At 46.9% G+C, this 57,671-nt stretch carries 41 protein-coding genes and 6 pseudogenes (2 of these 47 running past the window's edge); 24 read left to right on the forward strand and 23 right to left on the reverse strand.

The genetic code is table 11. From position 1 onward, the window contains the following. Nucleotides 1-861 carry the 5' portion of a LysR substrate-binding domain-containing protein gene (locus AC07P6_RS12185; RefSeq protein WP_110274211.1) on the reverse strand. It extends 33 nt beyond the left edge of the window, so only the first 861 of its 894 coding nucleotides appear in the window; its start codon is at nucleotides 859-861; its stop codon lies off the left edge, out of view. Nucleotides 862-1,234: 373 nt separating this feature from the next. Between AC07P6_RS12185 and pckA the strand changes: the two genes are divergently transcribed. Continuing rightward, entirely contained in the window at nucleotides 1,235-2,812 is a 1,578-nt protein-coding gene (gene pckA / locus AC07P6_RS12190; protein WP_478316983.1) for a phosphoenolpyruvate carboxykinase (ATP), read from the forward strand. Between the two features lie 154 nt (nucleotides 2,813-2,966). Here pckA and AC07P6_RS12195 read toward each other — a convergent pair. Next, nucleotides 2,967-3,059 (reverse strand): annotated as a pseudogene (locus tag AC07P6_RS12195) (LysR substrate-binding domain-containing protein); the annotation flags it as partial. A gap of 188 nt (nucleotides 3,060-3,247) precedes the next feature. Here AC07P6_RS12195 and AC07P6_RS12200 point away from each other — a divergent pair. Next, nucleotides 3,248-4,822: a diguanylate cyclase gene (locus AC07P6_RS12200; RefSeq protein ID WP_478316445.1), complete on the forward strand. Its 1,575-nt coding sequence runs from the start codon at nucleotides 3,248-3,250 to the stop codon at nucleotides 4,820-4,822. 88 nt (nucleotides 4,823-4,910) lie between these two features. On the opposite strand, the gene AC07P6_RS12205 is transcribed toward AC07P6_RS12200, so the two are convergent. The 3 genes from AC07P6_RS12205 to AC07P6_RS12215 form a co-directional block, all read right to left on the reverse strand. Then, the gene (locus AC07P6_RS12205; RefSeq protein WP_478316447.1) at nucleotides 4,911-5,438 is read right to left on the reverse strand and encodes a lipocalin family protein; all 528 of its coding nucleotides are present in this window, start codon (nucleotides 5,436-5,438) and stop codon (nucleotides 4,911-4,913) included. Nucleotides 5,439-5,669: 231 nt separating this feature from the next. After that, nucleotides 5,670-6,104 carry a PTS mannitol transporter subunit IIA gene (locus AC07P6_RS12210; protein ID WP_112213362.1) on the reverse strand — a complete coding sequence of 145 codons (435 nt, stop codon included), beginning with the start codon at nucleotides 6,102-6,104 and terminating at the stop codon, nucleotides 5,670-5,672. Further along, entirely contained in the window at nucleotides 6,101-7,540 is a 1,440-nt protein-coding gene (locus AC07P6_RS12215; protein ID WP_478316449.1) for a sugar porter family MFS transporter, read from the reverse strand. The genes AC07P6_RS12210 and AC07P6_RS12215 overlap by 4 nt, the downstream gene beginning before the upstream one ends. Before the next feature lie 1,257 nt (nucleotides 7,541-8,797). Here AC07P6_RS12215 and AC07P6_RS12220 point away from each other — a divergent pair. The 5 genes and pseudogenes from AC07P6_RS12220 to AC07P6_RS12240 form a co-directional block, all read left to right on the forward strand. After that, on the forward strand, nucleotides 8,798-10,093 hold the full coding sequence (locus tag AC07P6_RS12220) for a hypothetical protein (RefSeq protein WP_478316450.1): 1,296 nt from the start codon (nucleotides 8,798-8,800) through the stop codon (nucleotides 10,091-10,093). A 398-nt stretch (nucleotides 10,094-10,491) separates the two neighbouring features. Further along, entirely contained in the window at nucleotides 10,492-11,679 is a 1,188-nt protein-coding gene (gene avs1a / locus AC07P6_RS12225) for an AVAST type 1 anti-phage system MBL fold metallo-hydrolase Avs1a (RefSeq protein WP_478316452.1), read from the forward strand. After that, nucleotides 11,673-17,435, forward strand: coding sequence for an AVAST type 1 anti-phage system protease Avs1b (gene avs1b / locus AC07P6_RS12230; protein WP_478316453.1), 5,763 nt, complete (start codon nucleotides 11,673-11,675; stop codon nucleotides 17,433-17,435). Before avs1a ends, avs1b begins: the two co-directional genes overlap by 7 nt. 91 nt (nucleotides 17,436-17,526) lie before the next feature. Further along, nucleotides 17,527-17,718, forward strand: a complete 192-nt coding sequence (locus AC07P6_RS12235) for an AVAST type 1 anti-phage system protein Avs1c (RefSeq protein WP_478316984.1) — start codon at nucleotides 17,527-17,529, stop codon at nucleotides 17,716-17,718. 365 nt (nucleotides 17,719-18,083) lie between these two features. After that, nucleotides 18,084-18,206 (forward strand): annotated as a pseudogene (locus AC07P6_RS12240) (integrase core domain-containing protein); the annotation flags it as partial. 359 nt (nucleotides 18,207-18,565) lie between these two features. Here AC07P6_RS12240 and AC07P6_RS12245 read toward each other — a convergent pair. Then, nucleotides 18,566-19,731 (reverse strand): IS3-like element ISKpn37 family transposase gene (locus AC07P6_RS12245; RefSeq protein ID WP_139153319.1). Its coding sequence is split into 2 segments (ribosomal slippage): nucleotides 18,566-19,467 and nucleotides 19,467-19,731, totalling 1,167 coding nucleotides; the frame shifts between segments, so codons are not numbered across the junction. 268 nt (nucleotides 19,732-19,999) lie between these two features. Here AC07P6_RS12245 and AC07P6_RS12250 point away from each other — a divergent pair. The 4 genes and pseudogenes from AC07P6_RS12250 to AC07P6_RS12265 all read left to right on the forward strand — a co-directional run. After that, nucleotides 20,000-22,414: an ABC-three component system protein gene (locus AC07P6_RS12250; RefSeq protein WP_478316455.1), complete on the forward strand. Its 2,415-nt coding sequence runs from the start codon at nucleotides 20,000-20,002 to the stop codon at nucleotides 22,412-22,414. After that, on the forward strand, nucleotides 22,404-22,973 hold the full coding sequence (locus tag AC07P6_RS12255) for an ABC-three component system middle component 1 (RefSeq protein ID WP_323115846.1): 570 nt from the start codon (nucleotides 22,404-22,406) through the stop codon (nucleotides 22,971-22,973). The genes AC07P6_RS12250 and AC07P6_RS12255 overlap by 11 nt, the downstream gene beginning before the upstream one ends. Then, entirely contained in the window at nucleotides 22,966-25,722 is a 2,757-nt protein-coding gene (locus AC07P6_RS12260) for an AAA family ATPase (RefSeq protein ID WP_478316457.1), read from the forward strand. The genes AC07P6_RS12255 and AC07P6_RS12260 overlap by 8 nt, the downstream gene beginning before the upstream one ends. Before the next feature lie 86 nt (nucleotides 25,723-25,808). Next, nucleotides 25,809-25,940, forward strand: a pseudogene (locus tag AC07P6_RS12265) (transposase); the annotation flags it as partial. Nucleotides 25,941-26,447: 507 nt separating this feature from the next. Here AC07P6_RS12265 and AC07P6_RS12270 read toward each other — a convergent pair. From AC07P6_RS12270 to AC07P6_RS12305, 8 genes and pseudogenes are all read right to left on the reverse strand, one after another. Then, a pseudogene (locus AC07P6_RS12270) lies at nucleotides 26,448-27,107 on the reverse strand (VirB4 family type IV secretion/conjugal transfer ATPase); the annotation flags it as partial. Beyond that, nucleotides 27,100-27,537 (reverse strand): annotated as a pseudogene (locus AC07P6_RS12275) (lytic transglycosylase domain-containing protein); the annotation flags it as partial. The pseudogenes AC07P6_RS12270 and AC07P6_RS12275, both read right to left, overlap by 8 nt. A 74-nt stretch (nucleotides 27,538-27,611) precedes the next feature. Next, nucleotides 27,612-27,842 (reverse strand): hypothetical protein, encoded by a 231-nt coding sequence (locus AC07P6_RS12280; RefSeq protein ID WP_050881868.1) that lies wholly within the window; start codon nucleotides 27,840-27,842, stop codon nucleotides 27,612-27,614. Between the two features lie 391 nt (nucleotides 27,843-28,233). After that, the gene (locus tag AC07P6_RS12285) at nucleotides 28,234-28,443 is read right to left on the reverse strand and encodes a TraR/DksA family transcriptional regulator (RefSeq protein WP_050881867.1); all 210 of its coding nucleotides are present in this window, start codon (nucleotides 28,441-28,443) and stop codon (nucleotides 28,234-28,236) included. After that, nucleotides 28,433-29,017 (reverse strand): DUF2857 domain-containing protein, encoded by a 585-nt coding sequence (locus AC07P6_RS12290; RefSeq protein ID WP_074007929.1) that lies wholly within the window; start codon nucleotides 29,015-29,017, stop codon nucleotides 28,433-28,435. Before AC07P6_RS12290 ends, AC07P6_RS12285 begins: the two co-directional genes overlap by 11 nt. 16 nt (nucleotides 29,018-29,033) lie before the next feature. Continuing rightward, nucleotides 29,034-29,228, reverse strand: a complete 195-nt coding sequence (locus AC07P6_RS12295; RefSeq protein ID WP_050881865.1) for an AlpA family transcriptional regulator — start codon at nucleotides 29,226-29,228, stop codon at nucleotides 29,034-29,036. A 142-nt stretch (nucleotides 29,229-29,370) separates the two neighbouring features. Continuing rightward, nucleotides 29,371-29,847, reverse strand: a complete 477-nt coding sequence (locus AC07P6_RS12300; protein WP_478316459.1) for a hypothetical protein — start codon at nucleotides 29,845-29,847, stop codon at nucleotides 29,371-29,373. A 599-nt stretch (nucleotides 29,848-30,446) separates the two neighbouring features. Then, complete coding sequence (locus AC07P6_RS12305; protein WP_050881864.1) at nucleotides 30,447-31,160, reverse strand: 4'-phosphopantetheinyl transferase family protein; 714 nt, start codon at nucleotides 31,158-31,160, stop codon at nucleotides 30,447-30,449. A 289-nt stretch (nucleotides 31,161-31,449) separates the two neighbouring features. Here AC07P6_RS12305 and AC07P6_RS12310 point away from each other — a divergent pair, with 289 nt between their 5' ends. Then, entirely contained in the window at nucleotides 31,450-32,682 is a 1,233-nt protein-coding gene (locus AC07P6_RS12310) for a multidrug effflux MFS transporter (RefSeq protein WP_050881863.1), read from the forward strand. A 1-nt stretch (nucleotide 32,683) separates the two neighbouring features. Continuing rightward, complete coding sequence (locus tag AC07P6_RS12315) at nucleotides 32,684-34,948, forward strand: ATP-binding cassette domain-containing protein (protein ID WP_478316461.1); 2,265 nt, start codon at nucleotides 32,684-32,686, stop codon at nucleotides 34,946-34,948. Between the two features lie 88 nt (nucleotides 34,949-35,036). On the opposite strand, the gene AC07P6_RS12320 is transcribed toward AC07P6_RS12315, so the two are convergent. The 5 genes from AC07P6_RS12320 to AC07P6_RS12340 are packed head-to-tail and all read right to left on the reverse strand — an operon-like array spanning nucleotide 35,037 to nucleotide 40,613. Further along, entirely contained in the window at nucleotides 35,037-36,551 is a 1,515-nt protein-coding gene (locus AC07P6_RS12320) for a 4-hydroxyphenylacetate 3-hydroxylase family protein (protein WP_050881861.1), read from the reverse strand. Between the two features lie 39 nt (nucleotides 36,552-36,590). Beyond that, nucleotides 36,591-38,546, reverse strand: a complete 1,956-nt coding sequence (locus AC07P6_RS12325) for an anthranilate synthase family protein (protein ID WP_232519416.1) — start codon at nucleotides 38,544-38,546, stop codon at nucleotides 36,591-36,593. A gap of 23 nt (nucleotides 38,547-38,569) precedes the next feature. Beyond that, on the reverse strand, nucleotides 38,570-39,202 hold the full coding sequence (locus tag AC07P6_RS12330) for an isochorismatase family protein (protein WP_050881859.1): 633 nt from the start codon (nucleotides 39,200-39,202) through the stop codon (nucleotides 38,570-38,572). 18 nt (nucleotides 39,203-39,220) lie between these two features. Further along, nucleotides 39,221-40,006 carry a 2,3-dihydro-2,3-dihydroxybenzoate dehydrogenase gene (locus AC07P6_RS12335; protein ID WP_050881858.1) on the reverse strand — a complete coding sequence of 262 codons (786 nt, stop codon included), beginning with the start codon at nucleotides 40,004-40,006 and terminating at the stop codon, nucleotides 39,221-39,223. After that, complete coding sequence (locus AC07P6_RS12340) at nucleotides 39,996-40,613, reverse strand: 3-deoxy-7-phosphoheptulonate synthase (RefSeq protein WP_478316463.1); 618 nt, start codon at nucleotides 40,611-40,613, stop codon at nucleotides 39,996-39,998. Before AC07P6_RS12340 ends, AC07P6_RS12335 begins: the two co-directional genes overlap by 11 nt. A gap of 44 nt (nucleotides 40,614-40,657) precedes the next feature. On the opposite strand from AC07P6_RS12340, the gene AC07P6_RS12345 reads away from it, so the two are divergent. From AC07P6_RS12345 to AC07P6_RS12385, 9 genes and pseudogenes are all read left to right on the forward strand, one after another. Continuing rightward, entirely contained in the window at nucleotides 40,658-41,947 is a 1,290-nt protein-coding gene (locus tag AC07P6_RS12345) for an AMP-binding protein (protein WP_478316465.1), read from the forward strand. 2 nt (nucleotides 41,948-41,949) lie between these two features. Beyond that, on the forward strand, nucleotides 41,950-42,180 hold the full coding sequence (locus AC07P6_RS12350) for an acyl carrier protein (protein WP_050881856.1): 231 nt from the start codon (nucleotides 41,950-41,952) through the stop codon (nucleotides 42,178-42,180). A gap of 65 nt (nucleotides 42,181-42,245) precedes the next feature. Beyond that, the gene (locus AC07P6_RS12355; protein ID WP_478316467.1) at nucleotides 42,246-46,616 is read left to right on the forward strand and encodes a non-ribosomal peptide synthetase family protein; all 4,371 of its coding nucleotides are present in this window, start codon (nucleotides 42,246-42,248) and stop codon (nucleotides 46,614-46,616) included. A gap of 42 nt (nucleotides 46,617-46,658) precedes the next feature. Continuing rightward, nucleotides 46,659-47,051, forward strand: coding sequence for a nuclear transport factor 2 family protein (locus AC07P6_RS12360; protein WP_050881854.1), 393 nt, complete (start codon nucleotides 46,659-46,661; stop codon nucleotides 47,049-47,051). Between the two features lie 114 nt (nucleotides 47,052-47,165). Further along, the gene (locus AC07P6_RS12365; RefSeq protein WP_050881853.1) at nucleotides 47,166-47,663 is read left to right on the forward strand and encodes a MarR family winged helix-turn-helix transcriptional regulator; all 498 of its coding nucleotides are present in this window, start codon (nucleotides 47,166-47,168) and stop codon (nucleotides 47,661-47,663) included. A 279-nt stretch (nucleotides 47,664-47,942) separates the two neighbouring features. Continuing rightward, nucleotides 47,943-48,044 (forward strand): annotated as a pseudogene (locus tag AC07P6_RS12370) (MurR/RpiR family transcriptional regulator); the annotation flags it as partial. A 351-nt stretch (nucleotides 48,045-48,395) separates the two neighbouring features. After that, entirely contained in the window at nucleotides 48,396-49,004 is a 609-nt protein-coding gene (locus tag AC07P6_RS12375; protein WP_232519417.1) for a TetR/AcrR family transcriptional regulator, read from the forward strand. 208 nt (nucleotides 49,005-49,212) lie between these two features. Next, nucleotides 49,213-49,434 (forward strand): immunoglobulin domain-containing family protein, encoded by a 222-nt coding sequence (locus AC07P6_RS12380; protein WP_100016882.1) that lies wholly within the window; start codon nucleotides 49,213-49,215, stop codon nucleotides 49,432-49,434. A 163-nt stretch (nucleotides 49,435-49,597) separates the two neighbouring features. Then, nucleotides 49,598-51,094: an MFS transporter gene (locus AC07P6_RS12385; protein ID WP_100016883.1), complete on the forward strand. Its 1,497-nt coding sequence runs from the start codon at nucleotides 49,598-49,600 to the stop codon at nucleotides 51,092-51,094. Nucleotides 51,095-51,604: 510 nt separating this feature from the next. On the opposite strand, the gene AC07P6_RS12390 is transcribed toward AC07P6_RS12385, so the two are convergent. The 3 genes from AC07P6_RS12390 to pth all read right to left on the reverse strand — a co-directional run bounded on the left by AC07P6_RS12390 (nucleotide 51,605) and on the right by pth (nucleotide 54,791). Then, the gene (locus AC07P6_RS12390; protein WP_050881850.1) at nucleotides 51,605-52,780 is read right to left on the reverse strand and encodes a tyrosine-type recombinase/integrase; all 1,176 of its coding nucleotides are present in this window, start codon (nucleotides 52,778-52,780) and stop codon (nucleotides 51,605-51,607) included. Nucleotides 52,781-52,994: 214 nt separating this feature from the next. Beyond that, nucleotides 52,995-54,089 carry a redox-regulated ATPase YchF gene (gene ychF / locus AC07P6_RS12395; RefSeq protein WP_110274204.1) on the reverse strand — a complete coding sequence of 365 codons (1,095 nt, stop codon included), beginning with the start codon at nucleotides 54,087-54,089 and terminating at the stop codon, nucleotides 52,995-52,997. Between the two features lie 117 nt (nucleotides 54,090-54,206). Continuing rightward, complete coding sequence (gene pth, locus AC07P6_RS12400) at nucleotides 54,207-54,791, reverse strand: aminoacyl-tRNA hydrolase (protein ID WP_478316469.1); 585 nt, start codon at nucleotides 54,789-54,791, stop codon at nucleotides 54,207-54,209. A 272-nt stretch (nucleotides 54,792-55,063) separates the two neighbouring features. Here pth and ychH point away from each other — a divergent pair, with 272 nt between their 5' ends. Further along, nucleotides 55,064-55,339, forward strand: coding sequence for a stress-induced protein YchH (gene ychH / locus AC07P6_RS12405; protein WP_478316470.1), 276 nt, complete (start codon nucleotides 55,064-55,066; stop codon nucleotides 55,337-55,339). A 204-nt stretch (nucleotides 55,340-55,543) separates the two neighbouring features. Next, entirely contained in the window at nucleotides 55,544-56,590 is a 1,047-nt protein-coding gene (locus tag AC07P6_RS12410) for a MerR family transcriptional regulator (protein ID WP_478316471.1), read from the forward strand. On the opposite strand, the gene dauA is transcribed toward AC07P6_RS12410, so the two are convergent. After that, nucleotides 56,591-57,671: the 3' portion of a C4-dicarboxylic acid transporter DauA gene (dauA, locus tag AC07P6_RS12415; RefSeq protein ID WP_478316473.1), read on the reverse strand. 599 nt of this gene lie beyond the right edge of the window; only the last 1,081 of its 1,680 coding nucleotides appear in the window; its start codon lies off the right edge, out of view — the gene reads right to left on this strand; its stop codon occupies nucleotides 56,591-56,593.

Consider the following 57,671-nt stretch of genomic DNA (forward strand, 5'->3'; position numbering starts at 1 on the left):
CTGCCAGAAACGCTCGGCGGATTGATTGAGCCGCGCACCGGAGCGGTAGATATAAGCGCCGATCGGCAACGACAGGCTCTCATCCATTATCGCCAGCCGGCCTTCCTCAAGCTCGCGCTTGATAGAGTACTGCGGCAGCCAGCCCACGCCGTCGCCGTTGAGGATCATGCGTTTGAGCAGTTCGCTCATCGATGAAACAAAGGTCAGCGAAAAGGTAATCTCCGGTTTGCGGTCGATAACCTGATTCACCTGGCGACCCATATAGCTATCGTTGGCGTATTTCATCAGCGGCAGCACGCCGCGATGTAAATTAAAAAGCGGTCTACCGTGTTTATCGCAAGGTGAGACGAGATGCAGCGCCGAGTCGAAAATTTTGTGATTGATAAACGGATAGTTCATCAGCTCTTCATTATAAAACGACAGAATAAAATCGCTTTTTCCCTCTTTAAGATTGAATACCGCGTCGTTGACGTTAATCGATTCAACATGGAAAGTCTTATTCTTGCGGTCGGTATAACCGGCAATAATTTCGGGGAGTAATAAAACGGAAAGCGAAGGCGCGGCGTCAATTCTTATTTTCTGGGTGGTGTTATTCAGCCCTTTTATTCGACTGATTTGAAAATCCATATCGTCGAGCATATTTCGCGCGTAGCCGATGAAAATTTTTCCACGGTTGGTCAACTGTAGCGGGTTTGCCGCGCGGTCAAAGATGCTGAAACCCAGCGAGGCCTCGAGTGCCTGGATGCGGCGGCTAAAGGAAGACTGTGAAATATTTCTACTTTTGGCCGCGAGCGTAAAGCTTCTGGACTCTTCCAGAGCAATCACATCGTAAAGCCATTTTACTTCAAGATTCGCCAGCACAGACCCGATCCTCAACACTGCATTTATAGCTATGCAATTTTAGCATAACGCATAGAAACTATGCAATTAACACAATCAGTCACAGGTGTTAACATTTTCTGGAGTTCAGCTTATTACTTAGCGGTAAAAGCGGCATTTTCAAAAGTACAGGCGACACCCTACACGAGCACGATTTTAAATCGTAGCTCCGGTCTGCTCATCCTGTTTATTTATTTTCTGCCAGGATTTATCTGCTAAAAATAATCCGCCAGATTAAACAGGCTGAAATAACCGATGCATCTTATCCAGCCAATAGTTTGTCAGGAGTTCCATGTCACGTATTGAATCAGTAAAAGACGCTCTTCTTGAGCTTGGTATTTAGGAAAGCAGCGAGCTGTTTTACAACCCCGATTACGATCTGCTGATTGCGCATGAAACCAGCGCGGAATTAACCGGCGCGGCGCGTGGCGTCATGACCGAGTCCGGCGCGGTTGCCGTGGATACCGGCATTTTTACCGGACGCTCCCCGCGCGACAAATATATTGTCAGAGATTCCCTAACGCGCGATACCGTCTGGTGGGCCGACTCCGGTCTCGGTCGTAACGATAATAAACCGTTAACAACGGAAATCTGGGCTGACCTGAAGGCGCTGGTGGCCGGACAGCTTAGCGGCAAAAAACTGTATGTCGTTGATGCCTGGTGCGGTGCCAGTCCGGCGACACGCCTGGGTGTACGCTTTGTCACCGAGGTGGCGTGGCAGGCGCATTTCGTCAAAAACATGTTTATTGCTCCCAGCGCCGAAGAGCTGGCTGAATTTACGCCGGACTTCGTGGTGCTCAACGGTGCGGGATGCACCAACGAAAAATGGCAGGAACAAGGGCTTAACTCTGAGAACTTTGTCGCCTTTAATCTTAGCGAGAACATTCAGCTGATCGGCGGTACCTGGTACGGCGGCGAGATGAAGAAAGGACTCTTCTCGGTAATGAACTATCTGCTGCCTCAGCAGGGGATTGCCTCAATGCACTGCTCGGCTAACCGCGGGGAAGCGGGCGACGTCGCGCTGTTCTTCGGCCTTTCTGGTACCGGTAAAACGACGCTTTCCACTGACCCGTTGCGCCAGCTCATCGGCGATGATGAGCACGGCTGGGATGACGACGGCGTATTCAACTTTGAAGGCGGCTGTTACGCCAAGACTATCAATCTTGACCCGCAGGCTGAGCCGGAAATTTATCGTGCGATTCGCCGCAATGCATTACTGGAAAACGTGGTGGTCAGAGCTGACGGCAGCGTCGATTACGCCGATGGCAGTAAGACTGAAAACACCCGGGTCTCGTATCCTTTAGCGCATATCGAAAATATCGTTAAGCCGGTATCCCGTGCGGGCCATCCGTCGAAGGTGATTTTCCTTGCCGCCGATGCTTTTGGCGTACTGCCGCCGGTTTCTCGTTTAACGACCGAACAGATGCAATATCACTTCCTGTCCGGCTTTACCTCGAAGCTGGCCGGTACCGAGCGCGGCATTACTCAGCCCACGCCAACCTTCTCAGCCTGCTACGGCGCGGCGTTCCTGCTGCTGCACCCGACGCAGTACGCCAGCGTTCTGGCGGCAAAAATGGCGGAATCGGGGGCCGAAGCCTGGCTGGTGAATACTGGCTGGAACGGGGAGGGCAAACGCCTGTCGCTGCGCGATACGCGTAATATCATCAACGCCATTTTAAACGGCACCATCGGTGAGCTGCGTGAAGAGGCGGTTCCGATCTTTGGTTTGTCGATTCCTGAAAGCGTTCCTGGCGTAGAGAGCGCACTGCTCGACCCGCGCAGCGGCTGGTCATCTGCGGATAAGTGGCAGGAGAAAGCGGAAAGCCTGGCGCAGCTGTTTATGGATAACTTTAAACAGTATAGCGATACCGAGGCGGGAGCCCGTTTAGCCTTAGCCGGTCCAACGTTGGATAAATCAGCGGTTACGGCTTAATCCTGATAGCTAAAAGCTGATTAGACATTGTGTTCGTATTTCTGCCGGGTGGCGGCTAGTGCTTTACCGGCCTACGAAAACCAAATCCGTCACCTGGCAATTCCCAGAGTGGCTTTTTGACAGCAATGTGAACCCGGGCACCCGCTCGGGTTTTTTATTGTGCCGTTTTGGTCAGCAAAAAATCGATCAGGGTTTTCACCCGCTTCGTTTTTCCCGCGCTTTTCGGATAGTAAAGACAAACCGGCGGATCGAATATGGTCGCCGCCGCAATCGTTGGGGTCGCGATTTACCGGTTGGCGTGCTTATGGCAGGGAAATATCTGACCACGTCCGTTCAGTGCATCTGTTAAAAAAGATTATGTCGTGTTGATAGTTGTGCGCAAAATTGAGCAGACTCGCTACACTAGCCTCACGCATTTGCTGCCCTATTTTATTCATGAACAAAAAACGTTACCGGTTACGAACCCTTATGCTATTTCTGTCAGTTGGCGGGATAGTGTTGACCTCTGTGCTTCTGCTGAGTGCATTGACGGTGTTTCAGAAAGGAAATATTGAGAATAGCCTGTTGCAAGGCAATATTGCCTACGCACGCAAGCTTGCTGATACCACCGATCGCTATCTGGGCGTTGCACAGCAAGAACTGGCATACAGCGCCCGCCTGATCATCGGGCTTCACGATCGTAAGCAGTTGAGAGAAGAGGCTGACAGGCTGCGGATGCAGTCCGGTTTTTTCAATTCAGTGGTGATAGTGACGGCTGATGCGGTGATTGCTGCAACCTCCCCGGAGAGCCTCAATTTGGTTGGGTTGACGCTGCATTCTGAAGCCAGCAAGCATGCCATTCGCAGCCAAAAAGCTTATATATCACCGCCATTCACCTCCGCGACGGGTAACTATGTTGTCTTTATTTCGCAACCATTATTCTCACCCGAAGGCCACTACATTGGCTTTATCGGCGGTACTATCTATCTAAAAAAACACAGCATGCTGAGTGAAATTCTGGGTCAGCATTTTTATGCAAACCAAGCGGATGTCAGTATCGTCACGGCTGAAGGGCGGATTCTTTTTAGCGACGATCCTGTGCTGATTGGTACCGACGTGAGTACTGATTCGGCCATCAAAGCCAGGCTGGCGCACGCGGGCAGCGGTCACTTTGTGGATAAACAAAAAAGTGGTGCCAACCTTATCGGCTACGCAAGCCTGCAGCAGGCTGACTGGAAGATTTTCATTTCAGGCACTTCTGAAAACGTCTCTCGTATTTTGATGAAGACCATCATTAATGCTTTCTGGTTCACTCTGGGCATTCTTATTCTGACTATCGCTATAGTGATATTTTTTGCCGGGCGTATCTCTATGCCTCTGGAAAAACTGGCCAAATTTACCCGCACTGAAGATAGCGATAAAGCGCTTAAGCAACTGGCTCAGCTCAATCCTGGCTATCAGGAGGCGGAGCGTCTGAGGGAAGCCGTCAGCCATCATCTGGAAACGATGTCGCGACAGGTTAATTTACTAAGCGATGAGGCAATGACGGATCCGCTAACGGGTCTTTATAACCGTAAAGGGTTCAGCTCTTTGGTTGAAGAGCGTTTTTTGGTCGGTGAACACTGCGTCATTGCTATTGATATTGACCACTTCAAGGACATCAACGATCGCCTGGGTCATGATGGGGGGGATGCGGTTCTGGTTAGCTTTGGCAAACTGCTTCGATCGCTGGCGCGGCAAAATGATATTGTCTGCCGGTTTGGTGGGGAAGAATTTATCCTCTTCCTACCGGATTGCACTCTTGAGACAGCGGCTTCTGCCGTGGAACGCATAAGGGTTGCGGTATCCGAGACGCAGTTTCCAAACGGCGCCAAAGTGACTCTTTCGGCCGGGGTGGCAGCACTCGCTGACTGTGATGATATCAGCCAACTCCTGAGGCAGGCGGATCTGGCAATGTATCAAGCCAAAGGAGCCGGGAGGAATCAGGTGTGGGTTAGTGATAAGCAAGGATTTGCGCTTTACAAAAATTGAGCAGACGGGATCCGTATCACCTGTCTTGCTGAAGGCTCGGATCCTCACAAAATTATCGCGTCAATGTTGTTAGCCTGCTGGCGGCTTTTTATCCGTGCTTAACCCAGAGTAATTTTTCTACCGGGAAACCCAGTTCGCGAGCAATGCCGAGATACTCTTGCTTGACGGCATCGGGGATCGTCGGCGTGCGCGCCAGGATCCACAGGTAATCACGATTTGGGCCGCTGACTAACGCGTATTGATATTTATCATCCAGCGCGATCACATTGTAGCCGCCATAAAACGGCCCAAAGAATGAAACTTTAAGCGCTGCAGTGGTTGGTGCGCCGGTAAAAAAGGCTTTGCCTTGGCTCTCATTCCATTTTTGCTTCTGCGGATTATAACCCCGGTTGAGAACGCTGATCCCGCCATCATCGCGTTTACCGTAAGTAGCGGTCACTTGTTCAAGACCGCGTTCAAAACGATTCTCCAGGCGTGCGATTTCGTACCATTTGCCAAGGTAGCGTCCTGCGTCAAACCCTGTGATGGGCTGGACCCCCTTCGGAGGGGTTGGGGATTTACAAGCAACCAACGTCAGTGCAATAGCGACGCCGGTCAGAACGGGCCATATTTTCATCGGAAGTCCTTTTATCAACTCGGTGAAGATTAAGTGTAGCCCAGGCTTTCGGCGTTTCATTCGCTGTGGTAATAATCGCTGTATATTAGGAGAAATCTATTTCTTGCTCATCGTCCCGCGTCATGGAAGGTATATGGAGTGATGATCAGAGATACTATGGCTGAAAAGAAGGGATGCTCAGCAGGCGATGAGGACCAGACCTGCGAGTAAGCAGGCCTGGTCATTCGAGGACTATTGATGCTGCTGCAGTATTTTCAGGAAGTCTTGCTTGTTGGAGATTAATGACAACGCCCTGGCAATAATTTCATCGCTAAAAATAGAGGCGATCTCTCTCAGGACATCGATATGCTCGCTCTCTTTAGCAATAACGCCGATAGCAATGAACATGACATTGCTTCTATCCCAGATTACGCCATCAGGAAACTGAAAGATTTCCACTCCGCTTTTAACAATAATATTGGTTGCTGACTTAGGAAGATGCGGCAGCGTAATGCCATTACCTAAAAAAGTAGAGACCTGACGTTCTCTCTCGTTGAGGAAAACAACGCAATCCTCACTGACATATCCCTTTTTTCTGAAGTCAGCACCAATCATGGAAAGAACTTCGGCTTTATTTTTGGCCTGACATGATAAGTGCAAATTATCCAGCGTAATATTATCGATCATAATCCGCTTTCCTTTGTCGCTGTGTTGAGTCGTGCATCATATTTATTCGATGAAAGTTCTTCTTCTAACTGTTCCAGCGATTTGTTCGATGTTTCTGGCAACGCTGTTATGACAAAGACGATAGCTAAATAGTTAATGGCAGCGAAGATAAGGAACACCGGGCCTAACCCGAGCTTGGCCTGTAATAAAGGGAACAGATAGCTGACTATCGCATTCATTACCCACATGAAAAATACCGAGATACCCATCGATAATCCGCGGAATTTCAGTGGGAAGAGTTCGGCTAAAACCACCCATGTAATAAAGCCCATCGTCCCCTGCATGACCCCAACGAACATCGCGCCCAGCAGCCAGATTGCTGTGGCTTTAATATCGCCGACGAGGGTGTAGTCTACGCCAGCGATAATCAGGTGAAGGGTCGCCATGAGAGCAAAGCCGTAGATGATGATAGTCTTGCGTTTAAAACGGTCAACGAGGTACATCACGCCGAATATCATGCCACCTACTGAAAATACGCCATTGAGCACGTTGCATATCAATGAAGTTCTTTCCGAGAACCCCGCAGTACTCAGGATTTCCGTGCCGTAGTACATAATGACGTTGACGCCGGTGGTTTGCTGCAAGGCGGCCCAAACGATGCCAACGATGAGTAATTTGAGAATCCACGGTGTCTGAAGAATCGTTACGAAAGAGTTTTGATTAGCCAGTTTTTTATCCGCTTCGATTTTAATTAACGTTGTGATGTCATTGAATTCTTTCATCGCACGTTCGAGCGGGCGGATTTGTTTTAATATTTCGAGGGCTTCTTCATGGCGGTTTTTACTGATCAGCCAGCGGGGGCTTTCAGGCGAGCGCAACATACCGACAAACAGGCAGATGGCGGGTATGGTTTGTACCATCAACATATATCGCCAGACTTCGGGGAGGTGGCCCCAGACAATGCCTATAATGGCGTTGATGGCAAATGCGGCCAACTGTCCGATAACAATCGCCACTTCGTTTAAGCCAGTCAGTTTACCGCGCATTTCCGTTGGTGCGACTTCAGAAATAAATGTTGGCGCGGTTACTGAGGCGCCACCGACAGCATAACCCAGAATAAAACGAGAAATAAGAAGAACCGTGATATCTGGAGCAAGTGCGGACATTAGTGCGCCGATGAAAAAAACAAATGATAAAAAGAGCAGGTACTTTCTTCTGCCAAAGAAATCGGCGAACTTCCCTCCGAAAACGCTACCTAAGGCGGCACCGATCAGCAACACGCTCATTACCAGACCTTCTGTGGTTGGTGTCAGAGCCATATATTGTTTCAGTGAGGAAAATGCACCATTAATAACTCCGGTGTCGTAACCGAATAGCAGGCCGCCAAATGTTGCTACTAAAGTTATTTGGTGTAGTCGTTTTCTCTGTTGTAGGTTCAGATTCATTATAAGAGACATTTTTATACCTTTTGTTTTGATTAACGGCACAAGATAAAAATAAATCACCCCCAGCCATGGCCGATCTTTTAGTTCGCTGGCATATGACGGGCATGAAATGATTTTTGTTCTTTGTGCTACTTAGCTCTTTTAGTTATTCGCTAAATAAATCCGGTCAAAGAGGCTTCTTTTGATTAATGATGAATCATTAGTATATGTAGGGTTTTTTCCTCCGGGGTCGTTGGCGTACAGAATGTCCCCGGTAGCATTTTCGTGTGAACTGGTGGTGGTATGGCAACCGCCAACATAGACGGTACCAATAAATTCTGATCTCACTTCTCTCATGGAATCCTCCGGGGGGTTAGGATTTCTGCTGCACCTTAGCGTAATCAAAGTGCGTTTAGTGAGGTGAGATTATGACATTTAATTTTGAAATGAAAATGCAAATAGATCACATTTTGGAAATTTCATTTCGGTTGTGATGAGGCCGAATGAGTACTCATGGCGTCAGATACAATGTTGTTTTTATAACGCATTGATATTAAATGTTATTTTTTAACATTTCAAAGATTGCGGATTATGATTTTTTGGGATCTAATGTTAAATTTATGATATGTATCACATTTGTTATTAAAGCTCATTAATGAAATTAAAATTCTATTTTTGTATTTATTTTATATTTTATTCGAAATTTGATGGGTTGAAAGCCACTCCCGGCAGCACCTGGATCGTAAGTCTGGGTTGGCAAGAGAAGTGGTAAAGGGTAGGGGCACGGATCTTTACTGTTTGACTTGTGACCGCTAATTCAAATGTATCTTGTATGAGTCGGGGCATAAAAAATCCACGCAGATGCGTGGATTTTTTAGTGATAAAAAGAGATTAGACGTTGAAATGTCATTTAATATTTATCTAATTGATATTCAGTGATTTTGTTTCCAGTTGTTATTTTTATACTCACACCTGTACTCATTTCGGTTGATGCTGTTAACTGAGGTTAATTATCACAGCGCCAACCAACACTTGTTCGTCCTGCTAGAATGGTATTATTTCTTTTATTTATCAAAGTATTGCTCTGGCCGGGTTATCAAATACTTGATGAGTGCCAAGTGTTGTTGTAAGCATATCCTCAGGACAATATCTTATCTGACAGACAGATTTTTGCTAGACGCGGACATTTCTACACCATTGATACCTCAATCAATGGAGAGAAGGTCAGATTTCATTTAATGATCAGCAGGCATAGATTTCTGAGGACTTTAGTCAAAAAAGGGAGACGCAATGCCAGAGATTAATTCACACGATTCTGCACAGACTTTACCTCAGGAGCGGGAAAAGCTGTATCACTTGGTCTGGCGTGAGCCTGCGGAGCGTATAACTGCGTTGTATGGCATTAGTACTGAGTTATTGGCGAAGCGATGCAGCGAAATGTGTATACCCAGGCCGCTTGCTGGTTACTGGAAAGCGCTAGCTAAAGGGAGCGCGCCTGCAATCCCGGCGCTGCCTGCCCTGAAAAAGGGAAGGGCGGTAAAGGTACTTGAGAATCACAACCCATCAGTGCAACCTTCTGCCATTGTTGTATCAAAATCAGTGTCTTCAGTAACCCGAAAGCAAGCTCCTGTTACAGGTAATGGTTATGGACTGATAAATGATCTTAAAAAGTATTTGCCAGCCTCCTCGGTTACAGAAGATGGCTATTACAAGCCTACGAAAAAGAAATTACTGGATCTCAACGTTTCTGATACGGGATTTGATAGTGCAATAGAGTTCCTGAGTTGCTTCTTTGATGCCCTAGGGAAAAAGGGGTACCGTGTTACGTTGGATGCGCCGGGAGAAAGGTTGAATCGTGCGGATATTGATATTAAGGAAGATCCGAAAGGGGGAGGATATCGCTGGGGCAATTTATGGCGGCCTTATACGCCAAGTATTATTTGTGTTGGGGATATGTACTTTGCGTTTAATCTTGCTGAAATGACGGAGTATGTTCCAGCGAAAAAAGTCAAAAATCGCTATGTACGTGATGAACAGATGGGACGGTGGACACGGGGAAGAAATAGTGAGCTTTTTCTTCACGTATCGAAACATACTTTGCCTACCGGGCGATTTCTGTTGCAACTTTACTCGCCTTATTCTTCTGCAGAATGGTTACTTCAGTTCCGACAGACAAAGCAGTGTGGATTGATTAGCCAGATCCCTAAGATGATTTCAGCGATGCAAGAGGCTGTTCCACTAATTTCAAAGCAATTAGAAAAGGCCAGAATCGAAGCTGAGAAATGGCGAATCCAGCGTGAGCGGGAACATGCTATATATCTGGAAAAGGAGCGAATAAAGCAGGAAGAAAAAGCGTATAGCACCAGCCGTACCGAGCTGAAATCCATTATGGTTCAGTGGACTGAAGACAAACAGCTGGAACAGTTTTTTCATGAAGCTGAGTTAGACGCAGCAATGCTTGATGAGCAGCAGAAGATACGGGTCATAGAACTCCTGCAACTTGCCCGTCAGTTCCTGTCTGAGGATACGGCGATTGAGCGGTTGTTGAAGTGGAAAACGCCGGAAGAGCGATTAAATAAAGGATGAATCTATTTCATCGTCACTTTGGTAACCTAGAGCTTTTGTTACAAGGCTTTGCAAGCTACTCACTACGAGAGGTGGAATGGCAAGTGGGTAGCAAAAGGCACTGCAAATAATGAGGCATTTGAGATCTGGAAAATCACACAAACGGAAGACTGCTTTAAACAAATCATGTTACGAGGTCAGCTTAGCCTCATTGAGGTGGCAAAAGGTACCAGTTTGTAGATTTGTAGCGAGCCTTAGTTATGAGAGTATATCAGTAAGTGAATACTACTGATCTAATCTTAACATCATGATTTAGTTCATACAAATTGCGTATCAAAGTCTGTTAAACCCTGTAATTTAGAGAAAAATTGCTTATACTTGGCTTAGTTATAGGATCATAACGGCCCCAAGGATGTAACGTGCGAATCAAAATGTACCCAGCCCAAAATGGAGATGCTTTTCTTCTAAGTACCGATAGAACTAACATCCTTATAGACGGTGGGTACTCCAGTACCTTCAATGCATACATACAAAAAGATCTCAAGGAGTTAGCAGCTAGAAATGCATGCTTAAATTTAGTTATCATCACTCATATCGATGCTGATCACATTGGGGGTATCATTCGTCTTCTGGCCTCGAACAGTAATTCAAATGTTAAAAATATTATTTCTATTGAAGATGTTTGGCACAACAGTCTACGAAGCCTGACTTCAGTAAATCAAACCGTTCTACCACCTGAAGACCTTGAAGTGATTGACGCCATTATTAAGCGAGGTCATCCAAAGGAGTTCAGTTCCCTCCCTAGCTTTAATGAGATCAGCGCTAGGCAAGGTTGTACATTGGCAACTTTGATCAAAGCTGGAGGGTATGTGTGGAATCGAACGGATGGCACACAAAGCATATGTACCGACTCCGTGCAACATAAGCAATTTCAAGATGGATTAGTAAGGGTACTTACACCGTCAAGAGAACGATTGAACAGTTTAATTAAATCGTGGCAACAAGACTTAAGGCGCTATGGTTTTACGGGTCCTATAAGCACAAACCAAGTTATTGACGATGCTTTTGAGCTTAACTTTGAGCACAGCAATAAAGTGAAGGCAAAAGGAGAAAGCCTCATATCTGCCGGGTGCAATAAAAGCCTTGAGGAGATATATAAACCGGATGACTCACCAACAAATGCTAGTTCTATTGCAACTATTATCGAATTAAATGGAATTCGATTATTAATGCTTGCAGATGCATTGGCAGAAGATATTTTGATGGAGGTCCAGAGACTGAAGTCTCAAGGAGAGGTCATGATGTTTGATGCAATCAAAATATCTCACCATGGAAGTAACTACAACACTAGCCCTGAACTACTCAGTGTTATAGATGCCCCAAGGTATTTCATTTCCTCGGATGGTAGCAAACACAATCATCCTGATATTGAACTTCTTCGAGCGATAGTAGATAGGGAAGCAAGTTTTACAAGGACTCTCTATTTTAACTATTCGACCCCAGCATCGAGAGAAATTAGAAATTTCCAAGCAACTACAGGCGCTACTTTCATTGTTGAAGAAAACGCGACTGGTTGGATAGAGATCACAAAGGAACAATCATGTTAGACACTGAAATGAAAGTAGCGACTTGTAAGATCGAATGTGGTGATGAGTCTGGTACAGGCTCACTAATCACACCGAGAATAGTATTAACTGCTAGGCATTGCGTAGCCAATGCAATTGATAGTGATTCAGAGATAAGTGTAACTTTTAATTTTAACTCCTCCCCTTCCGTAATAAAAGCTCATGTTCTTGGTCATGATGCAAAGTTAGACATCGCTTTAGTAGAATTAGAAACTGAGTATGATGTTTCTCCAGTCAAAGTTAGTGGCATGTTACCTTTTGGGGGGGGGCGATTTTATTCCTACGGGTGGCCTGTTAATAAATTAACTATGGGGCATCGTTTAGAGGGAACAATTATTCAGACGTTTGACAGACCTAAATTACGATCTGATATAGAGATCAGTATAGATGAAGCACTATCTTTAGATGACTACAAAGGGTTTTCTGGAGCTTCAGTGGTTTGTAACGGCACTTGTGTGGGTGTTATTAGAGTTTCCGTAGAAAAAACAATTGGTGTTGTTTCTATATATAGCATGCGCAACTTTTTGAAAGTATATGGATTCAATGTCGAAACTAATGATGACGGTTATAAGCGCCAAGATTTAGCCTCTAGAAATTCATTTATTAAGCAATTTGATAAATTTGCTATTGAGCAAAACAACAGCTACCTATTCATTAATGGCGCACATGGTATAGGTAAGTCAACATTTTGTGAAACATACACTCCTAAAGACTCTTCTTTAGAACATTTCGGTACATACAGCTTTACACCCCTGAAAAGTCCCAAAAACGCCACTCAGTTAGCCCAACCACAAGAGTTCTTCAATTGGTTAAACATGCAAGTTTCGATTTTCATCACTGGGTCTCCTGGGCGTATAGAAAATGGTGATTATCCAGAGTTAATAACTAAGACAGAACAACTTTTAATTAAACTGAGTGGAGTGTTCTCCTCAAAAAATGTAAAAGGAGTACTGTTCATTGATGGGTTAGATGAAGTTGAACGTCAAGATGCTGAAGCTCTTAACAAGTTTGTTGGACTATTACCTATGTCATTACTTCCTGGGTTGGTAATTGTTCTTTCCGCACCAAACTATGAGCAATTTGCAACTCGATTAGGTAAAAGGCTTGGAAATGATGCATGTATTTCTATGCCCTCTCTTACAGATAATGCTGTTAAAGATTTTTGCTACAGAGTCCTTACAGGGGATCACGTAAGTTCAAAAACTGTAAACTTAATCTGCGAACGAGTCCAAGGACACCCATTATACCTTCGCTATTTAATCGATCTCGTCAACTCAGGCACGAGCGATGATGAACTCAGTGAATTGCCGTTAATTGATGGCAGCATTAGAAAATACTATGACTTGCTGTGGCTGAAGCTGATGGAAGATAATGATGCCATAAATTTACTAGCAATTGTTGTTCGGTTGCGTTGGGGTATCCCTATTAACCACTTCACTAAAATTTTGAACCCAAACGAACAGTCGATATTAATTAGCACTTTAGCAAGAATACAGCACTTATTGTTGTCTCCAAATCAGACAACAATCTATCACTCTTCATTTTCTGACTTTCTACTTGAGAAGACAGCATTACGAGAGCAGGATGTTCAATCGAGGCTTGTTGAGCACTGTAAAAAACAAACAAACGAAAAGTATTGTGTACTTAACTTAATCCACCATGGACTTAAATCCGATGGGCAAGATAAAGCACGCTTGGTAACTTTATGTACTCAAAACTGGGTTGATGATTGCGTTTATCAAGGGGCTGAGCCCGACACTATCCTCGAAGATCTTAAAGGTGTTTTGAGAGTAGCAACTGAGCTAGGTAGTTTAGTTGAAACGGTACGAATCCTTCTGCTTAACCAAAGAATTCGATTTCGGTATAACACTCTATTTGCTCAATCGGCTGATTTAACAGCAAATGCCTTGATCTCTATAGGGAAAGCACAGGATGTTTTGCAACATGTAAGTCGATATAAGCAGTTAATTATTCCGCTGGAAGAAGCTCTGACAATTGCATTGAAGCTAGTTGATTCTCATAGCTATATGGAAGCTTTAGAGTTATTAAGCATTGTAGAGAAGAACTTAACTGAAGAACTTGAACAAGTGTTTAACGGAAATGGACTTTCTTATAGAGAGTTCCTGGCTATTTATAACCTTCAATTGCAGCAGTATCTTCTAAGGATTCGCGCTGGAGATAAAAGTTCGCAAGCATCACTTGCGAATTTTCAATTTAACTGGATGAAAGCCATCGACGAGACTTCAAAAGATGAGGAGACAAGCAAGTATCTTAGAAGTAAGATGATGACTTACATGCTAGCCGCATCAATGTGTTTATCTGGGCGTTACATGTCCCTTGAGCAAATACGAAAAAATTACAATGGACCATTAGAAGATTTAGCGGAACCAATTGCATTTGCAACTATGTTATATAAGGGCTTATGTGATAGCTATGATGTTAGTACTAATAATGCTCTACTTGAACAAGTATTTTCTGATTTAAAAATTTTAATTTTAGAAAATTGTAATGAAGAAATAAAATTCCATCCTAGTGGAATCAACATTTTTTTATCCATGGGCGCACCTAGAGACATCATTTTAAATTTAGGGGAAATTTCAAGTGATAAATCCTCACCGATAAAATTTATTGCAGAGGACAATATTTCTATTGATTACTCAAAACTAGAGGATGGTATAGCAGCATGGAGACTCAAAGCATTTATTGACCCTGCTTTTACCTACCCTGGCTTAGTTGCTATATCTCCACGAACTTGGTTAAAAGGCCTCAGTTCAATATGTAGCGTTGTAGCTTGGTGTGATGGCACTGCTAGAAGATTCAAAGAAGTTGATGACAATATAGGCTTGCAAAAAATATGGGAAATTTTAAATAAGGATGTTTTTGGCCATTTAAAGTTTAGTCTTTCACAGCGTGTTCAATGGGAAGATGCCTATGGTTTACCAGAAAGTATAGTTCCCGAAATATATCAATTATTAACAATACTAATCACTGACGTATATCCTGATAAAATCGGTAACTTACTTAATTTTGTCGAGGAACAGTTTAGTTCCCAATGCGGTATCTACTCTGAAGGATTTAGACGAACTATAAACCTAGTTCTGACAAATGTTGTTAGTAAGCCAATGGACTTAAATGTAGAAGACCAAGTGTTCGTCCTAGTGGAACGCTGGAAAGAGTTCGTGGTTTCTAACTTAGAGAATAGATATGAACTTGTTCCAGAGTTGCTGAGCATAGTTCCATTTTATACCAAATTGGATGCCTCAGAAGAAGCAATTAAAACGTATCAACTTGTTTTATCATTCTCAATGGGACCGAGCTGGTATAAAGAAGATCAGTTTGGGCTAAGCGTCACCGTTCTTCAGTCTCTAAGCCATACATCGAGTTTAGCATCAGGTGAACTTAGTAAAATTGCTGGTCTGCTTGATGCTGCGGCTGGAGAGATGACGTTTCAGCGCTTCGTTCGATACGCTAAACGTGATTTTCTCGGTGCTTTATGTTCACATAATGAGTTTTCCAGTGCGATTAAATATTTTATAAGACAAACCTATGGAACTTTAGAGCAGATGCATCAGGAGGTAACTAAAGGCGATATAGATCGAATATCTGCATTAAAAGGAACTCGTTTTCCTGGAGGAGCATTGGATGAACAGGATTCGATTCTGTCCCTTATTAAACCATTAATCTCAAGTGCTGACTGGCAGCTTTGTTGGGCGTTATTAGAAAGTTTTCAATTTGGTGACTCTCGCTATATTAATAGATTTGCCGAAGCCTATAATCTTTTGATTGATAAGGTTTCTGATGTTGATAACGCCCTCACCATGATCATGGAACGATTAGAAGTTATTTGTGAGTCTGAATTTGAAAATAAAGAAGAGTGTTCAAAGTTTATAGTATTGATTGCTTCATCCATACCAGAGCGATACAAAGAGACATTCAAAGCTAGATTCACTACATACATGATTTTGCCCGAGACCAAACAAGCTACAGTTACAATACCTGAAGAAAGTACAGTTAAGGTTGAGAATCATGCAAATGAGGATGAAGAAGATTCCGACTCTATCTATATGCCGGGACTTTTTGGCTCTAGAGCATCAATCTCTGAAGCCACTGCAGCTCTAGCCAAAGCTGAGAAATATCTACGACGCCGTAACTATTCGGAAGCACAAAAAGAAATTATTTCAGGATTGGAATTAGTTCAAAGTGGTGGATGGTCAATATGGGCTGGTCAAGTTTCTAAAGTTACGGATGGACAATCTCTACTTTTGAAAACTAATAGCTCAGTTTCTAATTTAGTTAAGCTGTACTCACCTTTAATACTTAATGAACGCCATACGGAAAATTGGCGGATAGCAAATGGCTTAATAGAGTGGCTGGCAAGTTGTTCTTCTAATGATGAGCAAGCAGAACTTCTTCGTGTAACCAACGAGCACATGAAACTCATGGTTGGTACTGCGGAAAAAGAAACCACGGGCTATAGGTTTCTAGATGAGAGGGGCGATAATGAGTTGTCTCAGTGCTTAGTCACTTTGCTTCTTCATGTGATTGACCACCCTCTATGGTTAAGGCGAGAAAAAGCATCTGAAATGCTAATTTGGTTATCAAGAAGCTACCCTGACTTTGTCCGACTTTTTGGTCCCAAAGCTTTTTCAATGGATACAGGTATTCACCCTGATGTCATTTGCGGTGCTCTTGAGCAAATGCCTATAACACAGCAAATTTGGGAGACACTGGTTCAAGGGCTTGACTTTAATTCTATAAAACAGGACTGTAAACATGTCGGAAGATATTCAGTTCTAATACGCATTGCTAAGCAAGCTGCCATGAAAGATTTTGAATCTGCATCAGAAGCTTTAAGTTCATTACAAGGTCGATTTGGCAATACGGCTGACAGCAGCAGATTGATGGGTATTAACTTACCACTATGGGCAGAATGCATTAGACCAAATTGGTTAAGACTAGAGAAACTAGGTCTAACAAGCGCCTATGTATTGACTCAAGCCGAGTCGATATTGAAAGATATGTGCTTACCATTATCTATAGAAGTATGCTTAGAGCTGGAACAGTTGTTGGCGGAGGGGTATTATGATAATACCAAATGTCCTAATCGTTGGTCGGATAGAATTTGTTATGCATTTCAAGTGGCATTACAGGATGTTGCAAACGAATCAGAATACAAACAGATTGAAAATGTTTTCAGAAAATATAATCCTACTCGTTTAGATAACCTAAGAATTAAAAATTTTGATTCTCCAGCTTTACAATGGCTTCGCTCTAGGGAGCCAAAGCCATTACATGGAGATAGTATTTACTTAGATTATTTTGAAAGGATTTGGTTTGAAGGCCAACTGAGGTTAGTAAGATTAACTGCATATTTATCCGATAACCCAGAAAAACTTCCTCTTCCTTCAGGGCGCTTCTTATCACTAGATAAGCCTTCACTAAGTAAGACTTGTGTGATTGACACTTGTGCTAATGTTGAAGCTTTACCTGCGTATTTTGGTAGCTTTACACCTGCAATACCAACAACGCATTTTATGGGAATCACTGGAGCAACTAGCTCAAATTTAAAACGAAATTGGTGGAAGTCAGGACGACTAAAAGAAACATATGAAGGAGCGCCTTTCAATGAGGGTTGCTATCTCTCGATTGATGTAAATGCTCTCAAGTTACCGCATGGCTTCAAATTGGTTTGGGTATTTGAGTTAGATCTAAAACCTATTGGATTAGTTTCTTTCTGATAACATTGGAGAACATATGAATTTTGATACATTCGAGACACCGCAGACAAGATCGGAGTTCGAACTTCGATTTTACTGTTTACACAATATTATGAAGCAAGGGAAGTTTCATGTGGGACCCAATGTATCCATGGAGGGAGTGCTAAAAGTTAGAAAATTGCCAAATGGGCGAATTGATTTTCTCAGTGTTAATGAACAAGCTCGACTCAACGCAAATATGATGTATAAGATGCGAAATATGAAGGTGCCCGATAACATCGGCTCTAGTGATAGTTGGGATTAAATAGGTAGAAATGCTAATAAGCTAGACTATTAAACCGCTTAACAACAATGTACTCAATAGCTATTAACGCACTAGACGGCCTTCAGTCTCTTAAAGGCCGTTTTTGTTTAGGAAACACACAAAGACTTGTGCTATATATCAATTGATTTAGGCTATATCGCGTTGATGAGCGAGGTGGCAGGTTTTTAATCCAACTGTATGGCGTGGTTGATAGTGATTTTTGGACTTGACCTAGCGACAGGTAACCCTCATCTTCATCACCAAATGCAATAAATAATTTTTCAATGAAGTTTCCATCACTCATAAATTCCACTGTTATATATCTTGATCTAGTACCCTAGATACTAACTATTTATTTCTAATTTACTGAGCGCTGGCTGGCTGAATATAACAACGAGCGGCCTCATGAATCCCTGAACAACCTGACGCCAGAAGAGTACCGGCTGATGGCCGAAAACCCGGAAGTCTCAAAAAGTGCGTGGAACTAAAACAGGTGTGCTTACAGCTGGCTGGCCCAGAAGAGTCCGCTGCTAAGCCAACGAAAACGCTCGTTGCGTGAGCCGCAGTAGAAAAAGAATTTGCAGGTAAGGTTAAGAAGCTATCCCAGCGGTACGCCAACTATGATTTTTATCTGCAAGGTAACGGGCATTTAGGCTGGATGTTCCCTGCTAACGCTGGGACAGAAGCGATGGAGATATTTGTTCAGGCAAATAGGCTCCAATCAAGCCTTAAGCAGTCTCAAGTCTCTCGCATCATTAAATCAGCCAATCGAGAGCGGCGAGCTTCAATGCTAACTACTCAGGACAGAAGTCTCATATCCTCAAAGTGTTTGTAGTGGATCACAAAATCAGGACACCGGGATAACCTGTTTCCACTTTTCTTCATGTAAGCAAGGCGGTAAACCATCGTTGTTCGTGTGAGGTCGATAAACGTTGTAATAACCATTAATCCACTGGTTTATATCGCGTACCGAATGGCTAAAATCACCATAACCACCTTTCGGAAGCCATTCACTTTTAAGGCTGCGAAAGACTCTTTCCATCGGCGAATTATCCAGGCAATTCCCTCTGCGACTCATACTTTGCATTACCCCATAACGCCAGAGTAACTTTCTGTATTTATTGCTTTTATACTGAACACCTTGATCTGAATGAAACAGCAGGCGGCCATCACGCGGTCGTGTTTCCAGTGCATTACGCAAAGCCCTACACACCAACTCAGCATCAGCGGTTAATGAGAGGGCTGAACCGATAATCCGCCGTGAATATAAATCAACAACGAGCGCGAGATAACACCATTTGTCCTGCAGGCGAATAAAACTGATGTCGCCGCACCAGACGCGGTTTGGTGCGGCGGGGTTAAATTGCCGGTTCAGTAAATTTGGCAATGGCGGACTTTTGTCTTCGTTTACCCGGTAGTGATGTTTAACCGGCTGTCGACTTGTCAGCCCGCATTCCCGCATCAGTCGTCGTGCCAGCCACCGGCCTGCATCAACGCCACTCTGGCGCAACATCTGACTGATTGCCCGGCTACCGGCTGCGCCACGACTGAGAGCATGGAAAGCCCTCACCCGACTTCGTAATTCAATTCTTTGCACATTAACAGGACGCTTCACCTGCGCGTAATAAACGCTACGGTGAATACCGAATAAATGACAAAGAACCCGCACTGGCCACTTTGCTTTCAGCCGTGTGATTAGCGCGACGGCTTCCCGGGGATTTCGCTCATCAGCACGGCAGCCTGCTTTAGTATTTCTTTTTCCATCTCAAGGCGCTTTATCCGCGCTTTAAGCTGCTGAATTTCGCGTTGTTCAGGGGTAATAGCATTACCAGCGGGCTCAATACCCTGAAGTTCCTGCTTATACAACCGTATCCATTTACGCAAATGGTCAGGGTTGAGCTCGAGTGCCAGCGCGACTTCTCTGACATCACGCTGGTATTTAACCACCTGTTCGATAGCTTCAAGCTTGAACTCCGGGGAAAAGGTACGTTTAGTCCGACGAGTTTTGATCATGCATCACCTCATTTTCACTGTTTTAACATTAACAGGATTTCGAGGTGTCCTGAATTACCGATCCACTACAGTTACTGGATACTCCGCGCTACTCGAATTAAGATAAAGACCAATAGACATTTCCCCATGAACCAATGGGCGCGTAAGGGCTTCGTGTTTTTCCAATTCATGATGGACCTTGATCTACAACTTACGCGATATCGGTCTCATGGTCTGCGGAAAACTGCGTTGTCTCCACAAGTCAGTCTCTCAACGCTAGGAGCGAAAATTGGCTGTAGAAGAAGTAGTGTCTTTCCTCACTTCTGAAGAGGAAGCGGTAATTAGAGAGGACATGACAGATGCTCCCGAACTCTTCACTTTCGACTGTGGGCAGCTTCCATTCGAACGGATGGGAGATGCGCACTTTGAGCTTCTGGTGGCAGATGTCTATCGAGCTGAGTGTAACTGCGGTGCTGAAAATTGGTTCGACACGGTTAGCCGCTTGAATGATGGTGCTGATCAAGGTCGAGATGTTGTCATGTACAAGGACGGGGTTCCCGCCGGGGTGATACAGTGTAAGCGTCTCAAGAAAAATCTTGACTTAGGCACCGTCATATATGAAATCTGCAAATTCTTTTTGTATGCACATATCAGGCCACAGATAGCACCTAAGCCGGGTGCACTCTTCAGATACTACTTCGCAGTCGCCGACGGTGTAACCAAAGAAGCTTTCGAATTTTTGCAGGAATCGGGGCGACAACGTTTCGATGAAAAACTTGCATCATTTCAGGAAGTATGTGGAAAAATTCTTGGAAATTCAAAGACGCTCCAAAAAGATACGCGGTTCAAAGGATTTACTAAAGCGCAGCTATGCGAGATTGTGTGGCAGTGGATACCCCTTTTAGATACGAAAGTTCTAAAGAAAGACAGCTTGTCGAGTCTGGTGAACAAGCATCCATTGTTGAAGAGCACCTATTTCAAACTCGATTCAGATACGACTGGGATCATCGAGACCATCCGTCAATATTTGGTATCTCAAGGCGGAGCCCTATCCAAAGCCGATGAGGGTTATCTTAGGAAAATTCGCACGGAGTATGTTGATCGAGAATTGCGTGACGGAGAACAACTCAATATTGCCCTTATCCAAGGAACAGATCTTATTCCGTTCCTCCAGGGCATGCTTGCTAGAGGAGTAGGTACTTTTGAACAAAATTTTGGCAATCGGCCCGTGGTGCTTACAGCTGGCTCGGTAGCTGCCACTGCTACACAGTGGAACGAAATAAATGAACTGGTAAAAGCGTATCCACATCCACTCGTATTTGTGGTCGGATGCGGAGAGGTCACTGGCGCTACGCTTATCAGTTGGAAGATGGCCGACGGAATGTCGTGGATAGATCCATCTTGGCAACCGGCCTCTGTACAGAAATATAAAGCAGGATGGTGTTGGGTCACAGATCCTGATAACGAAACCATCACCTGTCACATCTTAGTTGAAAATGAGCCCAAGGAACTTGGCTTTGATCGTGGGAGTATTTCGCTCAGACTAGCCTTTAAGGATGTTATTGTCTGGCCAACTTTGGGAAATGACTTTACGAATTCAGTCCGTCGTAATAGCTCCCAATTACGCAGAATCATTGCAAGTCAGGCTGAAGACAGATTCAAACGTCCAAATCTGATAATGGCCTCCCACCACATAACCGAGTTTACGGAAGTCGTGAGCGCTCTTTCGGACTATCACGCTCAGCGTTTGGTGTCACCGATCGCAGTTGCAGCTGCTAACAGTGGACGTCTGCAGGATTGTCGGATACAGCTTTATAGTGCTACAGGCATATTCCCTTCGACAGACAGCGAACACAATACCCGTTCAAGTCCGCCAGCGATGCAGCCTCCGAGTCGAGTGATGCGTAGGAGCTCCAGTGGCGGATTGACCCTTACGTTGACTTGGGACGTGAATCTCACACTGGAACGAGTAAAAGGTCACAGATTGCAAGATGGCGTAGTTCTCGACGATTTGGGGCCCGCAGCGCTGGAGTTTCATGAGCTTTTTGACCGATTTCCACTTGGCGCCGATTATCCCGAATCGATTAAGACTGAATTTGCGCAACTGGATAATTATGTACAGGTTGGAGCTATTAAGGACGTTAGTGACTTTGCATACCAGACCAAGTATGGGGTAGCGCCTGAGAAAGAGTTTTCATTAGAAGACTTGGCCTGCTCTGGAAAATATGTGATGAAGGCGATGCAGGCTCTAAGCTACCTTAAAACTCATAAGGATTCGACTTGGATTACTGAGCCTGTAACAAAGGGACATCTCCGGTTCACCGATCTCAATCAAGTTGATTATAACGTCCTGGCATGGGCAAACGATGATTATCGTGTAAGGCAAATGGCAAACGATCTTTATCGTTGGGCAAGAAATACAGCCAACCATCCTCAACTCGTCGTGTTCGCCAATGGTATTGGGAAAGTTAAGGATGAAAAGCCTAGTGAGCTCAGTAGCTCCAGCGTTTCTAGCCGCGAACGGTTTGATATTACGATGGCGCCAAATGTGAAGGGCTCAATTACTGATGCTGCAACGGTAAATAAAGCCTACCTTTTTGATCTCAATGAGATTGAGTCAATGTACGATGAGCCTGATGCCTTATCGGCAGAAGACTTCATGGAGAATATTTCCAATCGAAGGAAAAATCTAGATGCTCAGTGAACTGATTCAGCTCTTAGATGAGCGTGCAGTCGCAGCCGGCTTCACTTCCCCCGAAAACAATATATTGTCATTCGATGATTCGCCGTACTGGCTTGGCCCACCTCTAACGGCGCAAGTAAAATATTGGTATACAAAATTTGCATCAGTGCTGCTTGTACAAGTCGATTGCCAATCTATTGAGGAGGCCTGGAAGATGACGAGACAGGCGGAGGCCTTCCTAGATGCTGCGCTCCTTCAATTCGAAAAAAAAGGAGCCGTTGTTGATGGTTATCTGGTGTTAGTTCTGACTCAGTTAACTGACGAGTTGAGACAGTTCATTAACGATGTGGAAAAGGATACCCGTTTTGTACGTAAGCACGTTGTTTACCAGGATGATAGCGGTTGGCAGCGCTGCCAGCGAATCACTCCATTAGGGCTGGTAACACCATCCGAGCAGGTTGAATTATCTGGATTTGTGCCTGAGAATCAACAAATGGCCGAGCTTTTGATCTCTCTTGGGGAAAGGAAAGGTAAGGAGCTAGCGCGCCTTCATGGTAAGAAGTGGGATCTGAATGAATAATATGTCTATCAAATTTCTTTCGGTCGAAATTAGAAATTTTCGTGGCGTTCCTGATGTTTTACAAATTCCACTCGATGCGCCATTAACCATTATTCATGCTGCAAATGGTACTGGTAAAAGCACCATCTGTTATGCATTAGAATGGTTACTTACGAATAAAGTTGAAGACCTTCCAACCACCTCAGATTTTTCTTGCCAGTGGGGGGCTGGTGAAACTTCCGTTAGTGCTGATTGCGAGATAAATGGCGAACGGTACAACCTTGTGCGAGTCAATGGGAAAGCTTCATTAAAAAAAGATGGAGAGCGTAGCAAAAGAGTCATTAAGGATGCAGCCTTGCTTGAGATGCTCACGCCTTCATCAGTTAAGGGCGGCAGTACTCAAGCTACAACCAAGGCTCGTCGAGATTGGCTACGCAACTGCCGATGGTTGTATGCAAACTCGTTGGCCCTGCTTGTTGACAATAGCAAGTCAGAACTCAGGCAGCAGATTTTTGCTGACATATTGGGGTTAGGCCATCTTGCGAGCACACTCAGTAATTTGAAGGAATACCGCGCTGAACTTCCCAGAGTTCATGGACTCGAAACAAGGCTACAAAACCTTGTCACGGAGATTCAGACATTGGAAGGTAAGCTTTCCGCCAGTGAATCAGGACGCGACCAAATTGCGCTCAAGTTGAACTCGATATTAGAAAAGTTTTCCGGCGTTCAGGTAACGGGGAATTTATTGGATGACTTTAAAATTGCACAATTGGAAGTTACTAAGCTACAGCAGACTGCTCAACGCAAAAAAAGCATACTGGGCCAGTTGCTGGAGATATGGCCTGAGTATGAATCTAGCCTACAGCAGCTTGAAAGCAGCCGGAGTGCACTAGTACACATTACCCAGTCCAGCGCAGTCTTGGCTAATGAACATCGACAGTTCGCTGATCAACTAGCTACTGTCGAAACTCAGATAGCCCAAGGGAAATTGAGCGTTGAATGGGCACAAAAAAATATCGATGCCCTCAATGGTTGGGGATTAATTACATCTGATTCAAATTTCATGGGGATTTTCCCTCAAGCGGACCTCAGTTTCCAGCTATTGGCGAGAGATTTCGTCGAGTATAACTGGGAAAGTAGCAGGCAACAGAATTGGTTAAATTCAGTCGAACATCTGATCAGCAACAGAGAGCTTTTAAAAAATCTTTTAAGCGTTAAACGAGAACTATCCAATAACGTAGTCCAGCCACCTGTTAACCTGGTGGAACTAATAAAATCTGCTGATGCGGCTAAACAGGCACGAATTGTAGCGCAAGGGGAGTTCGATGCTCTATCGAATGTCATAAATCGCCTGAAAGCGTTGGGGCATGAATCGGCACATTCTCTTTCGAGTGGGCATTGTCCTTTGTGCGACCATGACTGGAAATCGGCCGATGTGCTTCGAGAGCAGCTTTCTAATGCCAACTTGGCACCTGAGCTTCAGGCAGCAAGCCAAAAGCTAGTGAATGCACAATCGCATGAACAGTTCTGGGTATCGACACTTCAAAGTGCTAAATTGCAGCAATCATCTTTTGAGGATTATGTCGCTCGGGTTAAATCCGTAAACGATAGCCTTAGAACCATCGAGGAAAGAACCGATTATCTAAGTATTATGGGTAAATCTGACTTTACCGAAACTGATATTGATAATTTTCCTCATCTGTTGGTACGCATCAAGTCGGCGATCGGAATGAGGATCGTCGTCGAAGCATTGTCTCAGGTTGAGGAGTTCTTCCAACTTCCTCCTTCCCTGAGTGCAAGCACAAGCGTTAGTGAGGCACTTCAGGCGCTTGCACGTTACAAACAGCTTTTCCAGCATCAACTTGACTCGGCTAATGCTAAACAACCTGGCTTGACGCAATCTGTCAGGGAGAAGCTTGAAAGCGTTCAGGTTAAAGCTCGAGAGTCAAATCAGATTAACGCCAGCATTGCGGCAGTTTCTCAAGTAGTAGATCGCTTCCAAAGCCAATGGGGTGAGGTCGTTGGTACTCTTCCCATCTCCAAAAGTATACACGCTGTTAGTCAAGTCGCGGTGGAGGCAGACCTCCAAAAAGCTCAAGGATTTGAGGTAGAACTTCGCGATTGTCAAATATCAATGAGTGTCGACTCTGATACTAATCAGTTGATTAAACTTCGCAGCGAGAGAGCTGTAATCGACGAAAAGCTGCAGATGGGTAAAAGCCACATTAATGTTGCAGACAATGCGATTACACAATATGGCAATCATGTTCGCAATGCTACCGTTTCTAGCCTAGCTCCCCTCTTAGTACCGGCGACTGAACTATTCTCCCGTATGCATGCAAATGAGGTGTACCACCAACTGAGTGTATCTGGAAATGATTTAAATTGGACGGTTCTTGCTGAAGGCCATCAGGCACCGTTGGAAGCAGAAGAAAAGCTCAGCCAAGGGCAGCGACAAGATTTGGCACTATCGCTCTACCTTGCAAGAGCTAAGAATACAGGCGGCAGTTTCCTTTTGGATGAGCCAATCGCTCATTTGGACGATCTCAATCGAGTTGCTATGCTAGATATCTTCAGGCTTGTTGCGACTTCAATGCCATATATGAACCTGATCTTGACGTCGGCAAGCGACAGTTTGGCTCGACATCTTGCGCAAAAATTTTCCAGCCTCCCGGATGAATATTTCTTGAACACAATTTATCTTGAGGGGAATCCTCGCACAGGCGTCAAAGCAACAGTGACGAGGAATGCAACAGGTCCAACTGCTTGAGTCATCAATTTTGGGGTGACAGTGGGATGGACCGACCCCACCCCGGTAGATGGTCCTGCCCTATAGTTTGAGCATAGGAGGAGAGTATGGGCACACCACGATTTACACCTGAATTTAAGGAAGAAGCCGTCCGTCAAATAACGGAACGCGGTTATTCCGTTGCTGAAGTTTCTGACCGGCTGGGCGTTTCAGAACACAGTCTCTATAAGTGGTTACAGCGCTGTGGCCTGCTTCATAAAATCTCTCATCCCGGATCCGGATGGTGGTAGACAAACTGTACGCGGCGCTCAATAAGGAGACAGCCCGGACCCGGTTGTGATTGATGCCGGAGCGAGACAATTTAAGAACAAACCGCCCCCGGTTAGAAGGATCGTTTCGCCCGGCAGGAAAACATACTAGCACCGACAAGAAATTTCTGTCAGTGCCAGTCCCCGACTCATTACCACCAGTCTATTTTTCACCGCTGCGAAGCAAGGGGCGCTATGCCCCCGGCTATGTAGGGGCAAATTTTTTCTCCTGTGTGCTTTTTGTTCTCCATATCTGCTTCCGGTTAATCGTTTCCCTGCACAACCCGTCCCGCAAGGGTGAAGTGCACGCATGCTGCGCCCTTGCGGGCCAGAACGATGCCGTGAAAGCGAACCGTCAGGCGATACGAAGACGAAAATCACACCACTGACGGAGAAAAACCATGATGACTTCCCTGCATACCCAGACCAGCGCCCCTAAAAGGAGATCGGCGCACAGACGTTCGCGTCATCCAGAAACTCCGTGCCGTCAATGCCAAAGTTATCGCAGTGGCTGATATCGAAGGTGTCTGATGCGTTATCAAACACCCAGCCAAACTCGCCACCCTGCGCCCACTGCGACAGGCGAATGCTCAGGCCGTTCTCCTGGGCTTCTTTTGTAGCAGGTTCAGGAAGATTCTCCAGCAGGCGCGTAATACCACAGACACGGTATTGCGGCTCGTTGCTCATCACGGCGTTAACGGCGTCGTTCAGACGGCGTTCATCACGGGGCGTGATGGTCGCGCCGTTACGCGTGCACAGCAGTTTCATCAACTGACTGATGAAACTGATATTGCGTTTCGTGGGCGACAGCGAAAACGGGTTCCACCCCGTGGGATCGCCATGCGTGATACGGAAGTAACGGCCGCCCAGCGCCCGGATGTTCATTTCCGCGCCCCGGTCCTTGTCCAGATAAACGGTGGTCAGCCGTTGGGTTTTCGCGTCGGGTGAAAAACTGTCCGCGCGGCCATATTTCTGCTGCATGTTTTCAAGGAACGTCATCAGCATGGTTTTACCCGAACCGTTGGTGCCGAGAATGCAGGTACTGGCCGGGTTCTTCTCGTTGAACTCGTCCTTGTCCGCCAGCGTGTTATGCAGGTTCCGGCTGCTGTCCGGTACGGAAATTGCCGGAGTAGTAGCAGCTCAGTGCTCTTTTCAGTGAGCCGCCTCGGCGGTAACAGTCGCTGAGGATGCGTTCAAAAACAGACAGGTTGGTGCAGGGATCAAGCAGGTTAGTGGCTGTCACACCGTAGTGACGAAAATTGGTGCTGGTGATTTGCATCAGCCCGACGGAGTAACGCCGGTCCTGTACGGCAAGGCGACGGATAATGCGCTCTGCTTCTGCCCGGCTGGCGGGCAGATGGGAGATAACAGGGTTGCCACCGGAGGTTTTTCTGGCCTTCGGGATAATCTCGGCGATGGCATACGGGTTAAAACCGGATTCCACCCGTGCCACGTCGAGCGCTGTGGACGGATGAATGCTGGCGGCACATTGCATGGCCGCCGCCAGAAAGGCAGTGGTGGAAAGCATGATGGCCTCAGAAAGCAGGCAGCATGCAGGGTCTATTGACGCTGCATGCTGTGGAGTCAGAATTAATGGGGTTACTATGCGGTTTCGACAGGATCCGTACTCTGCGGAGAACTGTTTTCCTCGCGGGGTTCCAGCAGGACCAGTTTGCCGGAGACGGCAATACCGGGCGTCAGGACAATATTAAGACCTGCTTTACCGTGGTGAGCAAAGGCGACGCCGACTTTTGTCCAGTACGTGTTTTTCTCGCCCTGAGCATCCGACTGACTTTCCTGGGCAACATACGCGTAATAAATGGGTTTTCTCATAATTTACCCTCTTTGATTAAAACAGTTGAAAATATGTTTCTTGATCACATCCCAATTCTGCATTCCGGTTTTAACGGGTCAGCAAGAACATTCAGCGGCACCCTGAATTGAGGTTATATGACAGCCCGTTTCATATTTTTAAAGAGCAATGCCCGGCCCGGACGAATTAACGTCCATCAGCTCATCCATTGGGTAACGGCGGTTTCAGGATGAAGGGAAGGAACTAATTTCTAAACGATAAATTAAAAATGAAAATGAAATAGTTTATCTGGATGGAATTAAGAATGCGGAAAGAAGCGGAAGGGTATGGAATATACTATAAGGCGTTATTTCCATTTAAATATAAATATAAAGACGTGGAGAGAAATCTCCCCACGTCTTACCGGTAGAATTAACTTCGGCGGCGTTCAAGCTTTTCCTGACATTCTGTACAGGTTGTTATACCCGGCAGCATCTGACGTCGTTTTTCAGGAATAGATTTACCGCATAAACGGCAGTGGAATAATGATGGCGTTGTTCCCGGTTTAAAACGGTTCTGTTCAATCATCTCTTCAAGCCTCTGCTCATTAAATTCCTGATCGCGATCGATCTCATCCGGCATGCAATGCCCTCCTGCTGACGGCTTCCTGCTCGCAAAGCGTGATGCGCTTCCAGACGGTGGTGAGTGGCAGCACTTCCGTCTGCGATAACAGCGTTTCAGTGACCTGCATCATGGCCGCCAGCGCTTCAGGGGAGGCCAGATTTTCCACCCGGCATTTTTGCCATTGCCGCCAGATAGCTGCATCGGTTTCTTCATCTGGTTCAGGTGTCCGGCCATAAGGCACATAGACGCCCAGCATCCGGCGACGAAGACAGACTTCGTTGGAGGTAAGGCCAAAATACTGGTTGAGTAACGCGTTCGAACCACCTAAGCGAATCGCCCGGTGAATTTGCTGCTGCTGGCGAACCTCCTGACGCGCCAGTACCATCAGATGGCACAAAACGTCATGGCGGACGCTGATCGCGACAAACGGCGCTGACGACCGGCTGATAGTAAACAGTTCATCAAGGGATAACTGATCGAGGGCATTCAGTTCGTCGAAAGTGAATCCCAATGATTCGCAGTGATGAAAATTACCTTCTTTCAGCGCGTACAGTGCGTCGGTTAATACGGCGAAATTTAATGACGGGATCATGATTCTGTATCTCCCTTCAATGCGTTAAGCGGTTGGCTAATTTAAGGTTGATCCATTCGTCAATTTCAGATTCAAGCCAAGCCACACTGGCGGGGCCAATCTTGATTGAACGGGGAAAGATGCCTTCTTTCATATACAGGTAGATTTGCGAACGTTTCAGGCCAGTTTTTATTTCAACCTGTTTTAGGCGTAATAGCTGATGGGATGTCATCGTTTACTCCTGTGGCCGTTGTGGGGCATGCCCGGAGGAGACAAAGGAACACAAGTGGGGATGGAGAATAAAGCAGATAAGCCCGTATTACGGGTTTCAGAGTCCTTAATACGGACTTGCAGGTTAGTGGATTTTTCTCAAATCAATCTGATGAGGGGGAACCGCGCTCCAGCGCAGTTTTTAGTGTATCACCACTGAACCTGTCGGTAATGCCTTCATCTGATGCCCACCGCTCGAAAATAGACAGCAGCTTATAGGGCTTTCTGATTAATGGACTAATAGCCTCGTTATTTTTACAGGCGAGCCAGAACATACGGGATAATGGTGTAGACATTCTTGTTGAAGATGCTGAGTTTGATTTTACTTTAAGTGATGTTTCCAATAATTTTTCCAGTTCTGAATTCCGAATAACAAAACAAGCATCCTTTGGTAAGTCATACATAGGGGAGTACTTGGCTTGACTATATTTTTTATTTGTCAGAGAGAGTATGTGGTTGTGATGGGTGGTCGAGTTTTCCAAGTGCGGCAATATAAGTTCATTTCTTACTCTTCTTTCTTTTTCAAAGACTTGAAATATTTCTCCAGACAAGCTCACTGTAATTCCATAATTAGCGTCCATTGCTCCTGTTAAAGGAGGTGGAATACCTAATGAATGTGCAAGTAATCTTTGTAATATAATATGCTCGTATCCATTTAATCCTGTGTCAATAATTTTCTTCCTCGGGTGGATATATTTTCCTTCGGTGCAGAGGATTAGTTTATCTTTACTCGGAATGATTTTTTAACTAAAGAACCATTATCAATAATTAACGAATTTACTGGGCGTAGTTTTATTTTATTTCTGCAGATTTGTATTTTTCTTAAAAAGATTGGTGACTGAAAGTAAATGGAAAGGCAGATATCGTTGCACATGGCATGGCGATAAATGTCACTTTTAGAGATTTTTTTTTGAATATCTGAGTATGTTGACAGCCTCTTGTATAGTAACCCAATCAGATATGAAATCTGGATTTTTTAAATTTTGATCTGGTTTTGACATGGTGCATCTCCTTTCTCAACGTTTTGACAGGAACGATATGTTATATTTAAACATCCATTAAATGATTGACATATTGGCTGTTAAATAATCTATTTGATTGGGTGATAATTATTTATTTGAGAACACTAAAAATTTTCATTTTCATAAAAAATAGCGAAGTGAATGATTTTATCTTTAACTCAGTAAATTAGTGTGGTGACTCTATTTTTATTAAAAATAAAGTGACCTAAAAAATCATCTCCTGCTGAGAACTTGTTAGCTAGTGGTGTAGTGAGTTGTAGGGTGAAAGTACCATATTGGTCATTAATATCGGTTATTATGGCGCACTCAAAGCCAAAAAAAATTCTTACTGTAGGGTAAAGTGCTTTATAGAGACTCTCTTTTGCGGAAAATGCGATAAGTAATGCAATGTTATAATCTATCCCGCTTTTAATAAGGTATTTTTGCTCTTTTTTTGTGGTGAACATATCGGCTGCATCTCGAATTATCTCAGGAATAAGATTCTCAATATCTATACCGACAGCAAATCCCATGAGTTGTGGTGAGATCACGGCTATTGCGCACTGGTCAGTATGGGAGATACTACCATTCCAACCTTCTGGCCATTTAGGACTTCGGTCGCTACAAAGCGCGACTCTTTTATAAAAACCTTCTTTAACAAGTAAGGTTTGTGCCGAAATTCTACCGGCAAGATATTCGGCTCGTCGTTTTAGGACAGCCGAAGAGAGTGATTCAGGAAATTCGATGGAAAATGTTGAAAACAAAGCATCATTATATTCTGTAATATCAAACTCAAGCTTACAGACACGTATTGATGGTTCTTGTATAACATAACCCGTTTTGAAAGAACGGATGAATATCCCTGTGGAAAGATTTTTATCAAAAATTAACATAATGGTGCATCCTTTTAAAAGCGTATTTTTCTGGTTCAAGGGTATAGAGGTTTCTAGCATAGGTTATTGATATTACAACTTTATTCAGTATATCCATGGAAGTGAATTATCAGCTTTGTAATACCTCTAAAGAAAGCAAAGTGCAATATTTTTTGCATTATAACTTGTATGTTATTAATTTTTATATGTTTATTTTTTGTTGCTAATTTAACTGATTTCTTTTTTGCAATCAGTTTGGCTGGTGGTATAGTTATTAAAGACTACAGATGGTAAAGGGATTACGCACAACATGCGATCGATTGAAGTTCATGCACCGGCAGCCAGTACGATGTACAGAGATGAAAGTAGAGGTCTGCTTTCCAGTAAAGTCGTTATTATTCTTGGTTTACTCAGCGCCGTGGCTGCATTATCCACTGATATGTACTTGCCTTTATTTCCAATTATCGCCAGTGATTTACATACGACGCCTGACAAAGTTCAGCTTAGTATCACCGCTTTTATGGTGGGCTTAGGGATTGGGCAGTTGTTCATTGGTCCATTGTCCGATCATTACGGCAGACGTAAATTATTGCTAGGCGGGATGGCTCTATTAACAATCGCTTCATTAGCTGGCGCTATATCTACTAACATTCAGCTGCTCATTGTTACACGGCTCTTTCAGGGGTTGGGAGGGGCGGCTGGTATCGTTCTTTCCCGGGCAATTATTTCTGATCTGTGCCCAGGGGCTAAGGCAGCTCGATATTTTAATCTTGTGTTAGCGATACAGGGTATCGCCCCTGTTATTGCTCCATTACTTGGAGGAGTGGCCGCATGGTTTATCTGGCCGGTAGTTTTCGTTTTTATGGCTGCAATATCATTAGTCTCCACCTTGCTCAGCAGTAATTTTATTAGCGAAACCTTACCCCGTGATCAGCGATTACCTTTCAATCTAAACGAGTTTATTAGTCAGTTTATCGAGCTGCTTAGCAATAAGAAATATATTGGTTATACTTTGATTTTTTCAATCCAGTTTGGGGCACTATTTGCTTATATATCAGCATCACCGTTTATCTATCAATCGGCGTTTGATTTATCCTCAGGGGAATTTGCTGTAATATTTTCTATCAACGCGGGCGCAATGATGCTTGGCAGTATTGTCAGCGCTCGCTATGTTATGAAATTTGGCGAAGATAGCCTCATAAAAGTGGGGGTGATAAGCACGCTGGCGATATCTGTATTACTTTGTATCGTTGACAATATTTCTCATTTCCAGTTTGAGATCGCGGCGATGCTACTGTTAATGATGATGTTTACCATGGCTTTGACATTTGGCAATGCTGCGAGTATGGCCATGGCGGCATCTTCACATTTAAAGGGAACGGGTTCTGCTATTTTAGGGGCTTTTCAGTTTGGTATCGCTGCGATAACCCCGTCACTGCTTGGATTTGGAGACCCGTTGTCATTACTGCCGATGTCGCTGATCATCGCGGGATGTTGTTTAATAGCCATTATGGCATTATTATTGACAGGTAAAAAAGGATAGTGTGACGAATACACATGACGCTATAAAAATCATTGGTGCAAGACAAAATAATCTGCAAGATATTGATGTAGAGGTACCTAAAAACAAAATAACAGTTTTCACCGGTGTTTCCGGATCGGGAAAAAGTTCTTTAGTATTCGGAACTATTGCGGCAGAATCTCAGCGTCAGTTAAATGACACATTTCCACCTTTTATTCGCCACCGTTTACCGCATTATGGTAATCCTGAAGTTGATGAAATTGAAAACCTGTCGGTGGCCATTATTATTGACCAAAAACGTATTGGTGGTAACGCACGTTCGACGGTGGGCACCGCATCAGATATTTATACCCTGCTGCGGCTACTATTTTCTCGTGTTGGCGAACCATTTGTTGGTTATTCTAATGTTTTTTCATTTAATCATCCTGCTGGGATGTGTGCGACATGCGACGGGTTGGGCATTGCCAGCACCATTGATATCGACCATCTGATTGATTCAAATCTGTCTTTAAATGAAGGTGCTATTCTTTATCCTTCTTTTGCACCCGGCTCATGGCGCTGGAAACGTTATGTTTATTCAGGGATTTTTGATGCCAATAAAAAAATCGCGGATTATTCAAAAGAGGAACGAGAGTTATTACTTTATGCGGATAATCTCATTCCTGAAGCGCCGTTAGCCGGTTGGCCTAAGAGCGCAAAGTTCGAAGGCGTCATTACACGCTTTACGCGAAGTTATTTGAAACAAGAAACTAAAGATACTAAAACTGAGGAATTTCAGCGAGTCGTAAGTTTGCAGGTTTGCCCTTCTTGTCATGGTATGAGGCTTAACGAGAAAATACTTTCCTGTCGGATTAGAGGGAAAAATATTGGCGAATGCGCAACGCTCCCTGTCAAAGAGTTAAAGTTGTTTGTAGAAAAGCTCGATTATCCTGAAGTCAGGCCGCTGCTTGAAGCATTGCTGGAAAGGTTGGATGCAATGTGTGCAGTAGGCTTGGGATATCTGGATTTGAACCGTACGACCCCCAGCTTATCGGGCGGTGAATCCCAGCGGTTGAAAATGGTCAGGCATCTGGGAAGTAGTCTGACCGGGATCGCTTATATAATTGATGAACCCAGTACCGGGCTGCATCCAGCAGATATTGTGAAATTGAATGTATTAATTGGAAAACTACGCGACAAAGGCAATACTATTCTGATGGTGGAGCACGACCCGGGCATGATAGCGATAGCCGAGCATGTTATTGATTTAGGGCCGGGAGCGGGTAAGCAAGGCGGGAATATTGTATTTGAGGGTGACCTGTCGGCACTTAAGCAATCCCAAACCTTGACGGGAAGATATTTCTCTTCACGGGCAGAGATAAATAAGAGACCGAGATGTGCCAAAGGTTACATTTCGGTAAGAAACGCCACATTGCATAATTTGCATAACTTATCGGTAGAAGTGCCTTTAAGCGTTATGGTCGCCGTGACAGGGGTCGCTGGATCGGGCAAAAGTTCATTCGTGATGGGAGCCCTGGCGCCGCAATGTCCGGATTCGATCGTTATCGATCAAAAACCGATACATACTTCGATTCGATCACATATTGCTTCCTGGTGCGGTGCATTTGATACGATTCGTACGCTGTTTGCCGAAAAAAACCATGTGTCAGCGTCGTGGTTCAGCGCCAATGCCAAAGGTGCCTGTCCGGAATGTAATGGGCTAGGGTTAATACAAACCGATCTGGCATTTATGGATACGGTTACGTTGCCATGTGAGGCCTGCCAAGGGCAGCGCTATAGCCCGCAGGCGCTGAAATATCGTTATCAGGGAAAAAATATTGCGGAGGTATTATCCCTGTCAATTAACGATGCTGGCGATTTTTTCCTGAATGAGCCACAGCTCAGACCAATTTTTCGTAGTCTGGTCGACGTCGGGTTGGGATATTTGCGCCTGGGTGAATCGTTGAATCATCTTTCAGGCGGTGAATGCCAGCGGCTGAAGTTAGCGTCACAATTAAATCATGATAGTGACATGTATATTTTCGATGAGCCAACCACCGGACTTCATCCCAGTGATGTTGCCTTGCTGCTGAAACTATTTAACCGACTGGTAGATCGCGGAAACACCGTCATTATTATTGAACATAATATGGAGTTGATCGCTCAGGCTGACTGGATTATTGATATTGGACCTTATGCCGGGCAAGAAGGGGGGAAATTACTATTTAGCGGTACACCCGAATCGATGCTGGCCTGTCGCCATTCTTTGACTGCAGAGTGGTTGCGCAAACATTGTCAGGTGGAGTGAGAAAATTGTGGTCGGGACAGCCAGAAGAGACTGGCAATAATGTGATGCATGCCCATTATTATACTGATGTATTGTCCCGTTAATATTATTAGTCTACAGGCCAGTGGTAATCGCGATCCAGCCAGCCATCCAAGTCATAATCCATCATGCATTGTTCAGCGAAGCCTTTATATTCTTGTACTTGCCCCGACATCTGTGCGGCGAGCAACAGTTCGATACGAACATTTTCATGACTGCCGGTATAATTTCGTTCATAGAGTTCGTGTCTGCTGGCGAATTCTGTTCCTACGGAGTCCCAGATTAGCTTCATGAGCTTAACGCGTTCAACGGCATCCATACCGTTGGAGCCCCGCATATATTTTTTCAGATAAGGTTCCAGTTCCGGCGCGGCGAAATCTTTGGCATGCGAATTGATATAAATAAGCGCGCTGCCAAGATCTTGCTCAATAATTTCTCTGATCCGTGGATAGCCGAGACTCATAAACCAACGGTAGGCTAAACCATAATCCAGGTTAGGCAGGAGGGCGCCGTTGTGCCAGGGATTCGGCGATTTAGCCATAGCATCGCTTATGGCCCAGAAGAGGTTGCGCCAGGCCAGCATTTCCCCGACGCGCGTCTGTATGCCGCGGAAATCGGCTACGCCGGTGGCTTCCACGCCTTTAATGAATAAACCGCAAATAAAATCGATTTTTACCGCCAGACGCGTCACGCCATGGAACGTAGAACGGTGCAGGAAGCCTGAACTGGGTAAAAACGTGGCCGCTTTAGCGGTATCGCCGTAAATAAAAATGTTTTCCCAGGGGATCTTCACCTTATCCAGAATGAAGATCATGTCATTCTCGTCGTAGCGTGAGGATAGAGGATAGTCAAATGGGCTGCCGATTTTTTCGGCGGCTAAGGAGTAAGAGGGGCGGCAAACCAGCTTCAGCCCTGGGGCATTCATGGGTAATGTACATACCAGGGCAAATTCTCTTTTTTTGACAGGTAAACCGTAATGCGCGATGAAATTGTAATGTGTCAAGGCTGAGCCGGTAGCAACCACCTTGGCACCGCTAACAATCACGCCATCATCACACTCTTTTTCGACGTGAATGCAGATATCTTCAATCTGGTCGGGCGGGAGATTGCGGTCTATAGGGGGGTTAATGATGGCATGATTCCAGTAAAGCAGCTCCTCTTGCGAGCGTTTGTACCAGTGCCTGGCGTTATCCGCATATTCGCCGTAGGCATCGGGATTGGCACCCAGAGTAGTAAGAAACGACGCTTTGAAATCAGGACTTCTTCCCAACCAGCCGTAGCTAAGTCGTGCCCACTGAGCGATTGCGTCACGATCGCGTATCAGGTCGTCAACGGAATGGGGAACGCGGAAGAACGGATGGGTGACACCACCGCTGCCGGTATCACACGGCGTGGTTAAAATAGCCTGATACTTTTCGTCATGGAGCGCGTCGTATAATTTAGCTATAGACAGTGCTGAATTGCGAAACGCTGGATGTGTAATAACATTGTCGACCTTTTCACCATAAGCCCATATTTCTCGCCCATCATTCAGACCCGCCAAAAAGTCATTACCGGTAGGTAACGATACTGATTTATTTCCCATGTCAGCTCTCTCCGAATATCGGTTTTAAATCACTTACTTTTAAACGGCATCTTGTTGACTAAGAGTTACCGTTGTTGTTAAGGCGTTCTGTATCAGCCATTGATAAATAGAAAATGCGTCTTGCGTCAGGAATGACTCGTTATGAAATTGTATGGAGGCAACGTTTCCTGACGATAATGCGACAATTTCACCGGAAGGTAGTCGCTCCAGTTGGACTGTTTTGTCATGCTCCGGGCTGTACCAGCATGGCTGCTGATGTAGTGCGGAGAAACTGTTATAGAAACCAACGGTATGAGGTTTTCCCTGAATTGATATCTGGTGTTGGCTACCCTGACGGTTATTGACCAGCCGCTCGATCGGAATGCCTAATTCGGCGCAAATTAACTGATGTCCCAGACAAGTCCCGATTAGCGGACGCTGTTCCCGCAGCCGTTGCGCGATAATTTTTCGGCCCACGCGTATTTTTTCAAGTTGTATATTGGTTGGATCTCCAGGCCCGGGACCAATGAACACGATGTCGCGATCAGTGAGCTGCGTTAGCTTGCTCAGGCAGTCATACCAGGGAATGAGGGTAACGGCGCAACCCGCGCTGCGTAACTGATAGGCAATCATGGCGGTGAAATTGTCCTCCATGTCGATCAGTGTGATGGCATGATGAGAGAGTAAAGCGCAGGGGCCCAATTGCGAGTTATCCAACCAAAAGGCGGAGGTGCGTGCATTCCGTTGTGCCAGTATCTGGTCAGCCCTATGGCGAAGTTCTGCAGACAATCCTGTTCGGCTTGGCGTATCGGCGCTTGTGCCAGAGAAGAATGAATGCATTAGCCCTTGTAATTTGGCACGTGTTTCACCGGCTTCATTTTGCGCGATGGAACTTCTGACGATGGTTGAACCCGCCGTAAGCCGAAAATGTCCCTGAGCGGTAATATCGGCCGTGCGGATCATTATGGCCGAGTCCAGATAACGTTTACCTTCTTGAGCACCCGTTAAAGCAACGATGCCGCTGTAATAGCCGCGTCCGCGGTGTTCTCGCCGGGCGATAACTTTACAGGCGCTTTCTATTGGGCTACCGGTCACTGTTGGCGCAAATAGCGATTGCCTGATGATTTCTTTCAGACTGCGATCTGAGTTGCCATGGATAAAATATTCGGTATGCGCGATGTGCGACATAGCTTTGAGCTTCGGCCCGGATACCTGAATATCACGCTGACAGATGCTACTCATCATTTTGAGTTCTTCATCCACCACCATAAATAGCTCGTCGCGCTCTTTTTTATCCTGCAGAAAATCATCCAGTACGTGCGCCATATTCCCGGAGTCGGGGTATTTTAACGTGCCGCTGATAGGATTCATCGCCACGTTCTGCCCATCAACCTTGATATGCTGTTCAGGCGTGCTACCCATGAAATAGCGGCTGCCGGTGAAGATCATCCATGTCCAGTAAGACCCGCATTCAGATTGCAGTAGCCGTTTGTACAGCGTCAGCGCGTGGCGGATACTGAAGTCGGTTATATCGCCCTCCAGACTGCGTGAAATCACGAAGTTGCTACCTTCCCCAGAGCTGATTTCCTGATCAATGACGGTGTCAACAATGTCGCCATACGTTTGATCATCAAGATCGAAGTGCAGGTTTCGTGGCTCGATATCATGGTTATTAATGGCTGCGATAAACGAATCTATAGGGTAATAATTTTGCCGCTCAATGTGCATCACGATCGTCTGTTCACCATCGTCAATGCAGGCATAACTTTTTTCTTTCAGCTGATTAAATGGAAATAATATCAATTTGTTAAATGAGCTTTTGCCCGTCCCGTCTAGGGGAGGATCCAGCGCTAGTTCTGAAAGGGATTGGTTTAGTTCAATACCCCCTTCAAGAAATAATACTGTGTTGTTAGGTTCGCATTGAGGGCGGTAAATACAGGCAAAGGGTCTATCAAGATTGGCCAGATGAGCCGAAAGCTCGTCGGGCTTTGCTGTGCCTTTAGATAACATCATCATCTCCTAGAGTGCCGTGAGGATCTTTAATGTTCCAATGCGTCGATAGCTTGTCGGGTTGACAGCACGACTGAGCTGGTTTCCGCAGCTAGCTCAAGCGCTAGACGATGCTTTTCTTCGGAGAAATCGGCTAGCGCATCAGCAATAAAAAATGTCTCGATATCATTGGAATAGGCCTCTTGCGCTGTGCACAAACAACCGATATGGGCATAAACTCCACAGACGATCAGTTGATCGCATTTGAGTTCGTGCAAGGTACTCAGAAGGGGAGAGTTAAAGAAGGCGCTGTAACGCCACTTCGTTAATACCCACTCGTTTTCCAGAGGAGTCAACGGAGGAACAATTTGTTTATGTTCCTGGCTGCCGTTCATGCCTGAGCCCCACAGGCTGTGCAGCAAGCCACGCTGCTGTGGCGTCATGTCACCGGGTTGGGCAGTATAAAATACTGGAACATGCAGACGTCGGGCGACGCTAAGCAAGCGGTGAGTGTTGTCGATAACCTGTGCTATCGGCGAGGCGTCAGCAGTGTAAAAATCGAGAAAATAACGCTGCATATCATGTATGAGTAGCGCCGCTCTTGAACTGTTGGGTTGCCAGCCTGCTATTGATTTGGGTAATTGACGTTCTGTCGGCAATGGGTAGGGGTGTATCTTTTCCATGTTATTCTCCTTGTGCGCTTAGCAACTGCCGAGTGCGGCGCCACCGTCGACCAATAACGTTGACAGTGTGGTTTGCCCTGATTCTTCGCATAGGTAAAAGCAGACAGCGGCAGCAATTTCTTCCGCCGTGGCGACTTTGTTGAGTGGAATACCGATGCGAAATTGTTGTGGATTACCGTTAAGCGTGTTTTGCCTGTCACTTTCGCTGTGCCACATGCCGCGCAGCATCGGCGTATCGGTTGAGCCAGGAGCGACAACATTACAACGGATCCCATACGGAGCGACCTCCAGCCCCAGAGCATAGGTAAATGCCTGGGCAGCTGCTTTTGAAGCGCAGTAGGCGGCCATCGTCGCCCGCGGCACGCGCGCTGCGTTTGAGGCGATAGTTACGATGCTGCCTTTGCGCTGAGCCATCATCAGATTGGCTGCATGGCGGCTGGTGTTAAATACGCCAGTCGCGTTGACGGCAAAAGTTTTCGCCCAATCCTGAGGCTGTGTTTCGGCCACGCTGGCGTGGCACAGTACGCCGGCACCGTTGACCAAATAACCCACTGGGCCCAGTTGGCGACCAATCGCGGTAAAGGCTTCTGCTACGCAGCGGTCGTCGGCAACGTCCACAGTAAAGCCTGCAATGGGCTGCGGATGGTTATTTTGTAGTGTGGCTACGAGGGTTGCCAACTGCGTGGCGTTATTATCAAGAAGCGCTAGTGAAACCCCTTCTTTCGCCAGCGCGTGGGCAACGGATTCGCCAATGCCGCCGCATGCGCCGGTAATAACGGCAATATAGTGTTTATCAAAGGTCATTTTGTCTCTCTTTCCAGTGAGTTAATAACATCTGCGTTTGCGCTACGTTCAGGCGTGGATCGCAGAGAATTTGCTTAAGTTCATGTTCTTGAGGGTGATTATTTTCACAGAAGCATTCGATGACCGGGTTCGGCGTTGCTTCCAGATGGAGTCCAGCGGCGCAGGCGTTATGTGATTTCACCTGCCTCAGGAAACCGGAGATTTCAGCCATCATGTCGCTGAGCTCTCGGCGTTTATTGCCAGCCCGCGTTTTCCCGGTGTTCCCATGCATTGGATCGCACATCCATAACACCGGCGTTTCGGTTGCCTGAACGGCCTGAATCAACGCGCCCAACCGATGAATATGTGAACGGCCAAAACGCGAAATAAAAGTCAGACGTCCAGGAATACGCTGAGGATTGAGTTGTCGGCAAAGTGCAGCGATGAATGATGGCGTTACGGTGACGTCAATCTTGCAGGCGACAGGGTTGGAGATATTCGCCAGCATGGCGATATGTGGGCTGTCAGGCGCAAGAGTACGAATGCCGATCCATGGCCAATGGGTGCTGGCTAAGTATGATTCTCCGTGAGGAGTAGTGCGGATTTGAGTGGTTTCATAGTCCAGCAACAACGCTTCATGGCTGGTCCAGTAGCCCGGAGTTATATATTTTTATGCTGGCGCTCATGAAAATGGGCGCTGTTGTGGTTCCCGTGAACCCCAATAGCCCTGAGCGCTATGTTGGCGAAGTTTTAAGTGCGGCGGGAGCCAGATACCTGATTAGCGATGATGTGAAAAGCGTGCCCGATGGGGCATGGCAAGTGTTGTCGAGTATCACGCTGATACAAAACTGCGCTAAACAAAGAGGTGGGAATTATCCGGTGTTAAGCACTGATGATCCGGCGCTCATATTGATGACCTCTGGATCAACAGGAAAACCGAAAAGCGTACTGATTGCTCACCACGGGATTGCCAGACTGAGTCTGCCGGTACCCACGTTGGGGAACAGCGAGCGGGACTGCTATTTGCAAATTGCAGATGTTTCTTTCGCTGCGTCAGCTAATGAAATCTGGATGGCTTTACTGACCGGCGCGTGTCTGACGATTGCGCCGCCTGGCTTGCCTGATTTGATGGCCTTGGTACGGCAGATCGAAACGGATAACGTTACGATGCTATTCCTCTCTGGCGGGCTGTTCCGGCTATTTGTCGAGATATCGGTCGAAACACTGCATATACCTGATTGTGTGGTGGTGTCGGGAGACTTTGTTAACCCCCGCCTATTTAGCGTGGCGGCGCAGGCCGGCAAGGCAAAAATATTTAATGGATTAGGATGCACGGAAAATTCAGCGATCTCGTCTCTCTATCATGTCCAGTCGGGGGGGCAATTCTCCGGTGAATCTCCTGTGCCGGTTGGTACTCCACTCCCTTTGGTTGAGATGGTGGTGTTCAATGAACGGTTGCAACCCTGTACGTGCGGTGAATATGGGGAATTGTTCATTGCAGGGGCAGGGCTGGCTCTGGGGTATTCCGATCTGCAACTGACGGCGGAAAGGTTTATCTCCATACCGTATCAAGACACAGAAGTGCTTTTTTATAGTACCGACGATCGGGCAACTTACGACCAAGATCGCAATATCGTCCTGGTCGGACGAGGCAACAATATTTGTAAAATACGTGGCTTCCGCATCAATATCGCCGGTATTGAGCACCTGTTGCGCTTACATCACGCTATAGAAGATGTGCTGATTGTGATAGAGGAGACGCCGGATGAGCCGCGATTACATGCTTGTTATGTCACGCAGGATGACGCGCTATCCGTAGCTGATTTAAAGAATCACCTCGCTATGCATGCTCCTGCCTGGATGATACCTGAAAAATTTAGCCGTCTGGCGGTATTGCCGATGACCGCTAACGGCAAAAAAGATCGTTTACGGTTAAAAAATTCTTTACTGGAGCAGGTGTAAATATGGACAACGTTGAGCAACAGTTACTATCGATTTGGCAGGCGATTATTCATTCCGAGGCGATTAGCCCTCAAGACAACTTATTAGACCAGGGTGGTAACTCATTACATTTCATAAAGTTGGCATCAATGGTAAGTAAGACATTCAATTTGGCCGTCTCGCCGGCGGACATTTTCACTGCCGAAAATATTGCCGCGCTGGCTCAGACCATTCGGCAACGGCAACAGGTCTAACACCAGGAGTTGGGACTGCCAACAGTCAGGAAGGATTTTACAGGGAATTTTAAGAGGGGGATAAAATGCCATCATTCAATAGCGGCGAGTCGAAAAAGGGCTGTTTGAACAAGGAGCGTGGAGAAATTGCGGCAACGTATCTGACAGCGACGCCCGGGCAGCAGGCAATGTGGTGGCTGGATAATACGCTGGATCAGCCCCAATGCTATAACGTGCCAGTGCTGCTGACCATCAACGCGACATTGGACGCTGATATTCTGCAGCGCGCTGTGGCTGAGCTGAGCTTGCGCCATGAAATATTCAGAACGCGTTTTGTTTACCTTGACGGTAAACTACAGCAGTGTATCGGCGCTGATAGCTATCTCTCTTTTTACCATCGACAACCAGAGCACACGGAAACGCCTGAATCGGTGACTGCACAACTGGCGGCTACCCGTTTATCGTTAGCTGAAGGTCCGTTGAGTATCATTAATATGCTCAGTTCAGACTCGGGTACAACCTGGTTAGCATGCTGCTTTCACCACATCATTATTGATGCCCCCTCAGTACGTATTATCTTGCATGATTTGCTGCGAATATATTGTGCGCTTGACGAGAAACGCGCTCTGCCAGCGTTTAACGGCACGGGAAGCTATCAGGAATTTACTCGTTGGCAGGCCGCGTCCCTTGCGGCGGCAGAGTGCGAAGACATGCGGGATTATTGGCGGCAGGCGCTGAATCCTGCTCCGCCACTGTCGGACCTCCCGGTCGATTTCCCCCGCCGTCTTCGGGAAGATACCAAAGCCGCCTATACCATGCTGGCCCTGAACGAACATGAAGCGGACTCACTACAGCGGCACGCGAGATCGTTGTCGATGACTCCATTTATGTATATGTCCATGTGCTGGCAATTTTTCCTCAGCCGCATGAGTGGGCAGAATGATATTACCGTTGGCGTGCCTTTTACCCTGCGGGATCGCATCGAGTTTGCCGAAACGCCGGGATATATGATCAATACTCTGCCGGTTCGCGTGCAGATGAATGAAGATGACACAGTCAGGGCGCTAGCTGCAAAGGTGCGTCAATCTTTTATTGGTGCACATTTCAATAAGCTGATCCCTTTCAATGAAATTGTCGCACTGTCGCGTGAAAACGCGGGTCAGGACAGCCCACTATTCAGAACTCTGTTGGTTATGCCCGATACCCGGGCCGATATTTTCAACGACTTGCCTTTTAAGGTCATGCTGGATGACTATTTTAGCCAGTTGGCAAAATATGATCTGACGTTGTTCTTTGAAGCACAACCGCAGTGGAAGCTTACGCTGGAGTATAAGACGGCGTTGTATCACCCGCAGACTATTGACTACTGGTTGAAAATCTTTCGCCATTTATTGAGCGCTATGGGCGAGGACGGCGAGGTATTACTATCATCCCTGAGGCTGTTGGATGCACCGTTGAGTCGTGAACTGGTTGTTCGATCTAGCCTTAAGCCGTGTGCGGAGGCCGGGCGATTTGACGCCCTAGCGGCTTTCAACCAGCATGCTGTAAACCACTCTGCGGATACTGCGCTAATTACCGCTAGTGGCACACGATCGTATGGTTGGTTAGCGGAACGTTCAGGGCAGATTGCCGCTTACCTGCAGCAGCAGTTTAATATTGCTCCTGGCAAACGTGTTGCGTTATTACTGGAAAGGGATGCCGAGGCGATTGCCACTCTGTTTGGCGTGTTAAAAACCGGCGCGGCCTACATTCCGGTCGATCCGCAATACCCGCAAGAGCGTATTGGTTACATGTTACAGGACGCCAAAGTGGATTGCATCGCCACGACGCGATCGCTGGTATCAAGATTCCCAGTATCTGGCTCCGTACCTCTGTTGTTGATCGATGATATTCACCCGGAGTACCCTGGAGCATGGTCTGACATCAAAAGAATGCCCGACGATGAGCTGTATATCATATATACATCCGGTTCTACCGGGCAGCCCAAGGGAGTACGGTTATTAAATAAAACGCTCAATAACCTGATTAAGTGGCAACGAGATGTATCTGAGTGCGGTCAGGGAGATTGTACTCTGCATTTTATGTCACTTTCTTTTGATGTGTCGGTTCAGGAGATCTTCGGCACGTTAGCCTGCGGTGGGCGCTTGTACATTGCCAGTGAAGAAGAACGGAGAGACCTGGATCATCTGCAAGAGGTGATCCTGTATCAGGGTATTAATCGTCTCTATTTTCCGTATGTTGCTTTGCAACAGTTCGCGCATTTGAGCGCATTGGCCAACAGGCAATTCCCGAGTTTAAAAGAGGTCTACTCCACCGGGGAACAGCTCGTACTCACTGCGGATATTAAACAATTTTTCAGGCAACCCGTTCGCCTCATTAATCTCTATGGCCCCTCTGAAAGCCACGTCTGTTCCGCGTATGTGCTGCCACCGGAGAGCGATAAATGGGGGGATGCAGCGTCCATTGGTTACCCTCTACCCGGATTCACTCTGTTGGTGGTGGATGAGCATCTGCAGCTGGTTCCCGCCGGCGTCGCCGGTGAACTGCTTATCGTTAGCGATTTTCTGTCTCCCGGCTATCACAATAAAAGTGAAGAAAGCGCTCGACGTTTTATCTCTGCTGATGGCTTTGCCGCACAAAGTTGCCACGCGTATCGTACCGGTGATCTGGTGAGGCTGGAGCATGACGATCGGTTCAGCTACCTCGGCAGGATAGACAATCAGTTAAAAATTCGCGGTTTTAGGATCGAACCGTCTGAAGTAGAGGCGGCCATCAATGCTCTGGAGGGCGTGCAGGTTTCAGCGGTAGTTGGCAGGGCAGATACTTCGGGAAGCAAGCAGCTCGTCGCCTTTATTGCTGGCTTATCGGATGATAAAGGCAATCAAAAGGATGAGATCAAACGCAGCCTTCGCCTGGTGCTGCCGGAGTATATGGTTCCTACAGCGTTGGTCTTTCTGGATAAGCTGCCTACCACGCCTAGCGGAAAAATCGATCGTAAGGCGTTGCTTAAGGTGGATATTATTGTTGAATCATCCGCGCAGATGCCAGACCGGTCTCTGACGAAAACGCAGGAACATGTCAGGGCGTTGTGGGAAACGCTATTTCCGGGACGTCACATCGCACTGCACGATGATTTTTTCGCCATTGGTGGACATTCTTTGTTGGCCACACAGCTGGTTTTTCTGCTCCGTAAGGCGTTCGATTGCGATATTCCTCTACGTTTGTTATTTAATCACCCTACGTTGTCGTCTATGGCAGAGTCCATTGACAGCTATATTGCCAGTGAAAAGGGGCGCGTCGATACCGTTGATCGTTCCTTTGTTCAGGATGGATACGAACGCATACATTGGCAGGGGGGAGAGTGTTCAACCCCTGGGCTGACGCTGCTCACCGGGGCGACAGGATTTTTGGGCATCTACCTGCTGCGTTCATTGCTATTGGCCGGTGCCCAATCCGTGATCTGCCTGGTGCGTGCCAGGACGGATGAGCACGCGTTGGCTCGTTTGCGTGAAAATGCGATGCGTTACGGAATCGCCGATGAGATTGATTTTTCCCGGGTTGAAGTTTGCCTCGGCGATATTGGTCAGCGCAATTTAGGGTTAAGCCCTGAAGCGTATAGCCGTTTGTCAAAGCGAGTGGACACGGTATTCCATGCAGCCGCACAGATTAATTTTTTGCTCTCTTATTCTTCGGTAAAACAGTCAAATGTGCAGGGTATGCTGAATGTTTTAGCTTTCTGCGGTTATGGCGGACGAAAAACGTTGCACTATTTATCCACTATCGCCGTATTTTCTCCACGCTATCCTGAATCACCTATCGTGGAACACTGCGTGCCGGGGCATCCAGAAGCACTGTCGATAGGTTATACGCAAAGTAAGTGGGTGGCTGAACGCTATGTTATACAGGCCAGAGAACAAGGACTTGATGCCAACGTATTTCGCATCGGGCGTATTGGCGGTGACAGCCGAAGTGGGGCCTGCCAGAGCGATGATTTTTTGTGGCGACAGATAAAAAGCTTTATCCAGATGGGATTGGCACCTGATCCGTCTTCGCTATCAACGGACCTGCTGCCTGTCGATTTTGTCGCTGAAGCGATAGTTGCCTTAGCGCGTTCAGAGGCTACGCGACAGGAAAACTTCCATATTTTCCATCCTCAGAGTACCCAGTTTACCCCAGTGTATCGGGCGATTCGTTCTCTGGGCTACCCGTTGGAAACGACTTCTGACGGCGAGTGGTTGCAACAACTTGAGCTGTGGGTCACCCAGGGGCGGGAGGTCGCGCTGGGGCCGGTCATTCATCTCTTTAAAGAGAATTCGTTGGATGCTGGCGATAACGACTACGGTAATCCAGAGACGACTAAGCGTATTGCACAACTGGGTTTGCGCTTTCCTGAACTGTCGGAGGAGACTTTCAAACGTATGATTGTTTATTTCCAGCGGCAGAAAGAAATTGTCTAGCAAGCCTTTTATCAACGACCTTTTCGTAAAGAGGATAATACAATGGCTCCGGCGTTATTTGATAAATATATTTCGGCGGTGATGGAGAAGTCATCGGATAAGCTGGCATCCCTTTTCTCTGTTGATGGACGTTTGTCGTTACCTTTTCGTCGCGCCAGGGAAGTGATTGTTGGGCGTGATAATATTCGCTTACACTATGCCAATGGCTTTGGTATTGCGCCCTTACGCTTTACATCCATAGAGGATGTGCGATTCCACTATACGGATAATCCCCATGTCGTCATTGTTGAATATAAACTACATGGAAATACTCTGCCGGATGAAAAAAAGTTCTCTTTATTGTATGTTAATATTATTAAAATAAACGATGATGAGATAACTGAATTAATAGATTATGAGGATGTTTTGAATAGAGAATATATATTTCAAGATTAGCTTGATGGTTCTTATGTTATTAATGGGGGCAAGTGTTATGATAACTTTTCATTCTGTGAAGGGATGTGTTAAAATGGTAAGCTTAACTGTTTGTACATGAAATCAGGAGAATATATGGAAATGAATAAAAAAGCGGCTAGTGGTTCCGAGCGCGAAATATCATTGAATCGTCAATTTGAAGATGCTTTAGGAAATTTGCAATGTGAGCTTGTTGCACGTCGCTCGTTGATTAATCCTGATGGCATTAACTGGCCGCAATACGATACGTTGTATATTTTGCGTCAGTTCCAGCCGATGACTCCAAGTGCAATTGGTGAAAAGCTCGGGTTTGCGCGTAGTAAAATGTCCAAGATTCTGCGGATGTTGAAAGATAAGCACTTTGTTGAGCAGGAGTCTGGAGAAAGCGACAAACGAGAAATGCTGACGCGGATTACGGAAAAAGGTATTGAGTTCCTGAATTCTGCAGAATCCAGCAGGCGCATAATGGCTGAGCAGGTGGCATCCTGCATGTCGCAGGGAGAGATTGCTATTTTCGCAGAGCTTTGCGCAAGGGCTGCAAATATATTACACGAGAATATTAAAGGTAAACTCGAAGACACCAGTGAGAATTAATAAGGTTTGTGGTGATAAAACGCTCAGCGCTCAACGCTCAACGCTCAACGCTCAACGCTCAACGCTCAACGCTGAACTGATCGCTGGCATGGGATTATCTTTGCCCAAAGTGGAATCGAATATATGGCATGGTGATTGCTCTAAAACATTGCTATGGGATGATGTTGAGGGCGAACTAGATATATCAATACTGGGAAAGGTTTTTAACTGCAGAACATAAATAAAAGTAGACTAGTATAGTTAGTATTTGGTGCGCCAAAACGTTGCTGAAGGTTATATCTAATCTTGGGGGCAGGTCAGGCCACCTCTGCGCGTACGATGAAAACCATGAAACGCATTCAGGACTTAAATCGCGGGCTTAAAGGGACGGGGAGGAAGTAGGGGGCAGGTTTAAATATAAATTACATTGTAGGGACGGTAGGTATTAAAAATACGAGCATACACAGACTCGTAACGCAAAGGAAAAATAAGGGTGGCGATGTTGTTGATTTTTATTTATACCTTGAGTGTCTGTCTAACTTAAATAATATTTAAGCTGTGTGTTTTCTTGTTAATACTATTGCCCATTGATGAATGAATATGTTTTTCGGATAATTATTTTTCCATCAAATACCGCTGTCAGCACTTTGTTAGTAAAATGAAAAGGTTTCTTTATAATCCAACAACCACTCGCCAACCAGGCCAATATTGTCTACTATCTAACACAAGTCCTGACTTGATAAAATGGTTAAAATGGAAATAAAGAAAACAGACTCAAAGCCCCGCACTAAACCGGCAGAAGTCCGTCTTGATGAACTGATGGATGCAGCGCAACATTTGTTCATCACGAAAGGGTTTGAAGCCACGACCATTAGCGAGATTGTACGCGATGCGCAGGTGGCAAAGGGAACCTTCTATCATTACTTCCCGTCGAAAAACGAGATGCTTTCCGCACTGCGTGAGCGTTTCACCCGACACTTTATCGAACAGATTCAACAGGCGGTGGATGCCTACCCTGTTGAAGAAAGCATCGCGCGCTTGCGCGCCTGGTGTGATGCCGGGATCTCCGCCTACTTTGACGGTATGGCGCTCCATGATGCGTTGTATCACGATCATCATTACCATACGCGGGGTAATCAGGATCGTGACGCGGTGCTGGACCAGATCCTGACCATTCTCAATGACGGCAGCGCCTGTGGCGCATGGCGGCTCGATAATCCGCGCCTGACCGCTATTCTGATGTACCACGGCATGCATGGGGCTGTGGATGATGCCGTCGTAAGCGATGAAAATGACAAAACCCTCCTGGCTCACCAACTGGCAGAGGAGTTCCTACGCTTACTCGGTCACCGCCAGCCATAATCATTAAAAGGGGCGTAGCGGCTACGTCTCTTTTCTGTTTTATCCTTTCTTTTGCATTAACCTCTCACCGGTGTACATCTCTATAACTATAAGCATTTTTAACCATTAGGCGTTGGAGTCTTAAAAATTTAATATAAAAAACGCATTGACCGACTGACGGTCATTGATAATAATAATCACTTACGTTAAATGGTGAGGTATTACTGTAATGAATTTTGACAACATAATATCCCTTCTTTCTGAAGTCGGCGTGCCGGAAGATGTACTGAGTGATGCCGACGGCAGTTGGCAGTTACGCCGAGATTTAGGGCTTTCATCAGCGGAAACCGTGGCATTTCAGGCTCGTTTACAACATCAGACAGGCAAACAGTTTTCATTGTGGGGATGCCGCGATTACTCTTTGGATGAGATCATCTCGCTCGGTAACTGAGAAGCAGAAGCCGCGCAGAGTAACTCTCTGATTCACGAGAGTTATAGAGAGAAGTGAGAGGAGGAGTGAAATTAAGAACATATAAAATTAATGTATTTAATTGACTGGCGGTCAGTCAATTGCTACGGTTAATTAAAATCAGCCGATCATACAAGGGACTATTATGCGTCTTAGTCGTCATCATGCCGCGCTTGCTGCGGCTTATCTTGGCACTTTCCTTGCCTCATTAGATATCAGTATCGTCAATGTTGCCTTGCCTACGATGCAGAGCGCACTGCACACCGACATTGCCGGGTTACAGTGGGTGGTCAACGCCTACGCCGTTTGCCTGTCTGCCTTTATGCTGTCAGCCGGTCCTCTTGCTGACCGCTATGGCCATAAGCGTGCCTGGGTGGGAGGAGTGGTACTGTTTACCTGCGGCTCGGTTCTGTGCGGGCTGGCACCCAGCCTGGGCATGCTGCTTACCGGCCGGGCGATCCAGGGGGTGTCTGCGGCGTTACTGATTTCAGGGGCGATGCCGATCCTGACCCATGCTTTTCCCGATGCAAGGCAGCGTGCACATGCCATCGGGGGGTGGTCAGCGTTTAGCGCGTTGGCGCTGATCCTCGGGCCTCTGCTGGGGGGCATACTGCTCCAGTGGTTGGGTTGGCAGAGTATTTTCTTGGTTAATATTCCGCTGTGCCTGGTGGCGATAGCGGCAGGATTGTGGGGAATACCTGAACGTAAATTTCCCGATCATGCGGCACTGGATACGGCGGGGCAACTGTTGGGGATTTTGTCGTTAGGGGCACTGGCCTGGGGGATGATTGAGGCGGGTAAATATGGTTTTAGCGGCAAATTCCCGCTGATTATCCTCGCGTTTGCCGTGGTGGGATTTATGCTGTTTGCTCTGGTGGAGAAACGAACTCCACGGCCATTACTGCCGCTGGCACTGCTGCGCGAACAGGCGTTCGTCAGCGTTAATCTGGCATCATTCATCCTTGGATTTTCTTACTATAGCTGCCTGTTCTTCTTTTCGATTTTCCTGCAACAGATTCAGGGCTGGGCACCGGCTGAAGCCGGCTGGCGCATGTTGCCGTTATTTGCCGTTACCGGTCTGGTATCGCTGTTGTTTGGCCGCATCAGTGCGCGGTTGCCGATGCGCGCATTAATGGTCACCGGTTATGGCATTGCGGGCCTGTCGATGGTCGCCATGGTGCTGCTGCGTGCTGAGACTTCTTACTGGCTGGTCGGGACGTTGTTTGCCCTGCTGGGGGCTGGTGCTGGGCTGGCAGTGCCTGGCATTGGCATGCTGGTGATGGCCATGGCTCCCACTGAGCAGGCCGGGTCAGTTTCTGCCATGATGAATGCGCTGCGTCAGGCCGGGATGACTATCGGCATTGCATTACTCGGTACATTAATGAGCGGACAGGCCATACGCACGTTGAGTGAGTCCCTCAACGCCAGCGGCATTGACGATGCTGCGCAAATTGCCCATTTGGCGGTGACGCGGCATCTGCCCACTGCAACCGTCGCTGATTTTAGCGCCCGTTATACGGCAGCGATGGAGAGCGGTTTTCATCTCGCGATGCTGTGCGCCGGGGGCGCCTGTTTTGTCGCGATGGCACTACTGATATGCTTACAGCCAATAAAGGATGCGCGGGGGATAAAGGTCGCCTGACAGCGCGTAGTGCGTATAAGGCTAGTGAGAATATGGTGTATAGTTCGCCTCTTGACCTGCTTACCTCTGTTTTGCAAGCACTGAATCAGGTTTAGGTTGTTGCTAACATCTATCCGGCATCAGGTATATACCTGTGCCCAAATGGGATATCCGCACACAGTCGCCTCAACACTTGGACGGTCTCAAGGATCATTATAAAAATCAGGTTCCGACTGTGCAGGTGCAACCTGTTACCATTATTCAGTACGCTGCAACTTTCATAGGTAAGCCTTAACTTAACGCGGGCTGATATTCAGTTTCATGCCGAAGGATCGACCAGATAATCTGGGCAATTATCTATCCGCATAGACGTGAGCATACTCATACTTTTTCAGGGCAAAGGCAATCAGCCCCTACGTGAACTGTGGTTTTCCATCGGTACAACTGGATGATTGTTTACAGCACAACGTGGACCTTGAGAGATGCTCGGCTTGGAGTTGTATCGTCGTGGTTCCTTAGGCTTAATAAGTTCTAATTGAATTCTGTCATCCACACGCCCAGTTTATCCGCCCATTCTTGCATCATAATTTTTCGTTCTTCAAGATAGATTGCATGATTATACGTTCGGCGCACATTATTGGTATCAGCGTGCGCAAGCTGAGCCTCAATTGCATCAGGACGATAGCCCATCTCGTTTAAATGCGTACTACCTGTGGTTCTGGTGGCATGTGGGCTATAAGTGCCACTCCAGCCGAGGCTTTTCAGTAGCTGGCGCAGTGAGTGCGATGTCATCGGGCCACGCGGGTTATCTCGCCCCGGGAAGATATGCTTTCGATGCCCGGTTAATCCCTGTAGTGTTCTGAGCATGTTGACCGCTTGTGAGGGAAGGGGAATAACGTGTTCTCTGCGGGCCTTCATTCGCGTTGCCGGAATTGTCCACAGTGCGTTATCGAGATCGAACTCTGCCCATTCCGCTTCGGTAACTTCGGCAGGCCGCGCCAGCGTCCACCACATTAGCCACATGCAATAGTTAACTTGGTATGAGCCACGACTGTTGTCAAAACAGCTTAATAGCTTCCCGATTTGCTCTGGGATCAAGGCCTGTTTGTGCTGCGTTTTATTTGCCGGAATCGCCTTACGCACCGGCCAGACAGGATCGCTATCAGCTCTGAGCGTCGCGACCGCCAGCTCAAAAACCGATGAAATAGTGCGTCGTGCTTCAGCGGCAACTGTCGGTGCGCCGCGCTTAGCCGTTTCCTGAAGAATTTTAAGAATGTGGTGCGGGGTGATTTCCCTGATAGGAAGTTTGCCGATGGTGGGGAAAACTACACGCTCAAGCATATCAAGGCGGCGCGTTTTGGTGATGTCGGCCCAGTCTTTCATCTGCAACCACTCTTTGGCGATAAGTTCAAAGGTGTTGGAGGCATCGTTGACCTTGCGTATTTTATCTAGCTGCCTAGCTTGTGCCGGGTTTACTCCCTCTGCTACTTGCTTACGTGCTTGCTCGCATTTCTCCCGCGCCTCGGCGAGCTTGACTGCTGGATACTCACCCAACGCAAACATGCTGGATTTGCCGTTGAGTTTAAACCGATAGCGCCATGCCTTTTTGCCGTTGGGTTTCACTTCGAGGTAGAGACCGTTGAAGTCATTGAGTCGATAGAGTTTTTCTTTCGGCTTGGCAGTGCGGCATTGCGTATCAGTGAGCATAGCGAGTCCTTGTCTATTTCCTATACCGCTATTGTACTCACCTAAAACGAAGATGGAAACTGATTGTACTCATGCTTGTACTCATTTTCAGCTGCGCTGTAGTGAGATTACATGAGACGTCATGAAAAGAAAAATCCACGCAACTGCGTGGATTTTAGATGATTTGTCGGTCTTCATGGGAAGCATTGAGATCCCATGAGACAACAGAAATTACTTAGACGTTGAACAGGAAGTTCATGATATCGCCATCTTTCACAATATAATCTTTACCTTCAGCACGCATTTTCCCGGCTTCTTTAGCACCTTGCTCACCTTTATAGGTAATAAAGTCTTCAAAGGCGATGGTTTGGGCGCGGATAAAGCCTTTCTCGAAGTCGGTGTGGATTTTACCTGCCGCCTGCGGTGCGGTTGCACCGACTGGGATGGTCCACGCACGAACTTCTTTCACGCCAGCGGTGAAGTAGGTTTGCAGGTTCAACAGTTCGTAACCAGCGCGGATAACGCGGTTCAGACCCGGTTCTTCAATTCCCAGTTCAGCCATGAACTCCTCGCGATCGGCATCGTCGAGTTCAGCGATATCGGATTCAACAGCAGCGCAAACGGCAACCACGACAGAACCTTCCGCAGCCGCGATTTCGCGCACTTTATCGAGGTACGGGTTATTCTCAAAACCGTCTTCGTTGACGTTAGCGATATACATGGTTGGCTTCAGGGTCAGGAAGCTCAGGTATTTAATCGCTGCTTTGTCTTCTTCGGTCAGGTTTTTCAGCGCACGCAGCATACCGGCGTTTTCCAGCTGCGGCAGGCATTTTTCCAGAGCCGCCTGTTCAGCTTTAGCGTCTTTATCGCCGCCTTTGGCCTTTTTCTGTACGCGGTGCAGGGCGCGCTCACAGGTGTCCAGATCGGACAGCGCCAGTTCGGTGTTAATAACTTCGATATCGTCAGCCGGATCCACTTTATTGTTAACGTGGATAATGTTGTCGTTTTCAAAGCAGCGCACCACGTGACCGATAGCTTCGGTTTCACGAATGTTGGTCAGAAACTGGTTACCCAGACCTTCGCCTTTAGACGCGCCTTTTACCAGACCTGCGATATCGACGAATTCCATGGTGGTTGGCAGAATACGCTGCGGTTTGACGATTTCAGCCAGTTTGTCCAGACGCGGATCGGGCATCGGAACGACACCGGTGTTCGGCTCGATGGTACAGAAGGGGAAGTTGGCCGCTTCAATACCCGCTTTGGTGAGCGCATTGAACAGGGTGGATTTGCCGACGTTGGGCAAACCGACGATACCGCATTTGAATCCCATGATTTAAATCACCTTAATCTTTGGATAATCAACCTGTTACAGTGAGCAGATTGTAGAAAAGTAAATAGCTTTGCCTATTATACACCGTGCGCGGCAAAAATTCCGCACGTCGACCGGTTATTGCGCTTTAAAAGCGTGTAATCGGTTGGTTGCTTTGGTGAGACCCTCTTTCAGCCAAACTTCGGTACAACGCACCGCTTCGTCAACAGCTTCATCAATGAGTTTCTGTTCGCTAACGGGCGGTTTCCCCAAAACAAAACCGATAACTTTATTTTTATCGCCCGGATGACCGATTCCCACACGTAAGCGGTGAAAGTTCGGGTTATTACCCAGTTTGTTGATGATGTCTTTCAGGCCATTATGGCCGCCATGGCCGCCGCCAAGTTTGAATTTAGCTACGCCGGGCGGCAGGTCGAGCTCATCATGGGCCACCAGAATTTCATCTGGATTGATGCGAAAGAAGGTTGCCATAGCCGATACGGCTTTACCGCTAAGATTCATAAAGGTGGTGGGTACCAGCAGACGAACATCTTCACCAGCAAGGTTAATCCGTGAGGTGTAGCCGAAGAATTTGCTCTCTTCGCGCAGCGGTGCGCGGTTGCGCTCAGCTAATAAATCTACATACCAGGCACCGGCGTTATGTCGGGTCGCGGCGTATTCAGCGCCGGGATTGGCCAGGCCGACAATCAATTTTATGGTCACTTTTCTATCCTGAGTGGGTCGTTCTCTGGCGCGTAGTGTACTGTCTGCGCGCGCGGTTGACAAAATTCTGCCAGCGAAACGCTGCATGTCATGATGGTTTCGGGTTTGAACAATTAGAATTTGATGTAGTTCAGTAGGTTATTTGTAAACTTTTGTTGGTTTGATGTTCGCTTATGTGATCGTCCACGCAATCGCTTTATTGGTCATTGTCTATACTATACCTACAAGATTTGGGGATATTCCCATGCAACCCAAGGTTCCGGAGGTGACATATGAAACGCAGAAACGCTTCGTTACTCGGTAATGTGCTGATGGGGTTGGGGTTGGTCGTCATGGTTGTCGGCGTTGGTTACTCTATTCTAAACCAGCTTCCGCAGCTTGACCTGCCGCAGTTTTTTGCGCATGGCGCAATCTTAAGCATTTTTGTCGGCGCGGTTCTGTGGCTGGCAGGTGCGCGTATCGGCGGCCATGAACAGGTCAGCGACAGATACTGGTGGGTTCGTCATTACGACAAACGCTGCCACCGCGATCAGCATCGCCACAGCTGAGTGAATTCCATTCCACCAGCCGTTCAGTACGGCTGGTGCGTTCTATCATAGCCTGGGCAGGCTATCCCTCTATTGTCGTCTAAATTTCCCTTTCGTTACCCTTTTCGAATATTACGGCGCGATCCAAATTCGTATACTTAGCACTTGACCCTGACGTAACGTCAGACAGCAGTGTGGCGTCACTGGTAAACGAAAGGAGCAGTCATGTTAATTCAGGTGGGAGAACTGGCGAAGCGTGCCGGAATAACCGTTCGCACGCTACATCACTATGAACAAACAGGATTGCTGACCCCTTCGGCCAGAAGCGCGGCGGGTTACCGGCTATACAATCTGGCGGCCGTTCAGCGGCTGCATACGATCAAGGTGTTGGCTCAGGCCGGGCTGGAACTCGCCACTATTAAGGACTATCTCGCCAGGGATGCTTTCTCGCTGTCTGACCTGCTGGCCAAGCAGATAACCACTCTTGATCGGCAGCTACAAACCATCTCAACGCTACGCGAACGGCTGGCGCTGCTGCGCGATGAGTTAGACGGGGGAAGTGACCCCGATCTGGAGTCCTGGCTACAGATGCTGGAGCTAATGAAAATGTACGATCGCTGGTTTAGTCAACAGGAACTACAGGTGCTGCCGTTCGCGGAGCAGGATGAGCAACGTAATCAAGCCTGGCGGGCGCTGGTTAATGAAGTTCAGGGATTAATGCGCAAGCAATGCCCGGCAGATGCCCCTCAGGCGATGAGTCTGGCGACCCGCTGGATGGAACAGTTAGAGCAGGATACCGCTGGACGACCTGAATTTTTGACCCGGCTGAATGAAATGCTTGCCGCCGAACCACAGATGTGCGAACAAACCGGCGTTACCCCGCAGATTATTGACTTTATCACTCACGCTTTTGCGGAAAGTAAACTGGAGATCTGGGCGCGCTATCTGAACGCCGAGGAGCTGGCGTTCACCCGGCAGCACTATTTCGATCGGCTGATGGAATGGCCGGCGTTAGTGGCGGAACTGCATTATGCGTGTCGTGAACAGCTGACACCGGCTTCATCGCAAGGACAACAGCTTGCACAACGCTGGCTGGCGTTGTTTCAATCTTACGCCGGAGATAACCCGCAAACTCAGCAGAAGTTTCGCTACGCGATGGAGCAGGAGCCGCATTTGATGAAGGGAACGTGGATGACCCCGGAGGTGCTTGCCTGGCTTCAGCAGGCTATAGGGGTGATGATGCGGCAGGCACAGGGGCCTGCCGCCAGCTAATTAAATGTCCGCCAGCGCGGCGTTACGATCCGGGTAAAAGCTCAGGCGACCCGCAATCGGTTTAACGCCTGCGCGCGCCAAAGTGCGCAGCGGTTGAAACTCGAGGTTAGAGACGCGCAGCTCACAGCCTTCCGGCAGCTTACTGACAAAGCGCTGGAAGGCATCAAGCCCACCGGCATCCAGCACCGGCACCGCATCCCACTTCAGCACAACGATACGTTTACCTTCAACCCGCGTTTCCAGATCGGTAAACAGCCCCTCAGCGGCAGCGAAGAACAGTGGCCCTATCACGCGTAGCACCAACACATCGTCAGGCACTTCAACGTTGACCGGCGCGAGGCGAGTCATGCGCGCAATCCGGCGCATAAACAGCAGTGAGGCCAGCACGATACCCACGCTGATGGCGATAACCATATCAAACAGCACGGTCAGCGACATACACATCAGCAGCACGATAATGTCGTCTTTCGGGCCGTGACGCAGTAAGTTCACAACCTTATGCGCCTCGCTCATATTCCATGCCACCATCAGCAGCAGCGCCGCCATCGCGGAAAGCGGCAGCCAGGAAAGCAGCGGCGCGAGGACCAGTAGCGCCATGATCACCAGCAGGGCGTGGATCACGGCGGAAACCGGTGAGGTTGCGCCAGCACGGACGTTTGCTGCTGAACGAGCAATGGCGGCAGTGGCGGTAATACCGCCGAAGAACGGTGCAACGATGTTGCCAAGGCCCTGGCCAATCAGTTCGCTATTGGCTTTATGTTTGGTGCCGGTCATGCCATCCAGTACCACGGCGCAGAGCAGCGATTCAATCGCCCCCAGCATAGCCATCGAAAACGCCGCCGGGAGCAGTGCCTGCAGCGAGGCCCAACTGAGCGTAAAGTCCGAACCGGGCATATCCCACGGCAGAACCAACTGCGGCAGCAGTTGCGGAATACCGTTGCCCTGGCTGCCGTCGGCGAGAATATAGTGGAACTGAGAGCCGATAGTGGCGACGTGGCCGCCAACCAGGTTGACTACGCCCATCACCGCACAGCCTGCCAATAGAGCTGGAAGGTGGCCAGGAAGGCGGATCCCGAGGCGC

It is taken from the genome of Klebsiella sp. GFKo11 (assembly GCF_056490265.1).

Excerpts from the sequence above, each read along its gene's own strand:
- AC07P6_RS12355 (WP_478316467.1), top strand. The coding sequence starts at position 42,246 with ATGCCATCATTCAATAGCGGCGAGTCGAAAAAGGGCTGTTTGAACAAG.
- AC07P6_RS12310 (WP_050881863.1), top strand. The coding sequence starts at position 31,450 with ATGCGATCGATTGAAGTTCATGCACCGGCAGCCAGTACGATGTACAGA.
- AC07P6_RS12320 (WP_050881861.1), bottom strand. The coding sequence starts at position 36,551 with ATGGGAAATAAATCAGTATCGTTACCTACCGGTAATGACTTTTTGGCG.
- AC07P6_RS12375 (WP_232519417.1), top strand. The coding sequence starts at position 48,396 with ATGGAAATAAAGAAAACAGACTCAAAGCCCCGCACTAAACCGGCAGAA.
- AC07P6_RS12200 (WP_478316445.1), top strand. The coding sequence starts at position 3,248 with ATGAACAAAAAACGTTACCGGTTACGAACCCTTATGCTATTTCTGTCA.
- AC07P6_RS12385 (WP_100016883.1), top strand. The coding sequence starts at position 49,598 with ATGCGTCTTAGTCGTCATCATGCCGCGCTTGCTGCGGCTTATCTTGGC.
- AC07P6_RS12305 (WP_050881864.1), bottom strand. The coding sequence starts at position 31,160 with ATGTTAATTTTTGATAAAAATCTTTCCACAGGGATATTCATCCGTTCT.
- AC07P6_RS12215 (WP_478316449.1), bottom strand. The coding sequence starts at position 7,540 with ATGTCTCTTATAATGAATCTGAACCTACAACAGAGAAAACGACTACAC.
- AC07P6_RS12350 (WP_050881856.1), top strand. The coding sequence starts at position 41,950 with ATGGACAACGTTGAGCAACAGTTACTATCGATTTGGCAGGCGATTATT.
- AC07P6_RS12330 (WP_050881859.1), bottom strand. The coding sequence starts at position 39,202 with ATGGAAAAGATACACCCCTACCCATTGCCGACAGAACGTCAATTACCC.
- avs1b (WP_478316453.1), top strand. The coding sequence starts at position 11,673 with ATGTTAGACACTGAAATGAAAGTAGCGACTTGTAAGATCGAATGTGGT.
- AC07P6_RS12380 (WP_100016882.1), top strand. The coding sequence starts at position 49,213 with ATGAATTTTGACAACATAATATCCCTTCTTTCTGAAGTCGGCGTGCCG.
- ychF (WP_110274204.1), bottom strand. The coding sequence starts at position 54,089 with ATGGGATTCAAATGCGGTATCGTCGGTTTGCCCAACGTCGGCAAATCC.
- AC07P6_RS12210 (WP_112213362.1), bottom strand. The coding sequence starts at position 6,104 with ATGATCGATAATATTACGCTGGATAATTTGCACTTATCATGTCAGGCC.
- AC07P6_RS12290 (WP_074007929.1), bottom strand. The coding sequence starts at position 29,017 with ATGATCCCGTCATTAAATTTCGCCGTATTAACCGACGCACTGTACGCG.
- ychH (WP_478316470.1), top strand. The coding sequence starts at position 55,064 with ATGAAACGCAGAAACGCTTCGTTACTCGGTAATGTGCTGATGGGGTTG.
- AC07P6_RS12300 (WP_478316459.1), bottom strand. The coding sequence starts at position 29,847 with ATGGACGCTAATTATGGAATTACAGTGAGCTTGTCTGGAGAAATATTT.
- AC07P6_RS12335 (WP_050881858.1), bottom strand. The coding sequence starts at position 40,006 with ATGACCTTTGATAAACACTATATTGCCGTTATTACCGGCGCATGCGGC.
- AC07P6_RS12205 (WP_478316447.1), bottom strand. The coding sequence starts at position 5,438 with ATGAAAATATGGCCCGTTCTGACCGGCGTCGCTATTGCACTGACGTTG.
- AC07P6_RS12280 (WP_050881868.1), bottom strand. The coding sequence starts at position 27,842 with ATGAGAAAACCCATTTATTACGCGTATGTTGCCCAGGAAAGTCAGTCG.
- AC07P6_RS12260 (WP_478316457.1), top strand. The coding sequence starts at position 22,966 with ATGAATAATATGTCTATCAAATTTCTTTCGGTCGAAATTAGAAATTTT.
- AC07P6_RS12360 (WP_050881854.1), top strand. The coding sequence starts at position 46,659 with ATGGCTCCGGCGTTATTTGATAAATATATTTCGGCGGTGATGGAGAAG.
- AC07P6_RS12410 (WP_478316471.1), top strand. The coding sequence starts at position 55,544 with ATGTTAATTCAGGTGGGAGAACTGGCGAAGCGTGCCGGAATAACCGTT.
- AC07P6_RS12295 (WP_050881865.1), bottom strand. The coding sequence starts at position 29,228 with ATGACATCCCATCAGCTATTACGCCTAAAACAGGTTGAAATAAAAACT.
- AC07P6_RS12285 (WP_050881867.1), bottom strand. The coding sequence starts at position 28,443 with ATGCCGGATGAGATCGATCGCGATCAGGAATTTAATGAGCAGAGGCTT.
- AC07P6_RS12345 (WP_478316465.1), top strand. The coding sequence starts at position 40,658 with ATGCTGGCGCTCATGAAAATGGGCGCTGTTGTGGTTCCCGTGAACCCC.
- AC07P6_RS12365 (WP_050881853.1), top strand. The coding sequence starts at position 47,166 with ATGGAAATGAATAAAAAAGCGGCTAGTGGTTCCGAGCGCGAAATATCA.
- AC07P6_RS12220 (WP_478316450.1), top strand. The coding sequence starts at position 8,798 with ATGCCAGAGATTAATTCACACGATTCTGCACAGACTTTACCTCAGGAG.
- AC07P6_RS12235 (WP_478316984.1), top strand. The coding sequence starts at position 17,527 with ATGAAGCAAGGGAAGTTTCATGTGGGACCCAATGTATCCATGGAGGGA.
- AC07P6_RS12390 (WP_050881850.1), bottom strand. The coding sequence starts at position 52,780 with ATGCTCACTGATACGCAATGCCGCACTGCCAAGCCGAAAGAAAAACTC.
- AC07P6_RS12325 (WP_232519416.1), bottom strand. The coding sequence starts at position 38,546 with ATGATGATGTTATCTAAAGGCACAGCAAAGCCCGACGAGCTTTCGGCT.
- AC07P6_RS12255 (WP_323115846.1), top strand. The coding sequence starts at position 22,404 with ATGCTCAGTGAACTGATTCAGCTCTTAGATGAGCGTGCAGTCGCAGCC.